At 67.0% G+C, this 55,063-nt stretch carries 56 protein-coding genes (1 of these 56 cut by a window edge); 34 read left to right on the plus strand and 22 right to left on the minus strand.

All coding sequences use genetic code 11. The annotated features are described in order from the left end of the window. From B4A72_RS07160 to B4A72_RS07175, 4 genes are all read left to right on the plus strand, one after another. The coding region (locus tag B4A72_RS07160) for an acyl-CoA dehydrogenase C-terminal domain-containing protein (RefSeq protein WP_292978278.1) at nt 1-402 on the plus strand (402 nt) is incomplete at its 5' end. Nucleotides 403-437: 35 nt separating this feature from the next. After that, a complete protein-coding gene (locus tag B4A72_RS07165; RefSeq protein ID WP_292959096.1) occupies nt 438-1,421 on the plus strand; it encodes an MBL fold metallo-hydrolase in 984 nt (327 codons plus the stop codon). 62 nt (nt 1,422-1,483) lie between these two features. Further along, nucleotides 1,484-1,636: an aa3-type cytochrome c oxidase subunit IV gene (locus tag B4A72_RS07170; RefSeq protein WP_292958978.1), complete on the plus strand. Its 153-nt coding sequence runs from the start codon at nt 1,484-1,486 to the stop codon at nt 1,634-1,636. Nucleotides 1,637-1,656: 20 nt separating this feature from the next. Continuing rightward, on the plus strand, nt 1,657-2,283 hold the full coding sequence (locus B4A72_RS07175) for a hypothetical protein (RefSeq protein WP_292958980.1): 627 nt from the start codon (nt 1,657-1,659) through the stop codon (nt 2,281-2,283). Here B4A72_RS07175 and B4A72_RS07180 read toward each other — a convergent pair. After that, complete coding sequence (locus B4A72_RS07180; protein WP_292958982.1) at nt 2,268-2,603, minus strand: AzlD domain-containing protein; 336 nt, start codon at nt 2,601-2,603, stop codon at nt 2,268-2,270. The two genes, B4A72_RS07175 and B4A72_RS07180, sit on opposite strands and share 16 nt — an antisense overlap. Then, entirely contained in the window at nt 2,600-3,280 is a 681-nt protein-coding gene (locus tag B4A72_RS07185) for an AzlC family ABC transporter permease (protein ID WP_292958984.1), read from the minus strand. The genes B4A72_RS07180 and B4A72_RS07185 overlap by 4 nt, the downstream gene beginning before the upstream one ends. A gap of 160 nt (nt 3,281-3,440) precedes the next feature. Here B4A72_RS07185 and B4A72_RS07190 point away from each other — a divergent pair, with 160 nt between their 5' ends. From B4A72_RS07190 to B4A72_RS07200, 3 genes are all read left to right on the plus strand, one after another. After that, nucleotides 3,441-3,956, plus strand: coding sequence for a GNAT family N-acetyltransferase (locus B4A72_RS07190; RefSeq protein WP_292958986.1), 516 nt, complete (start codon nt 3,441-3,443; stop codon nt 3,954-3,956). A 69-nt stretch (nt 3,957-4,025) separates the two neighbouring features. After that, on the plus strand, nt 4,026-6,830 hold the full coding sequence (gene polA, locus B4A72_RS07195) for a DNA polymerase I (protein ID WP_292958988.1): 2,805 nt from the start codon (nt 4,026-4,028) through the stop codon (nt 6,828-6,830). Nucleotides 6,831-7,108: 278 nt separating this feature from the next. Then, nucleotides 7,109-7,315 carry a cold-shock protein gene (locus B4A72_RS07200; protein WP_292959097.1) on the plus strand — a complete coding sequence of 69 codons (207 nt, stop codon included), beginning with the start codon at nt 7,109-7,111 and terminating at the stop codon, nt 7,313-7,315. Between the two features lie 145 nt (nt 7,316-7,460). Here the strand turns inward: B4A72_RS07200 and B4A72_RS07205 are convergent, their stop codons facing one another. Both B4A72_RS07205 and miaB read right to left on the minus strand, forming a co-directional pair. After that, entirely contained in the window at nt 7,461-8,300 is an 840-nt protein-coding gene (locus B4A72_RS07205; protein WP_292958990.1) for a universal stress protein, read from the minus strand. Nucleotides 8,301-8,403: 103 nt separating this feature from the next. Beyond that, on the minus strand, nt 8,404-9,738 hold the full coding sequence (miaB, locus tag B4A72_RS07210; protein WP_292958992.1) for a tRNA (N6-isopentenyl adenosine(37)-C2)-methylthiotransferase MiaB: 1,335 nt from the start codon (nt 9,736-9,738) through the stop codon (nt 8,404-8,406). Between the two features lie 62 nt (nt 9,739-9,800). Between miaB and B4A72_RS07215 the strand changes: the two genes are divergently transcribed. The 4 genes from B4A72_RS07215 to B4A72_RS07230 all read left to right on the plus strand — a co-directional run bounded on the left by B4A72_RS07215 (nt 9,801) and on the right by B4A72_RS07230 (nt 11,835). Next, nucleotides 9,801-10,127 carry a TfoX/Sxy family protein gene (locus B4A72_RS07215; protein ID WP_292958993.1) on the plus strand — a complete coding sequence of 109 codons (327 nt, stop codon included), beginning with the start codon at nt 9,801-9,803 and terminating at the stop codon, nt 10,125-10,127. Nucleotides 10,128-10,193: 66 nt separating this feature from the next. Further along, complete coding sequence (locus tag B4A72_RS07220; RefSeq protein WP_292958994.1) at nt 10,194-10,829, plus strand: TetR/AcrR family transcriptional regulator; 636 nt, start codon at nt 10,194-10,196, stop codon at nt 10,827-10,829. After that, complete coding sequence (locus B4A72_RS07225; RefSeq protein WP_292958996.1) at nt 10,826-11,290, plus strand: SRPBCC family protein; 465 nt, start codon at nt 10,826-10,828, stop codon at nt 11,288-11,290. The genes B4A72_RS07220 and B4A72_RS07225 overlap by 4 nt, the downstream gene beginning before the upstream one ends. A 74-nt stretch (nt 11,291-11,364) precedes the next feature. Continuing rightward, complete coding sequence (locus tag B4A72_RS07230) at nt 11,365-11,835, plus strand: VOC family protein (RefSeq protein WP_292958998.1); 471 nt, start codon at nt 11,365-11,367, stop codon at nt 11,833-11,835. Here B4A72_RS07230 and B4A72_RS07235 read toward each other — a convergent pair. Both B4A72_RS07235 and B4A72_RS07240 read right to left on the minus strand, forming a co-directional pair. After that, a complete protein-coding gene (locus tag B4A72_RS07235) occupies nt 11,832-12,287 on the minus strand; it encodes a DUF2380 domain-containing protein (protein ID WP_292959000.1) in 456 nt (151 codons plus the stop codon). The genes B4A72_RS07230 and B4A72_RS07235 overlap by 4 nt on opposite strands. A 73-nt stretch (nt 12,288-12,360) precedes the next feature. Beyond that, nucleotides 12,361-14,568: a ComEC/Rec2 family competence protein gene (locus B4A72_RS07240; protein WP_292978279.1), complete on the minus strand. Its 2,208-nt coding sequence runs from the start codon at nt 14,566-14,568 to the stop codon at nt 12,361-12,363. 117 nt (nt 14,569-14,685) lie between these two features. Here B4A72_RS07240 and gltX point away from each other — a divergent pair, with 117 nt between their 5' ends. The 3 genes from gltX to B4A72_RS07255 all read left to right on the plus strand — a co-directional run bounded on the left by gltX (nt 14,686) and on the right by B4A72_RS07255 (nt 17,892). Beyond that, nucleotides 14,686-16,083, plus strand: a complete 1,398-nt coding sequence (gene gltX, locus B4A72_RS07245; protein WP_292959004.1) for a glutamate--tRNA ligase — start codon at nt 14,686-14,688, stop codon at nt 16,081-16,083. Between the two features lie 77 nt (nt 16,084-16,160). After that, nucleotides 16,161-17,453 (plus strand): citrate synthase, encoded by a 1,293-nt coding sequence (gene gltA, locus B4A72_RS07250; protein ID WP_292959006.1) that lies wholly within the window; start codon nt 16,161-16,163, stop codon nt 17,451-17,453. Continuing rightward, nucleotides 17,440-17,892, plus strand: a complete 453-nt coding sequence (locus B4A72_RS07255) for a DUF1284 domain-containing protein (RefSeq protein WP_292959008.1) — start codon at nt 17,440-17,442, stop codon at nt 17,890-17,892. Before gltA ends, B4A72_RS07255 begins: the two co-directional genes overlap by 14 nt. Nucleotides 17,893-18,084: 192 nt before the next feature. Here the strand turns inward: B4A72_RS07255 and B4A72_RS07260 are convergent, their stop codons facing one another. Continuing rightward, nucleotides 18,085-20,382 carry a transglycosylase domain-containing protein gene (locus tag B4A72_RS07260; RefSeq protein ID WP_292959010.1) on the minus strand — a complete coding sequence of 766 codons (2,298 nt, stop codon included), beginning with the start codon at nt 20,380-20,382 and terminating at the stop codon, nt 18,085-18,087. Between the two features lie 399 nt (nt 20,383-20,781). Between B4A72_RS07260 and B4A72_RS07265 the strand changes: the two genes are divergently transcribed. After that, the gene (locus B4A72_RS07265) at nt 20,782-22,110 is read left to right on the plus strand and encodes an ammonium transporter (RefSeq protein ID WP_292978280.1); all 1,329 of its coding nucleotides are present in this window, start codon (nt 20,782-20,784) and stop codon (nt 22,108-22,110) included. A gap of 106 nt (nt 22,111-22,216) precedes the next feature. On the opposite strand, the gene B4A72_RS07270 is transcribed toward B4A72_RS07265, so the two are convergent. Next, on the minus strand, nt 22,217-23,218 hold the full coding sequence (locus tag B4A72_RS07270; RefSeq protein WP_292959014.1) for a polyprenyl synthetase family protein: 1,002 nt from the start codon (nt 23,216-23,218) through the stop codon (nt 22,217-22,219). Between the two features lie 75 nt (nt 23,219-23,293). Between B4A72_RS07270 and B4A72_RS07275 the strand changes: the two genes are divergently transcribed. The 3 genes from B4A72_RS07275 (at nt 23,294) to B4A72_RS07285 (ending at nt 24,480) form a co-directional block, all read left to right on the plus strand. After that, nucleotides 23,294-23,503: a DUF2007 domain-containing protein gene (locus B4A72_RS07275; RefSeq protein WP_292959016.1), complete on the plus strand. Its 210-nt coding sequence runs from the start codon at nt 23,294-23,296 to the stop codon at nt 23,501-23,503. Next, complete coding sequence (locus B4A72_RS07280) at nt 23,496-24,254, plus strand: tRNA1(Val) (adenine(37)-N6)-methyltransferase (protein WP_292959018.1); 759 nt, start codon at nt 23,496-23,498, stop codon at nt 24,252-24,254. Before B4A72_RS07275 ends, B4A72_RS07280 begins: the two co-directional genes overlap by 8 nt. Before the next feature lie 61 nt (nt 24,255-24,315). Next, on the plus strand, nt 24,316-24,480 hold the full coding sequence (locus B4A72_RS07285; RefSeq protein WP_292959020.1) for a YdcH family protein: 165 nt from the start codon (nt 24,316-24,318) through the stop codon (nt 24,478-24,480). Nucleotides 24,481-24,560: 80 nt separating this feature from the next. Here B4A72_RS07285 and phbB read toward each other — a convergent pair whose 3' ends face one another. The 3 genes from phbB to B4A72_RS07300 form a co-directional block, all read right to left on the minus strand. Next, complete coding sequence (gene phbB, locus B4A72_RS07290) at nt 24,561-25,286, minus strand: acetoacetyl-CoA reductase (RefSeq protein ID WP_292959022.1); 726 nt, start codon at nt 25,284-25,286, stop codon at nt 24,561-24,563. A gap of 88 nt (nt 25,287-25,374) precedes the next feature. After that, on the minus strand, nt 25,375-26,547 hold the full coding sequence (locus tag B4A72_RS07295; RefSeq protein WP_292959024.1) for an acetyl-CoA C-acetyltransferase: 1,173 nt from the start codon (nt 26,545-26,547) through the stop codon (nt 25,375-25,377). A 561-nt stretch (nt 26,548-27,108) separates the two neighbouring features. Continuing rightward, the gene (locus B4A72_RS07300; protein WP_292959098.1) at nt 27,109-27,879 is read right to left on the minus strand and encodes an EAL domain-containing protein; all 771 of its coding nucleotides are present in this window, start codon (nt 27,877-27,879) and stop codon (nt 27,109-27,111) included. A 139-nt stretch (nt 27,880-28,018) separates the two neighbouring features. On the opposite strand from B4A72_RS07300, the gene B4A72_RS07305 reads away from it, so the two are divergent. After that, a complete protein-coding gene (locus B4A72_RS07305; protein WP_292959026.1) occupies nt 28,019-28,600 on the plus strand; it encodes a DNA-3-methyladenine glycosylase I in 582 nt (193 codons plus the stop codon). Here B4A72_RS07305 and B4A72_RS07310 read toward each other — a convergent pair. After that, complete coding sequence (locus tag B4A72_RS07310) at nt 28,575-29,123, minus strand: TlpA disulfide reductase family protein (RefSeq protein ID WP_292959028.1); 549 nt, start codon at nt 29,121-29,123, stop codon at nt 28,575-28,577. The genes B4A72_RS07305 and B4A72_RS07310 overlap by 26 nt on opposite strands. Before the next feature lie 23 nt (nt 29,124-29,146). Here B4A72_RS07310 and argH point away from each other — a divergent pair, with 23 nt between their 5' ends. The 4 genes from argH to B4A72_RS07330 all read left to right on the plus strand — a co-directional run bounded on the left by argH (nt 29,147) and on the right by B4A72_RS07330 (nt 34,508). Continuing rightward, entirely contained in the window at nt 29,147-30,553 is a 1,407-nt protein-coding gene (argH, locus tag B4A72_RS07315) for an argininosuccinate lyase (protein ID WP_292959030.1), read from the plus strand. Then, nucleotides 30,550-30,699 (plus strand): lipoprotein, encoded by a 150-nt coding sequence (locus B4A72_RS07320; protein WP_292959032.1) that lies wholly within the window; start codon nt 30,550-30,552, stop codon nt 30,697-30,699. Before argH ends, B4A72_RS07320 begins: the two co-directional genes overlap by 4 nt. After that, nucleotides 30,700-31,965 (plus strand): diaminopimelate decarboxylase, encoded by a 1,266-nt coding sequence (gene lysA, locus B4A72_RS07325; RefSeq protein WP_292978281.1) that lies wholly within the window; start codon nt 30,700-30,702, stop codon nt 31,963-31,965. It begins immediately after the preceding gene. Nucleotides 31,966-32,060: 95 nt separating this feature from the next. Then, nucleotides 32,061-34,508, plus strand: a complete 2,448-nt coding sequence (locus B4A72_RS07330) for a DUF4175 domain-containing protein (RefSeq protein ID WP_349678619.1) — start codon at nt 32,061-32,063, stop codon at nt 34,506-34,508. Between the two features lie 27 nt (nt 34,509-34,535). On the opposite strand, the gene B4A72_RS07335 is transcribed toward B4A72_RS07330, so the two are convergent. Further along, nucleotides 34,536-35,300 carry a zinc-ribbon domain-containing protein gene (locus tag B4A72_RS07335; RefSeq protein ID WP_292978283.1) on the minus strand — a complete coding sequence of 255 codons (765 nt, stop codon included), beginning with the start codon at nt 35,298-35,300 and terminating at the stop codon, nt 34,536-34,538. A 96-nt stretch (nt 35,301-35,396) separates the two neighbouring features. Here B4A72_RS07335 and B4A72_RS07340 point away from each other — a divergent pair, with 96 nt between their 5' ends. Genes B4A72_RS07340 through B4A72_RS07355 form a run of 4 tightly spaced genes read left to right on the plus strand, consistent with a single transcriptional unit; the run spans nt 35,397 to nt 38,803 of the window. Beyond that, nucleotides 35,397-36,071, plus strand: coding sequence for a cell division ATP-binding protein FtsE (locus B4A72_RS07340; RefSeq protein ID WP_292959040.1), 675 nt, complete (start codon nt 35,397-35,399; stop codon nt 36,069-36,071). Next, nucleotides 36,068-36,997 (plus strand): cell division protein FtsX, encoded by a 930-nt coding sequence (locus B4A72_RS07345; RefSeq protein WP_414692193.1) that lies wholly within the window; start codon nt 36,068-36,070, stop codon nt 36,995-36,997. Before B4A72_RS07340 ends, B4A72_RS07345 begins: the two co-directional genes overlap by 4 nt. Continuing rightward, complete coding sequence (locus B4A72_RS07350; protein ID WP_292959042.1) at nt 36,994-37,818, plus strand: lysophospholipid acyltransferase family protein; 825 nt, start codon at nt 36,994-36,996, stop codon at nt 37,816-37,818. The genes B4A72_RS07345 and B4A72_RS07350 overlap by 4 nt, the downstream gene beginning before the upstream one ends. A 34-nt stretch (nt 37,819-37,852) precedes the next feature. Next, a complete protein-coding gene (locus B4A72_RS07355; protein WP_292959044.1) occupies nt 37,853-38,803 on the plus strand; it encodes a dihydrodipicolinate synthase family protein in 951 nt (316 codons plus the stop codon). Here B4A72_RS07355 and glcF read toward each other — a convergent pair. The 3 genes from glcF to B4A72_RS07370 are packed head-to-tail and all read right to left on the minus strand — an operon-like array spanning nt 38,800 to nt 42,663. Beyond that, on the minus strand, nt 38,800-40,092 hold the full coding sequence (gene glcF, locus B4A72_RS07360) for a glycolate oxidase subunit GlcF (RefSeq protein WP_292959046.1): 1,293 nt from the start codon (nt 40,090-40,092) through the stop codon (nt 38,800-38,802). The genes B4A72_RS07355 and glcF overlap by 4 nt on opposite strands. A gap of 1 nt (nt 40,093) precedes the next feature. Further along, nucleotides 40,094-41,224 carry a glycolate oxidase subunit GlcE gene (gene glcE / locus B4A72_RS07365; RefSeq protein ID WP_292959048.1) on the minus strand — a complete coding sequence of 377 codons (1,131 nt, stop codon included), beginning with the start codon at nt 41,222-41,224 and terminating at the stop codon, nt 40,094-40,096. Next, the gene (locus B4A72_RS07370; protein ID WP_292959100.1) at nt 41,221-42,663 is read right to left on the minus strand and encodes an FAD-linked oxidase C-terminal domain-containing protein; all 1,443 of its coding nucleotides are present in this window, start codon (nt 42,661-42,663) and stop codon (nt 41,221-41,223) included. The genes glcE and B4A72_RS07370 overlap by 4 nt, the downstream gene beginning before the upstream one ends. Before the next feature lie 138 nt (nt 42,664-42,801). Here B4A72_RS07370 and B4A72_RS07375 point away from each other — a divergent pair, with 138 nt between their 5' ends. After that, complete coding sequence (locus B4A72_RS07375; protein WP_292959050.1) at nt 42,802-43,587, plus strand: FCD domain-containing protein; 786 nt, start codon at nt 42,802-42,804, stop codon at nt 43,585-43,587. Here the strand turns inward: B4A72_RS07375 and B4A72_RS07380 are convergent. From B4A72_RS07380 to B4A72_RS07395, 4 genes are read right to left on the minus strand one after another with little or no spacing between them, the layout of a single operon-like run. Then, a complete protein-coding gene (locus B4A72_RS07380) occupies nt 43,584-45,086 on the minus strand; it encodes a tripartite tricarboxylate transporter permease (protein WP_292959052.1) in 1,503 nt (500 codons plus the stop codon). The genes B4A72_RS07375 and B4A72_RS07380 overlap by 4 nt on opposite strands. A 1-nt stretch (nt 45,087) precedes the next feature. After that, nucleotides 45,088-45,519 carry a tripartite tricarboxylate transporter TctB family protein gene (locus B4A72_RS07385; protein WP_292959054.1) on the minus strand — a complete coding sequence of 144 codons (432 nt, stop codon included), beginning with the start codon at nt 45,517-45,519 and terminating at the stop codon, nt 45,088-45,090. After that, nucleotides 45,516-46,481 (minus strand): Bug family tripartite tricarboxylate transporter substrate binding protein, encoded by a 966-nt coding sequence (locus B4A72_RS07390; RefSeq protein ID WP_292959056.1) that lies wholly within the window; start codon nt 46,479-46,481, stop codon nt 45,516-45,518. The genes B4A72_RS07385 and B4A72_RS07390 overlap by 4 nt, the downstream gene beginning before the upstream one ends. 33 nt (nt 46,482-46,514) lie before the next feature. Further along, nucleotides 46,515-47,201: a GntR family transcriptional regulator gene (locus tag B4A72_RS07395; RefSeq protein ID WP_292959058.1), complete on the minus strand. Its 687-nt coding sequence runs from the start codon at nt 47,199-47,201 to the stop codon at nt 46,515-46,517. 74 nt (nt 47,202-47,275) lie between these two features. Here B4A72_RS07395 and B4A72_RS07400 point away from each other — a divergent pair, with 74 nt between their 5' ends. Together B4A72_RS07400 and B4A72_RS07405 are read left to right on the plus strand one after the other, a co-directional pair. After that, nucleotides 47,276-48,229 (plus strand): hydroxymethylglutaryl-CoA lyase, encoded by a 954-nt coding sequence (locus B4A72_RS07400; RefSeq protein ID WP_292978284.1) that lies wholly within the window; start codon nt 47,276-47,278, stop codon nt 48,227-48,229. Then, nucleotides 48,222-49,421 carry a CaiB/BaiF CoA transferase family protein gene (locus B4A72_RS07405; protein ID WP_292959062.1) on the plus strand — a complete coding sequence of 400 codons (1,200 nt, stop codon included), beginning with the start codon at nt 48,222-48,224 and terminating at the stop codon, nt 49,419-49,421. The genes B4A72_RS07400 and B4A72_RS07405 overlap by 8 nt, the downstream gene beginning before the upstream one ends. A gap of 107 nt (nt 49,422-49,528) precedes the next feature. Here B4A72_RS07405 and B4A72_RS07410 read toward each other — a convergent pair whose 3' ends face one another. Next, a complete protein-coding gene (locus tag B4A72_RS07410; protein WP_292959064.1) occupies nt 49,529-50,488 on the minus strand; it encodes an acetyl-CoA carboxylase carboxyltransferase subunit alpha in 960 nt (319 codons plus the stop codon). Between the two features lie 162 nt (nt 50,489-50,650). After that, entirely contained in the window at nt 50,651-51,901 is a 1,251-nt protein-coding gene (locus B4A72_RS07415) for an RsmB/NOP family class I SAM-dependent RNA methyltransferase (protein ID WP_414692493.1), read from the minus strand. A 70-nt stretch (nt 51,902-51,971) separates the two neighbouring features. Here B4A72_RS07415 and B4A72_RS07420 point away from each other — a divergent pair, with 70 nt between their 5' ends. The 4 genes from B4A72_RS07420 to B4A72_RS07435 all read left to right on the plus strand — a co-directional run. After that, complete coding sequence (locus tag B4A72_RS07420) at nt 51,972-52,148, plus strand: DUF1674 domain-containing protein (RefSeq protein WP_292959066.1); 177 nt, start codon at nt 51,972-51,974, stop codon at nt 52,146-52,148. Nucleotides 52,149-52,162: 14 nt separating this feature from the next. Next, on the plus strand, nt 52,163-53,497 hold the full coding sequence (locus B4A72_RS07425; RefSeq protein WP_292959068.1) for an amidase: 1,335 nt from the start codon (nt 52,163-52,165) through the stop codon (nt 53,495-53,497). Nucleotides 53,498-53,645: 148 nt separating this feature from the next. Next, complete coding sequence (locus tag B4A72_RS07430) at nt 53,646-54,839, plus strand: aminotransferase class I/II-fold pyridoxal phosphate-dependent enzyme (RefSeq protein WP_292959070.1); 1,194 nt, start codon at nt 53,646-53,648, stop codon at nt 54,837-54,839. A gap of 20 nt (nt 54,840-54,859) precedes the next feature. Beyond that, nucleotides 54,860-55,063, plus strand: partial view of a DNA translocase FtsK gene (locus tag B4A72_RS07435; protein WP_292978285.1) — the start only. It continues 2,421 nt past the right edge of the window; 204 of the gene's 2,625 nt are visible here — the first part of the coding sequence; it begins with the start codon at nt 54,860-54,862; the stop codon falls past the right edge of the window.

The following is a 55,063-nucleotide window of genomic DNA, read 5'->3' on the forward strand; positions in this document are numbered from 1 at the left end:
GTCGGGCGCAAGCTGTCGGACGAGGGCGAGGCGGCGATGCGCCTGCTGGACGAGGTGCTGGATTGCGCCAAATCGGCGCAGGCCGATCATCCGCGACTGGCCAATGACCTGTGGCAGGCGGCCGAAACCCTGCGCGAGGCGACGCAGACGCTGCTGGACCGCGATCTGCCGGACCGGTTCGCAGGGGCCGTGCCCTATCTGACGGCCTTCGCGCGGGTTCTGGGCGGGTGCTATCACCTGCGGGCGGCGCAGGCGGGTGGTGGGGCGCATCTGGCACTGGCGCGGATCTTCATGGCCCGCGTGCTGCCGCGCAACTCGGGCGATCTGGCCGAGGCGCTGGCCGGGCTGGACGACCTCTCGGCGATCAGCGATGCGGCGCTTGCCGGCGATTTCGGCGCGTGATCCACTATCCCTGGCAGGAGCCCCCGGCGGAGGGCATGGCGGTCGAGGTCGCGCCGGGCATCCTGTGGATGCGGCTGCCGCTGCCGATGGCGCTGGATCACGTCAATGTCTATGCGCTGGACGACGGCGATGGCTGGACGATTGTCGATACCGGCTTCGACACCGGTCGCGGCCGCGCGATCTGGGACGTGCTGCGGGCTGGTCCGCTGGCGGGGCGGCGGATCAACCGGGTGGTCGGGACGCATCACCATCCGGATCATATCGGGCTGGCAGGCTGGTTCATGGATCGCGACGGCGCCGAACTGGCCATCAGCCGCACTGCCTGGCTGATGGCGCGGATGCTGCAACTGGACGTGCAGGAACGGCCCAGCCCGCAGGCGCTGGATTTTTGGCGCCGCGCCGGAATGCCGCCCGCGATGCTGGCCGAACGCGCGGCGCAGCGGCCCTATAACTCGGCCGATGTCGTCCATCCGCTGCCCCTCGGGTTCACGCGCATCGCCGAGGGAGACGAGATCGCGGTGGGCGGGCGGCGCTGGCGGGTTGCGATGGGCCATGGCCATGCGCCCTGCCATGCGACCCTCTGGTCGCTGGATGACGATCTGGTGATCGGGGGCGACCAGCTTCTGCCCTCGATCTCGCCCAATCTCGGCGTCTATCCGACCCAGCCCGAGGCCGATCCCGTCGGCGAATGGCTGGAAAGCTGCACCCGGCTGGCCGGTCTGGCGCGGCCCGGTCACCTGGTCCTGCCCGGCCACAAGCTGCCCTTCACCGGGCTGCCCGACCGGCTGCGGCAATTGATCGACAACCATCACGGCGCGTTGCGGCGGATGCGCGAGGCGCTGGCAGAAAGGCCGCGCAGCGCGGTCGAGTGTTTCGACATCCTGTTCAAGCGCCGCATCGGTCCGGCGGAATACGGGCTGGCGCTGGTCGAGGCGGTGGCGCATGTGAACCATCTGCGGCGATCGGGCGCGATCCGGGCCGTCGGCACAAGGCAGGGTGCGACCCTTTGGGGGGCGTGACAGGACGGCGGGCATCCGCTATGGCAGGACAGGACCAGGAAAGATCGCGGAGAGCAGGGAACATGGCGAGCGAACACGACAATCAGGATCACAAGCACGGCTCGATGGATATCAGCCAGCAGCAGGCGACCTTCCACGGGTTCATCCGTTTCGCGACCTGGGTGGTGATCCTGTCGCTGCTCGCCCTGATCTTCATGGCGCTGACCAACGCCTGAACCATTCGGAACCAATCCCCATGAAAAGACGTGTCTTCCTGGCGGCCTCGCTGCCGGCCCTTCTGACAGCCTGCGGCGCCGACAACATCTGGGCCAGCGACGAGCGGGTGCGCGCTGCCCGCTACGTCTCGCCCGAGCCGCCTTCGATCGCGCTGTTCACCGTGATCGGGATTCCGCGCGGCCAGGGCGGGCATTCGGCACTGATGATCAATGGCAGCCAGCGGGTGATCTATGATCCGGCCGGCAGCTGGAGCCATCCGCAGATCCCCGAACGGTATGACGTGCTTTATGGAATTACCGACAATTTCAAGCGGTTCTATATCGATTATCACGCCCGCAGCACGTTCTGGGTCGCTCAGGACACGGTTCCGGTCAGCCGCGAGGTCGCCGACCTGGCGATTCGCCGGGCCGAGGAGAACGGCGCCGCGAACAAGGCGTTCTGCGCGATCGAAACCAGCGCCGTGCTGCGCGGCGTCCCGGGATTCGAAGGCGCGCCCTTCGGTTTCTCGCCGATCAGGCTGCGCAACTGGTTCCTGACCCTGCCGGGCGTGCAGTCGCAGAAATTCCAGGACGGCGACCCGGCCAACAACCATGACGTCCTGATCCGCCAGAAGAACGGCGTGCTTACCGGCTATCCCAGAACGTAAAGCATCGCGAACAGCACCGTCGCGCCTGCCACGATCGAAAGGATCACGTTCTTCGTCAGCACGCCGACGGCGATCGTGACCGCGGCGGCGGACAGGCGGGCGGGTTCGGGCTGGCCCCCGGTCGCGGCGGGCCACATCACCAGCGGCGCGACCAGCGCGGGCAGAACCGCGACGGCGGTATAGCGCAGCATCCGGATGACGATGGGCGGCAGATCGCGGTCGCCCAGCGTCGCGAGAAAGGACCAGCGGATCAGGAATGTCCCGATCCCGAGCGCCAGGATCACGATCCAGATGGACAGGTCCGAGGTGACCGGGCTCATCCCTGGGTCGCCTTTCCGCGTTCCATGACCGTCTCGACCAGCGCGCCGGTCGCCATGCCTGCGAGGGCCGCGATCATCAGCCCCAGCCCCGAGGGCAGGCCCGCGAAGACCAGCGCCAGCACGATCGCCACCCCGCAGGCCGCCAGATGCGCGGGCGTGCGCAGCATCGGCGCGATCATGGCCAGAAAGGTGATCGGCATGGCAAAATCCAGCGCGATGTCATCCGGGATGGCGCGGCCCAGCGTGGCGCCGGCCCATGTCGCAAGGCTCCAGGGCAGGCACAGCAGGGTCGCGCTGCCGAAGAAATAGGCCAGACGCTGCGGCAGCGTCAGCCGGGGATGGCGTTCGTAGTGCTGCAAGGACAGGGCAAAGCTTTGATCGATCAGCAGATAGGCGATCAGCACCTTCTTGCCGGCCGAAGCCCCGCGCAGCCATGGCACCAGCGAGGCCGAATACATCGCCATGCGCAGATTGACCGCCAGTCCCGACAGGATCACCAGCAGCGCGGGCGCCTGGTCGCTGATCAACTGGACCGCGGTGAATTGCGAGGCGCCCGCGAAGACCAGGATCGAAAAGCCCATGGTCTGCGCCAGATCCATCCCCGCCTCTTGCGACATGACCCCGAAAAGCAGCGCGAAGGGCACGACCACGATGAGAAACGGCGTCGTGGCGATCATGCCATGCAAGAAGGATGCGCGCGGGCTGCGGGCCAGCGCGCGAATCTCGGCCGGCGCCCGGGGCGGCGCTTTGCCGGCCCCGCCACCGCGGGCCGGCCCTGGGGCGGGAAAAGGTGCCATGGCACTTTCATTCACGGACGGTTCGCGCCACCTTGCTTGCATGACGCGCAACCGGACGCAAGACCGACCCGTGACCCTCGAAAGCCCGATTTCCGCGGCGCATCTGCCGGCGGCAGCCGCCCTGTGGGGGCGCCACTTCGCATGTCCGCGCGCGGCGCTGACGGCGCGCAGCGTCTGTGCGAGACATGGAATCGTTGCGTTGAACGCCACCGGCCGTGTCGTCGGCGTGGCCGGCTTTCGCGATGCGGGGGGCGGTTTCCTGCGCCGGGCGCCGTGGTGGGGCGGCCTGTTCTACCGTGACGCGCCCGCCACCGCCGCGCTGGTGATCGACGGTATCGTGGCGCTGCCGCGTGGCGAGGGGGTGGGCCGCGCGCTGATCCGCGCCGCTCTGGCCGAGGCGGGCAGGCAGGCCCGCCCCGGCCTGCGGGCCGAGGTGCGCGGCCGGAACGCGGATGCATTGCGGTTCTATCGCCGTCTGGGCTTTGTCGAGGAGGGGCGCGGGCGCTATGGCTGGGCCTGGTCGGGGCAGGCCCTGCTGATGCGGCTGCCGGCCTGATCGCCCCTTTGCGCCCGGCCCGGCTTTCTGCCAGAACGGTGCCGCGACTGTCGCGAAAGGAATGCCGCCATGACCTCGGACGCGCCCGCTTTCGGCAAGGGCTGCAATCTTCATCTGATCGACGGATCGGCCTTCATCTTCCGCGCCTATCACGCGCTGCCGCCGCTGACGCGCAAGTCGGACGGGCTGCCGGTGGGCGCGGTCGCGGGGTTCTGCAACATGCTGTGGAAATACGTCACCGACGAACATGGCAGCGATGCGCCAACCCATGCGGCGGTGATCTTCGACCATTCCGCCAAGACCTTCCGCAACGAGATTTACAACGCCTACAAGGCCAACCGCCCCGATCCGCCCGAGGATCTGCGCCCGCAATTCCCGCTGACCCGTGACGCCACCCGCGCCTTCAACATCGCCTGCATCGAGACCGAAGGCTACGAGGCCGACGACATCATCGCCGCGCTGGCCTGCAAGGCGCGGGATGCCGGCGGTTCGGTCACCATCATCAGCAGCGACAAGGATCTGATGCAACTGGTGGGCGATGGCGTGCAGATGCTGGACCCGATCAAGGGCAAGCCGATCGGCCCGGACGAGGTGAGGGAAAAGTTCGGCGTCGGCCCCGACCGGGTCGTCGATGTGCAGGCGCTGGCGGGCGACGCGGTGGACAACGTGCCCGGCGCGCCGGGCATCGGCATCAAGACCGCCGCGCTGCTGATCCAGGAATATGGCGATCTGGAAACCCTGCTGGACCGCGCCGACGAGATCAAGCAGCCCAAGCGCCGCCAGACGCTGATCGAGAATGCCGAACAGATCCGCATCTCGAAACGGCTGGTGACGCTGGATTGCGATACGCCGTTGGATTTCACGCTGGAAAGCCTGGAGGTGCGGGATCCTCATGCCGAGACGCTGCTGGGATTCCTGTCCGAGATGGAGTTCCGCACCCTGACCGCGCGCGTCGCCGAACGGTTGGGGGCCGAGGCGCCGCCGGTCGTGTCCGCGCCGCCTTCGGACGTGGCCGCCGCGCCCGAGATGCCGGCGATCGATCCCGCCAGCTACGAGACGGTGACCGACATGGCGGCGCTGGACCGCTGGATCGTGGCGATCCGCGAAGTCGGGCAGGTCGCCATCGACACCGAAACCACCGGCCTTGACGAGATGCGCGCCGATCTGGCCGGGATCTGTCTGGCCGTCGCGCCCGGACAGGCCTGCTATATCCCGGTGGGCCATGTCGCGGGGGGCGACGATCTGTTCGGGCAATCGGCGCTGGTCGATGGACAATTGGCCCTGGATCAGGTGCTGGCGGTGCTGAAACCGGTGCTGGAGGATGCTGCGATCCTGAAGATCGGGCAGAACCTGAAATACGACTGGAAGATTCTGGCCCGCCACGGCATCCGCATGGACCCCATCGCCGACACGATGCTGATGTCCTATGCGCTGAACGCGGGCACCCACAATCATGGCATGGACGAGCTGGCCGAGCGCTATCTTGGCCATAAATGCATCCCGATCAAGGGCTTGATCGGTTCTGGCAAGGCGCAGATCAATTTCTCGCAGGTTCCGATCGACAAGGCCGCGCCCTATGCGGCCGAGGATGCCGATGTGACCCTGCGTCTGTTCCGGCATTTCGCGCCGATGCTGCCGGCCCAGCGGGTCACGACCGTCTACGAAAGGCTGGAGCGCCCCATGGTCGCCGTTCTGGGCGAAATGGAGATGGCCGGCATCCGCGTCGATGGAGACCATCTGAAGCGGATGTCGAATGCCTTTGCTCAGAAGATGGCGCAGCTTGAGGAAGAGATCCACGATCTCGCGGGCCAGAGCTTCAATGTCGGCAGTCCCAAGCAATTGGGCGAGATCCTGTTCGACAAGATGGGCCTGGCTGGCGGCAAGCAGGGCAAGACCGGGGCCTATTCCACCAGCGCCGACGTGCTGGAGGATCTTGCGGTTGAGCATGACCTGCCCGCCCGGATCCTGGACTGGCGCCAGATAGCCAAGCTGAAATCGACCTATACCGACGCGCTGCAGGGCCATGTGAACCCGGAAACCGGGCGGGTCCATACCAGCTATTCCATCGCCGGGGCGCAGACCGGGCGGCTGGCCTCGACCGACCCCAATCTGCAGAACATTCCCGTGCGCACCGAGGAGGGCCGCCGCATCCGCGAGGCCTTCATCGCCGCGCCGGGGCATCGGCTGGTCAGCCTGGACTACAGCCAGATCGAGTTGCGAATCCTGGCCCATGTCGCCGACATCCCGGCGCTGAAACAGGCTTTCCGGGACGGCATCGACATTCACGCCATGACCGCCAGCCAGATGTTCGGCGTGCCCGTCGAAGGCATGGACCCGATGATCCGCCGGCAGGCAAAAGCGATCAATTTCGGCGTGATCTACGGCATTTCGGGCTTCGGCCTGTCGCGCAACCTGCGCATTCCGCGGGCGGATGCGCAAAGCTTCATCGACACCTATTTCGAGCGATTCCCGGAAATCCGCGCCTATATGGATCGCACCGTGACCGACGCGAAATCAGATGGCAGCGTGCGGACGCTGTTCGGGCGGCGCATCAACACGCCCGGAATCAACCAGACCGGGCCGGCCGCGGGCGGCGCGCGGCGCGCGGCGATCAACGCGCCCATTCAGGGGGCTGCCGCCGACATCATCCGCCGTGCCATGATCCGGATGCCGGATGGCATCGGCCATCTGCCGGCGCGGATGCTGTTGCAGGTCCATGACGAACTGGTCTTCGAGGTCGAGGAGGGCGCGATCGACGACCTGATCGCCGCCGCCCGCACCGTCATGGAGGGCGCGGCCGAGCCCGTGATCAGGCTGTCGGTGCCGCTGGTCGTCGATGCCGGGCACGGCGCGACCTGGGCCGAGGCGCATTGATCCGGACCTGCGGTTGCCCATGTCAGGACAGGCGGATGATCCGGCGGCCGCAGATCGCGCGGTCGCTGACCATCCCAGCCCGAGGCCCGTTTCAGTGACCATCCCCGATCGGTCTGGAATCGAGGGTGCTTGCGCGATGCTTCGCGATCCACTATATGAAATCCGCTATGTTATCTCTGCTTCGATCTGTCTCCCGTCTTGCGGCTTCAGTCTTCGAGTTGATCTGACCGGCCGGGCCGTCGCAATCTCGCGGGCGGCAAATGACAGGAGACATCACGATGGCCAATGGCACCGTGAAATGGTTCAATTCCACCAAAGGCTTCGGCTTTATCCAGCCGGAAAGCGGCAAGCGGGACGTGTTCCTGCACATCTCGGCGGTCGAACGCGCCGGTCTGCCCCATCCGCAGGACGGCCAGGCCGTGACCTTCGACATCGAAGCCGGCCGTGACGGCCGCGAATCGGCGACGAACCTGAAATTCGCCTGAGGCGTTTTTCTCGTCCCGCGATGACCGGGGGCCAGCCCCCGGACCCCCGGGGTATTTGAACACCGAAGAAGGCGGTCGAGAGGCCGCCTTTCTTGTTATGGCTCGGGGCGATGGTGCGCGACATCGCCCGCCGGCTGCATCGGCCCTATCGGGCCATGAAAACCGGGATTGTCGCCTTTTCCAGCATGTTGCGCGTGGCGCCACCCAGGATCGCCTCGCGAAAGCGGGAATGGCCATAGGCCCCCATCACGATCATTTCGGCGCCGATTTCGGCCGCGCGGCGATCCAGTTCCTCGCTGATCGCCGAGCCGGTCCGGGCGAGGACGGCGATTTCGGCGTGGACACCATGCCGCGTCAGCATCCGCGTCAGCGCGCTGCCGGGATCGGTGCCTTCGGGGCCGCCGCCGCGCGGATTGACGATGGTGATCTCGACGTTGTCGGCCGCCTGCAGCATCGGCAGGGCGCGCCGCACGGCCGCAAGCGCCTCGGTCGACTGGTTCCAGGCGACCAGGATGCGGCGCGGAGGCTGGGCCGGAACGCCGGGCTTGGGCAGGACAAGAACCGGGCAGCCGCCCTCGAAAAGCGCGGCCTCGATCACGGTCTCGGCCTCTCCGGGCGCGTCTTCGGCATAGGGGCGCGACAGAACCGTCAGGTCCGAAAACCGCGCCTTCACGCCGACCAGGCTGGTGACGCCCCCCATCTGCACCACCGCCGTATCGACCGACCAGCGCAGATCGCTGGCCGATGCAAGATGGTCGCGGACCTTTTGTTCCAGTGCCTCGGCATCTTCCATCGCGGCGTCAAGCGCTTCCTGAAAAGCATAGGGCGTGCCGCCGGGAAAGTAATATCCCGCCTGGCTGAGATCGACGCCGAGGCAAAGGATGTCGAGATGCGCGTCCTCGCGCGTGGCGAGTGTTTCGGCATCGTCCAGCAGGCTGATCTGCGTCGGTCTGGACAGCACGGTGAGGATCGTCTTGTAGCCCATCATCATCTCCTTCCGGGTTGGATTCGGATGGTATCAGGACAGCCTGCGCCTTGCCTTGATCGGCGTCAAATCCCGCCGTGGAAAGACGGGCAATGCTGGCGAGCTATGCGGCCAGAACGCCGCGCAGGGAATTCGGTGCGGATTCGACGATATCGACCTGAACCAGATCACCGATGGCGGCATTGGGCGCGTCCACGAAAACCGAATGCAGATAATCCGACTTGCCAACCATCTGGCCCGGCAGGCGGCCCGGTTTTTCGAACAGGACGCCAAGCCTGCGACCGACCATGGCCTGCTGCGCCACCTTCTGTTGACGGGCCAGCAGTGCCTGCAATTCCTGCAAGCGGGCATCGGCGACCGCCGCGTCGATTTCGGGCCGTTCACAGGCCGGGGTGCCGGGACGCGGTGAATATTTGAAGCTGAAAGCGGTGCCGAAGCCGACCTGCTCGATCAGGCGCAGCGTGTCGGCGTGGTCTTGTTCGGTCTCGCCGGGAAAGCCCACGATGAAATCGCTGGTCAGGATGATGTCGGGCCGCGCCGCGCGGATGCGGTCGATCAGGCGAAGATAATGATCGGCCGTATGCCTGCGGTTCATCGCCTTCAGGATCCGGTCGCTGCCCGACTGCACCGGCAGATGCAGATAGGGCATCAGTTGCGGCACCTCGCCATGCGCGGCGATCAGGTCGTCGGCCATGTCGTTGGGGTGGCTGGTCGTATAGCGGATGCGGTCGAGGCCGTCGGTCTGGGCCAGAGCCCGGATCAGCCGCCCGAAGCCCCATTCGCGCCCGTCCTGGCCTGTGCCGTGCCAGCCATTGACGTTCTGACCCAGCAGCGTGATCTCGCGGACGCCGCGCGCGACCAGGTCGCGGGCCTCGCGCAGGATCCGGTCGGCGGGGCGGCTGACTTCGGCGCCGCGGGTATAGGGGACGACGCAGAAGGCGCAGAACTTGTCGCAGCCTTCCTGCACGGTCAAAAAGGCCGCAGGTGCGCGGCGGGTGGCGCGGGGGGCGGGCAGGTGGTCGAACTTGTCCTCGGCAGGAAAGTCGGTGAGGATTCGCGGCGCCTGGCCCCGTACCATCGCGGGCAGGCGGTGATAGGTCTGCGGCCCGACGACCAGATCGACCAGCGGCATCCGGCGCACGATCTCCTCGCCCTCGGCCTGGGCCACGCACCCCGCCACGCCGATCGTCAGGTCCGGCTTTTCGGCCTTCAACGGCTTCAGGCGGCCCAGATCGGAATACAGCTTTTCGGCCGCCTTCTCGCGGATGTGGCAGGTATTCAGCAGCACCATGTCGGCGTCGGCCTGGTCTTCGGTCAGGACATAGCCTTCGGCACCCATCGCCTCGGCCATGCGCTGGCTGTCATAGACGTTCATCTGGCAGCCATAGGTCTTGATGAAAAGTTTTTTCACCGGCGCGGTGCTGGCCTTGTCGCTCATGTCATGCTGTCCTTGGAATCCGGGTGCTGATACAGCAAAGGGCGGGTCTTGGAAAGGCGGCCATGGACAGCGATCTCGTCACTATCGGCAATATCGGCCCCGCGACCGCGAGGGCGCTGACCGCCGCAGGGGTGGCCGACGCAGCCAGCCTGCGCCGGATCGGCGCGCACGAGGCCTATCGCGCGCTGCTGGTCGCGGGCGGGCGGCCGCATTTCATCGGCTATTACGTGCTGCACATGGCCTTGCAGGGTCGGCCGTGGAACGATTGCCGGGGCGAGGAAAAGGTCGCGCTGCGTCGCCGGTTCGATTCGCTCGTGGCCGAAATGAAAGGCGTTTCACGGTCGGAGATCGACGCTGCCCTGGACCAGATCGGCCTGCGACGAGGCTGATTGACCCTGAAACCAGAGCGAAATTTTTTCTTGTCGTAGATACCAACCGGTTGGTATATTCAGGACATGGGACGCAAGACACGGCATGATCCGGATCGGGGCGATGCGCGGACAAGGCTGCTGGAGGCGGCGCGCGACATCGTCCGGGCACAGGGCTTTGCCGCGACCAGTGTCGATCAGTTGTGCAGGGCGGCGGGTGTGACGAAGGGGGCGTTCTTTCACCATTTCGCCAGCAAGGAGGCCCTGGGCGTGGCGGCGGCGGAATACTGGACCGAGATGACCGGGTCGCTGTTCGAAGCCGCGCCCTATCACGACCATGACGACCCGCTGGACCGGGTGCTGGCCTATGTCGATTTTCGCCGCGACATCATCGCCGGCGATCCCGCGGCCTTCACCTGCCTCGCAGGCACCATGACACAAGAGGCGTTTCACCTGCATCCGGCGATTCGCGACGCCTGCGCCGCTTCGATCTTCGGCCACGCCGCCACGCTGGAGCCGGACATCGCCGCCGCGATGGCGGCCCGCGGCCTGACCGGTATCAGCCCCGCCAGCCTTGCCGCCCATATGCAGGCGGTATTGCAGGGGGCGTTCATCCTTGCCAAGGCTGCCGATGATCCCTCGGTCGCCAGAGACAGCGTCGATCATCTGCAACGCTATCTGAGGTTGCTGTTTTCAACACCACCCGAAGGGAGAACCACATGAAGGACGCCGAATTCGAACTGGTTCTGGACCGCGTGATGGGCGCCCCGCGTGAGGCCGTCTGGCGCTGCTGGACCGATCCGCACCTGCTGGAACAATGGTTCTGCCCCAGGCCGTGGCATGTCACCGATGCGGTTCTGGAATTGCGTCCGGGTGGGCAATTCTCGACCGTGATGCACGGTCCTGACGGGGAGGAGTTTCCCACGATGGGCGTGTTCCTGGAAGTGGTCGAGGGGCGCAAGCTGGTTTCGACCGACGCCTTCACGCCCGGCTGGCGTCCGGCGGGCAAACCCTTCATGGCCTCCGAGGCTGTGCTGGACGATGCCGGCGAGGGGCGCACCCGCTATATCGCCCGCGCCATGCACTGGAACGCCGAGACGCTGAAGGAACACGAGGCCATGGGCTTTCACGAAGGCTGGGGCAGAGCCGCCGACCAGTTGGAGGCGCTGGCGAAATCCCTGTGACGCGCGCAGCGAAACATTGGTGATCGGGAATCCCCTGGAACCGATGGCGGACACCTGGCGACGGGAGAGCAGCGATGAACCGCAAGGTTGCGACATGTTTCTGGTTCGATCATCAGGCGATGGAAGCGGCGGAATTCTATGTCTCGCTGCTGCCCGACAGCCGCATCGTCGACGTCAGCCATTATATCGAGGAACAGGACATGGCGCCGGCGGGACGCGTTCTGGCGGTCGATTTCACGCTGGCCGGCACGCCCTACATGGCATTGAACGGGGGGCCGCATTTCACCCTGTCCGAGGCCGCCTCGATCCGCGTGATGACCGAGGACCAGGCCGAGACCGACCGGCTCTGGGCGGCATTGATCGCGGATGGCGGGGCGGAATCGCGATGCGGTTGGCTGAAGGACCGTTTCGGCATGTCCTGGCAGATCGTCCCGCGCCGGGCGATGGCGCTGATCACCGGATCGGAGGCAGGCAGGGTCTGGCCGGCGCTGATGGCGATGGGCAAGATCGACATCGCCGCGCTGGAATCCGCCGCCCGCGGCTAGTTCGAGGCATCGCGCAACTGCCGCGCCAGAAAGCGGGCCGCGCGGCGCCAGCTTTCATCATTGTCGCCCCTGAAATTCAGGTTGCGGCTGACGATCAGGTCGCCCGTCCCGACATCGACGAGATTGGCGAAAATCTGCAAGATCAGCGTGCTGGTCTTCTGCACCACCACGAACAGCGCCCGGTCGGCCCCGGTCGCGCGGGCCTTGTCCAGCAGGCAGGCGGTGGTCTGCGGCTGGCAATCGGCTATCGCCGCCGCGTCCAGCAGAATCGCTCCCTTCGTCTCGGCCTTCAGAACATCGGCGAGCAACAAGAGCCGCGCCTCGTGCGCCGCGCCCTGATCGCCGGGCTCTCTCGACGTGTCCAGCAGCTTGACCGGCAGAATCGCCAGCGGCTCGGCGGCGATGGATAGCGGATGCAGCGTCAAGAGGGCAGCAAGCACAAGGTGGCGCATCGCTTTCTCCTTCCCGAGATCAGGCTAGCGCGCGGCCACGGATCGGACAATCATCCCTTGGTCTGTGCCGGGCTCAGTTCGGCGCAGGGCGGCGCCCTGACGCGGCCGTGATCCTTGGCCCCTCGGTCTTCATGTCGATGGAAACGGCTCCGCTTTGCCGCAGCCTTCGGGGATCGAAGGCCAGGCAGGGCGGCACCTCGGGCAGACCTTCGATCGGTTCGCTGGCCACGACGATGCGGTTCGGGCGGCAGGCCGCAAGCGCGCGCCGGCCCGATCCCTTGCCGGTGAAATGCAGAACCTGCCAATCTGCCGTCACAACCGCCTGGCGGTCGCGTCTGTCGCCCTGCCAAGCCGGACGCGCGGCCGATTCCTCTTGTGTGGCGGTGTCGCCATCCTCCAGCAGCCAGGTTCTGACAATGAAGGATCCGCCCGAGGGTTTCGACACCGCCCGGCCCGATGGCGTCATCAGCCCGACAGCCTCGCCCTCGGCTGCGATCAGGATCTGCGGGCGCGCGGCTGTCAGCCACAACGCGGCCGATCCCGCCAGCATCAGCAGACCCGCGACCAGACCCACGGCCAACGGGCCGGGCCGGGACGCGGCCAGATCCCGCCGCCAGCACAGGACCGCCGCGACCGCGCCGAACCCCATCAGCGGCAGCACCGGGGCGGGCGGTGCCGCGACAGCGGTGACGGCCCCGTCCAGTCCGGCGACGAATTCGGCCACGCGAAGCATCCAGTCGGTGCCCAGGCCCATGATCCACAGGGCCGGTCCCGCCAACCCGATCGGGGCCAGCAACGCCGCGATGACCCCGGCCGGCATGACCAGGGTGCCCATGACCGGCACCGCCAGCAGATTCGCCAGCAGGCCGTATTGCGCCATGCGGTTGAAATGGGCCGCCGCAAGGGGCGAGGTCGCCATGGCCGCGACGAAGGACGAGACCAGCAACATCAACAAGGGCCGCAGCCAGAAGGGCAGGCGCGGTGCCAGACGTGACCACGGGCCATAGGTCAGGATCAGTGCGATGGTGGCCGCGAAACTCATCTGGAAGCCCGGCGAAATCAATGATTCGGGGCTGAGGATCAGGATGATCGTCGCCGCCAGCGCCACCGTCCGCAACGAGATCGCGCGCCGGTCTGCCAGAATCGCGCCCAGCATGACGGCAACCATCACGAAGGCGCGTTCGGTGGCGACGCCGCCGCCCGAAAGCCACAGATAGGCCGAGGCCGCCGCGATCGCCGCACCGGCCGCGATCTTGTGCACGGGCCAGCCACAGATCATCCCGATGCCCTGTGCCGCCACCAGCGCCATCCGCAGCGCGCCATAGACGAAACCCGCCAGCATTCCCATATGCAAACCCGAGATCGAGATGATGTGGTAGAGATTCGAGGCGCGCATCACCGCATTCGTGGCCTCTTCGATGCCCGAGCGGTCGCCGGTCATCAGGGCGGCGGCCACCGCTCCCTTCTGTCCGCCGATCCGGTCCTGCATCGCCCGGCTTATCGCGATCCGGGCGCGGTGCATCCACCACAGGCCGCCTTCGGGGGCGGCCACGGCCATGACCGGCGTGCGGCTGTAGCCGACGGCGCCCAACCCCTCGAACCACGCATATTGGCGGAAATCGAAACTGCCGGGCGCGGCCGGGCCAGAGGGCGGGCCCAGATTTCCGGTCAGCATGACGCGCTGACCCAGCGGCGGCAGATCCCCGGCCGCCATGTCCATCAGCGACAGCCGCACCTTGCCGGGTGTCCGCGCGGGCGACACGTCGCGCAGCACGACGCGATCCAGCGTCAGCCTGATACGGTCGCGGGCGGATCGGTCGATCTCGACCAGCCGTCCCTCGACCGGTCCGTAATAGCGCCATTCCAGAACCGGCGCCGCGACATGGGCCGAGCGAATTCCGGCAAGTCCGGCCCCCGCCACGACCAGCACGATCGCCATGCCGCCGATCCGCAAACCGTCGCTGAACGCCCAGCCGATTCGTCCGCGTTCGGCCAGCGGCTGAGACAGCCGGGCCGCGACGAATCCGGCAAGCCCCAGACCTCCGGCGATGATCCAGAACCCGGTTCCGGGCAAGGCGGGCCAGGCGAACCACAGCGCGATCCCCAGCGACAGGCAGACCGGCACCCAGGGAAACAATCCCGCGCGACTGGCCGCCGCCGGACGGGGGCGGCGGATGTCGGCAGGCGCGGCGGCGTTGGAGCGGGCCCGGGTCAGTCCCGGCAGCGCGGCCGCGGGCGCGGAGAGGATCGGAACAGGGCCGGGCCCCGCTGCGGCGCGCATTCTTGTCCTTTCGCGATGGCTTCTCTATCTCTGCCTCACGACCCTGGCACGGCGGCACTTACCAAAGTGTTAACGCAGCCCTGTCCGCCCCGAGATTGACCAGCGAAAAGTTTTCCCATGTCCGAACAAGCCCCGATCGTCACCCGATTTGCCCCGTCACCGACCGGCTATCTGCATATCGGAGGCGCGCGGACGGCGCTGTTCAACTGGCTTTTCGCGCGCGGCAGGGGTGGCAGGTTCCTGTTGCGGATCGAGGATACCGACCGCGCGCGATCCACCCCCGAGGCGACGGACGCGATTCTGAAGGGGCTGGAATGGCTGGGCCTGGACTGGGATGGCGAACCGCTCAGCCAGTTTGCCCGCAAGGACCGCCATGCCGAGGTTGCGCGTGACATGCTGGCGCGTGGCGCGGCCTACAGGTGCTATTCCACCCCCGACGAGATCGCCGCCTGGCGCGAGGCGCATCCGCGCGAGCCTTTCAAGAGCCCGTGGCGCGACGCGACCGACCTGCCGGATGCTGCCTATGCGATCCGCCTCAAGGCTCCGCAGACCGGCGAGACGGTGATCGAGGACGCCGTGCAGGGCCCGGTCCGCGTGGCCAATGATCAGCTGGACGACATGGTGCTGTTGCGCAGCGACGGAACCCCGACCTACATGCTGGCGGTCGTGGTGGATGATCACGACATGGGCGTGACCCATGTGATCCGGGGCGACGATCACCTGACCAACGCCGCCCGCCAGATCCAGATCTTCGACGCGATGGGCTGGAAGCGGCCGGTTTTCGCCCACATCCCGCTGATCCATGGCGAGGATGGCAAGAAACTGTCGAAACGCCACGGCGCGGTTGGCCTGCACGAATTCGCGACGCTCGGCTATCCGGCCGGGGCGATGCGCAATTACCTGGCGCGTCTGGGCTGGAGCCATGGCGATGACGAGTTGTTCGATGACGCGCAGGCACGGCACTGGTTCGATCTGTCCGGGATCGGGCGCGCGCCCGCCCGGCTGGATTTCAGAAAGCTGGAACATGTCAGCGGCCATCATATCGGCGCGATGGAGGATGACGTCCTGATGCAGGCGCTTGGGGATTATCTGGCCGATACCGGCGCCGCCCCGCTGAGCGCGCGCCACCAGGAGCGGCTGCGACCGGTCCTGCCGGCTCTGAAGCAAAAGGCCCGGACCCTGCCGCAATTGCTGGAACAGGGGCACTTTGCGCTGATCGACCGCCCGGTCCGGATGGATGACAAGGCGACCGGGATGCTGGACCCGGTATCCCGTGGTATGCTGAAATCATTGACTGCCGCGCTGCAGCATGCTAGCTGGCAGCGAGACGAGCTGGAGAAGGCGGCCAAGGCTGTCGCCGAGGAAAACGGCGTCGGGTTGGGCAAGCTGGCGGCGCCCCTGCGCGCTTCTCTGGCCGGCCGGACTGCGACCCCCAGCGTGTTCGACATGATGATGGCGCTAGGCCGCGACGAAACGCTGGCCCGGCTTCAGGACCAGACCGAATTGGCAGGCTGATCCCTGCTTTCACATTCCGGGTTGTCTTCCGAATATTCGCGCGCGGACGACCCGGCCAAGCCGGAAAGGACTTTTGGATGGCCGAGACAAAGACCGCCAAATTGCTGATCGACAATTCCGATTACGAGCTGCCCATCCTGTCCCCGACCGAGGGGCCGGACGTTCTGGACATCCGCAAGCTGTATGGCGAGGCGGGCGTTTTCACCTATGATCCGGGCTTCACCTCGACCGCAAGCTGCGATTCCACGATCACCTTCATCGACGGCGACAAGGGCGAATTGTGGTATCGGGGCTACCCGATCGAGCAACTGGCCGAGAAATCGCATTATCTGGAAGTCTGCTACCTGCTTCTCTATGGCGAATTGCCGACCGTCGAACAGCTCAGCGATTTCGAACATCGTGTCACGCATCATACGATGGTGCATGAACAGATGCACAATTTCTTCCGCGGCTTCCGCCGCGACAGCCATCCCATGGCGACGATGGTCGGCGTGGTCGGCGCAATGTCGGCCTTCTACCACGATTCGACCGACATCTCTGATCCCTGGCAGCGCGAGGTCGCGGCGATCCGCCTGATCGCCAAGCTGCCGACGATCGCGGCCATGGCCTATAAGTATTCCATCGGCCAGCCCTTCGTCTATCCGCAGAATGATCTGGATTACGCCAGCAATTTCCTGAACATGTGCTTTTCGGTCCCGGCCGGGAAATACGATGTCGATCCGGCGCTGGCCAAGGCGATGGACCGGATTTTCACGCTGCATGCCGATCACGAACAGAACGCCTCGACCTCGACCGTGCGGTTGGCGGGATCCTCGGGCGCCAATCCCTTTGCCTGCATCGCGGCCGGCATTGCCTGCCTGTGGGGGCCCGCCCATGGCGGCGCGAACCAGGCCTGCCTGGAAATGCTGAAACAGATCGGCACCGTGGACAAGATCCCCGAATACATTGCCCGCGCCAAGGACAAGGACGATCCGTTCCGCCTGATGGGCTTTGGCCATCGGGTCTACAAGAACTTCGACCCCCGCGCGACGGTGATGAAGGAATCGGCGGACGAGGTTCTGGACCTTCTGGGCATCCAGAACAATCCGACCCTTCAGGTCGCCAAGGAACTGGAGAAGATCGCGCTGGAGGACGAATACTTCGTCTCGAAGAAGCTGTATCCGAACGTCGATTTCTATTCGGGCATCATCCTGTCCGCGATGGGCTTTCCCACCTCGATGTTCACGCCGATCTTCGCGCTGTCGCGGACCGTCGGCTGGATCGCCCAATGGAAAGAGATGATCAGCGATCCGCAGAACAAGATCGGTCGGCCGCGCCAGCTTTATGTCGGTGCGGACCGGCGGGACTACGTCGGTCTTGACGACCGCTGAGCCCTGCCAGGACAACGAACGGCCCCGGAGCGGATCCGGGGCCGTTTCGCTGCGCCCGCATCATGTGCTGTGCGCGATCGGCTGGCAGGGCAAGGGCTATTCGCCGGATTTCACGCGGAACATGGACCGCATCGTGGTGCAGCGACTTCGTGCCGATCCCGCGACCGAGGTCGTCTTCACCCAGGGCGCGGATGCGATCTGCGGACCCTGTCCCTCGCGCCGCGGGACCGGTTGCCGGATGCAGACCAGGATCGACGGGCTGGACCGGCGCCACGCAGAAGCCCTGGGCATCGCGCCGGGTCAGCGTATGCCCTGGTCCGAGGCGCAGCGCCGCGCATCGGAACTGCTGCCCGCTGATCTGGACCGGATCTGCGCCGGTTGCCGCTGGCTGGACCTTGGCCTGTGCAAGGCGGCGCTGGCGGCCTTGCGGCGCGGATGACAGCCAAAGCCGCCGCGCGGCCGCGACGTGGCTGGATCGGTGACCGGGCGCTTGCGACTTCCAGGCGATTACCACCCATTCGCGGCCGGTGCACACATGGCCGCGTCGCAGCCCCTCGACCGAGCCGGAATAACGAAACCCCGCCTGAATGGCGGGGCTTGTCAGCAATCGCCCGCGGGCCGGGACGCGATGTCAATTGCCGCCGAGGATGCCGTTCAGGGCGCGGCTGAGAGCGTCGTCTGAATTGGCCGAGGTCGAGCTGCCCGGCGTTTGTGGCGCGCTGCCGCCCACCTCGGTCGGGGCCGCGCCAATGATTCGGCCGCGCTGCTGGCTACTGCCCTCGACGCTGTTCATCACGCCCGCCAGCGCCGCCGCCAGCGGATCATCGGCAGAACCCGAAGTGACCACTTTCGGCGTCGAATTGCCCTGGGACATGATCACCCCGCTGCCATCGGGCGAAACGGTGGACAGCGGCAGTTCGGGCAGACCTTCGTGAATATCGGTCATCACCGCCTGCCAGATCTCGGCCGGCAATCCGCCGCCGGTCACGCCCTTCAGCGGCGTGTTGTCGTCATAGCCCATCCAGACGCCGACGACATATTGTTCGGTAAAGCCAACGAACCAGGCGTCGCGGTAGCTGCTGGTCGTGCCGGTCTTTCCGGCGGCCGGGCGCGAGCCCAGCTTGGCCCGCTTGCCGGTGCCCGAATCGATCACCTGCTGCATCATGTAGATCAGCTGACCGGCCGCGCGCGGGCTGATCACCCGCTGGCCCAGGCCGCCCAACTGCCCCATCAGCGGCTGGTCGTCGCCCTTGATGGACAATTCGACCAGGCCATAGGGCGCGACCGAGGTGCCGCCATTGCGGATCCCGGCATAGGCACCGGTCAGTTCCAGCAGCGTGGCCTCGGAGGCGCCAAGGGCCAGCGAGGGGCTTGTGGTCAGGTTGCTGACGATGCCGAAATCACTGGCCACCCGGCGCACCGCATCGCGTCCCACGATCTCTTGCAGGCGGACCGTCGCGGTGTTCAGCGAGTTCTTCAGCGCCGTCTCCAGCGTCACGTTACCATAGAAGCGGCGGGTATAGTTCTTTGGCGACCAGTTTTTTCCGCCGGGGATGCGGATCGTGATCGGCCCGTCCTCAATGATGTCCGAGGGCGAATATCCCGCCTCCAGCGCCGCGGCATAGACGAAGGGCTTGAAACTGGACCCGGTCTGCCGCTTGGCCTGGATGGCGCGGTTGAAGGCCCCGTTCACGGTGTTGTCGCGACCGCCGATCATCGCGCGCACCGCGCCATCGGCGGACATCACCACGACGGCGGCCTCGGCCTTGCTGTTGCCGCCCAGCTTCTCGTCGAAAATCCGTTTCAGTGCGCGTTCGGCCGCCCGCTGGATGTCCTGATCGAAGGTGGTCTTGATGGTAATGTCGTCGGTCGTCTCGCTGGTCAGGAAACCGGGGCCCGAATCCATGACCCAATCGGCGAAATAGCCGCCCGCGCGGGCCTGCGCCGCCTTGGACAGGACCGCCGGATTCGCCTTGGCTTCGGCATATTGCTTGTCGTTCAGATAGCCCTGCTGTTTCATCAGATCCAGGATCACATCGGCCCGACCCTGGCTGCGTTCCAGATCGGCGGTCGGCGCGAAATAGCTGGGAGCCTTGAGCAGCCCGGCCAGCATCGCGGCCTCGGCCGGGGTCACATCGGTTGCGGGCTTGTTGAAATACCGCTCGCTCGCCGCCTCGAAGCCGCGCGCGCCGGCCCCCAGATAGGACCGGTTCATGTAGATGTTGAGGATGTCTTGCTTGGAATACTTGGCCTCCAGCGCGAAGGCGAAGGGGACCTCCTTGACCTTGCGCCACAGGCTGCCGACGCGGCAGCTGGCCTCGAATTCGGCCTCGTTCTTCCAGCGGATCGGATCGAATGTCTCGCCGAGGCACAAAAGCTTGGCCACCTGCTGGGTAATGGTCGAACCGCCATTGCCTTCCAGCGGACCGCGGCCTTCGGCAAGGTTGATCCGGATCGCGCCCGCGATACCCCGCGGGCTGACGCCCAGATGGCTGTAGAATCGACGGTCCTCGGTCGCGACCACCGCATCGCGCAGGACCGGGGCGGTTTTCTCGCCGGTGACGGTGCCGAATGTCTCGCCCCGCCAGGCAAAGACGCGGCCCTCGCGATCCAGCATGGTGACCGATCCGCGCGCACGCGCGTCGAACAATTCCTTCGCGTCGGGCAGGCCCGCATAATAATAGGCCGAGGCCCCGCCGATGATCAGCAGAACCACCATCGTCAGCCGCCAGAACGAACCCCACAGGATGCGCCAGAACAGCCAGACCGTGCCCGCGACGGCCCGCACGACGACATTGCCCCGCTTGCGCTGGTTCGGCTTGTGCCGGCGCACGGCCGATTTCGAGGCCGCTGCGGCCTTGGGAGAACTGCGCTTGTCGGCAACAGGGCTTTTGCCCGTGCGCTTCGGGGTGCCGGTCGGTCGTTTCATGTGGTCCAGATGCCTGCTTGACTGCCCTGCCGGTTCTTTCTCCGGCCAAGTTGGCCATCAGCATACAGCAAGAATCGGGCAGAGGGAATTCTCCTGACCAATCCGTGAAGGGGCGGTGTCTTGCCGCCGAAAGCCCGGCTCGTCCGGGAACTTGCCGCGACCGCCGCCTGACGCGGCAAAATCCGCGAACATGCACAGGTGACGGGCAGCGGGCCGCGGCGCCGAACGCAATCTGCCCGTTTCTTGGGCCTTGGGCAGCCGGCAACGCCAATTTTGAGGCAGCCGATATTTCTGCCGGCGCCGGGCAGCGCGCCGCCTTGTGCCGAAGCCCCGGAATTTCCGATCAAAGGCCGGATGGCAGCCCGTCCGGCGGCTGCGGCACGGAAGTGAGGTAAACAGATGAAAAAGTCCCTCCCGCTCATCGCGACGCTTGCGTCCCTGGCAGCCCTGCCTGCCGTGGCGCAGGATGCGGCCCCGGCCGAGGTGGCGGCCGCGGTCAGCGCGGACGTCGTCTACATCTTCAACACGCTGCTGTTTCTGATCGGCGGTTTTCTGGTCATGTGGATGGCGGCCGGCTTTGCCATGCTTGAAGCCGGGCTGGTCCGATCCAAGAACGTGACCACCCAGCTTTTCAAGAACATCGCGCTGTTCGGCATCGCGGGCATCATGTACTGGCTGATCGGCTATAACCTGATGTATCCCGGCGACTGGACCGTGCCGGGCGTCGTCGGTGAAATCTTCAGCCCCAAGACCATCGATCCGGTCGGGGCAGGGGTCGCCGGTGACGGCTATTCGGCCGGATCGGATTTCTTTTTCCAGCTCATGTTCTGTGCCACGACCGCCTCGATCGTATCGGGTACCCTGGCCGAGCGGGTGCGACTGAATTCGTTCCTCGTTTTCACCGTCGTGCTGACCGGCCTCATCTATCCGGTTCAGGCAAGCTGGCAATGGGGCGGCGGCTTCCTGTCGGAAATGGGCTTTTCGGATTTCGCCGGCTCGACGCTGGTTCACAGCGCCGGCGGCTGGGCCGCGCTGGCAGGGGCGCTGGTTCTGGGCGCGCGGGCCGGAAAGTATCGCGCCGACGGGCGGATGCAGCCGATGCCCGGATCGAACCTTGCGCTGGCGACGCTGGGCACCTTCATCCTGTGGCTGGGCTGGTTCGGCTTCAACGGCGCCTCGCAACTGGCCATCGGCTCGGTCAACGATGCCGCCGATGTCAGCCGTATCTTCGTGAATACCAACATGGCCGCCTCGGCCGGGGCGGTGGCCGCAATCATCGTCACCCAGCTGGCCTATGGCAAGATCGACCTGACGATGGTGCTGAACGGCGCGCTGGCGGGTCTGGTCTCGATCACGGCCGAGCCGCTGACGCCGTCGATCTTCGCCGCGGTCCTGATCGGCGGCATCGGCGCCACCCTTGCCTGCCTGGCGGTTCCGATGCTGGACAGATTCAAGATCGACGACGTGGTCGGTGCGATCCCGGTTCACCTGATCGCCGGGATCTGGGGCACGCTGATCGTCCCGGCGACCAACCCCGACACCGGCTTCGTCACCCAGATCATCGGCATCGTGGCCATCGGCGCCTTCGTCTTCAGCGTCAGCCTGGTCGTGTGGCTGGCGCTCAGGGCGTTCGGCGGGATCCGTGTCAGCCAGGATGCCGAGATCACCGGTCTCGACATCTCCGAGATGGGGATGGAGGCCTATCCCGACTTCGTCCAGGCCAAATAGGCCGGGGCATTTCCCCGAAAGGGCGGGTTGCGCAAGCGGCCCGCCCTTTTGTCACGTCCGTCCCCGAGGCTTCTGCGGGCGGTGCCGGAAAATGCGGACGAAACGCTCAGGCGACGCGGCTGACGACGAAATCCGCCAGATCCGACAGCATGTCCCGGACCGGATGATCGGGCAGCTCTGCCAGTGCCGATTTCGCGCGCTCGGCCCAGTCCATCGCATCCGCCCGCGCGGCCCGCATCGAACCGTGCCGGTCCAGCAGGCGCAGGGCCTGCTCCAGATCCCCATCGTGCTGGTCGCCAGCCTCGATCACCCGCGCCCAGAAGGCCCGCTCGGCGGGATCGGCGCTGGCGACGGCCTTGATCACCGGCAGGGTCAGCTTGCGTTCGCGAAAGTCGTCACCGACATTCTTGCCGATCGTCTCGGTCGCGCCGCCGTAATCCAGGAGGTCGTCAACGATCTGGAAGGCGATCCCCAGGGCGTCGCCATAGTCGAACAGCGCCCGCACCTGGGCCTCGGGCGCGCCGGCGATCACGCCGCCGACTTCGGTCGCCGCCGAAAACAGCGCCGCCGTCTTGCCCCGCACCACCTGCAGATAGACGCTTTCATCGGTTCCCAGATCCTGCGCGGCAGTCAGTTGCAGCACCTCGCCCTCGGCGATGGTGGCGCTGGCATTGGCAAGGATTTCCAGCGTGCGCAGGTTGCCGGGCTCGACCATCAGCTGGAAGCTGCGGGCAAAGAGATAATCACCCACGAGGACCGAGGACTTGTTGTCCCACAACAGGTTCGCGGTGGGCCGGCCGCGCCGCTGCCGGCTTTCATCGACCACGTCGTCATGCAGCAGGGTGGCGGTGTGAATGAACTCGACCGTCGCGGCCAGATGAACATGGTAGGGCCCGTCATATCCCGCCAGTTTCGCCGCCGCCAGTGTCAGCATCGGGCGCAGCCGCTTGCCGCCCGCCTCGATCAGATGCGCGGTCACTTCCGGGATGCGCGGCGCATGGCGGCTGGCCATGCGCTGCCGGATCAGGGCGTTCACCGCCTCCATCTCGGACGCCAGCGCCTCGGCCAGACGGTCCAGCGGTTTCTGGACGTTTTCGTTCACACCCATGGCCATATCCCGTTTCTGGCCCAACGCATTGCCATGCCATCGACAATTGCGCAACCGCCGCCTATCGTCTGACCCATGAAAGAGCTTTTTCGCAGCACCGATCCTGTCCGAATCTCGCACGCCGTGGCGCTGCTGGAGGCCGAGGACATTCCGACCTTCGAACTGGACCAGCACATGAGCGTTCTGGAAGGCTCGATCGGGGTGCTGCCACGCCGCCTGATGGTCGCGGACCGAGACGAATTCATGGCCCGCGCGATCATGCGCAACGCCGGTCTGGATGAGTGATACGCGCGAAGACGGCTTTCTGGACGGGCGTTTGCGGCTTGCACAGCCTGTCCGGGGCTATCGATCGGGCGCCGATGCGGTGATGCTGGCGGCGGCCTGCCCGGCCGAGGCGGGGCAATCGGTGCTGGAGCTGGGCTGCGGGGCGGGAATCGCCAGCCTGTGCCTGGGCTGGCGGGTGCCGAACCTGGCGCTGACCGGGCTGGAACGGCAAGGGGTTTACGCCGAACTGGCGCGGCAAAACGCCGCGCGGAACGGCATCGCGATGCGGGTCGTGGTGGGCGATCTGATGCGGATGCCGTCGGGACTGCGTACCGAAAGCTTCGATCACGTCATCGCGAATCCCCCCTATTTCCTGGGTGGCACAGCCGCCGCGGAACCCGGTCGGGCCGAAGCGCGCCACGAGGATGCGCCGCTGCGGGCATGGATCGACGCTGGCCTGCGTCGATTGCGGCCGGGCGGGCGGATCACGCTGATCCAGCGATCCGACCGGTTGGCGGGGCTGGTTGCCGCGCTGGATCAGCGCGCGGGCGGGCTGACGATCCTGCCCATCGCCGCCCGGCGGGGTCGCGAGGCCGGGCGCGTCCTTGTCGTCGCCCGCAAGGGCGCGCGCGCGCCGCTGCGCTTGCTTGCGCCCTTCGTGATGCATCAGTCAGACCGCCACTCGGCCGATCGCGAAGACCTGACCCCGGCCGCGCAGGCGGTTCTTCGCGAAGGCGCGCCGATTGCGGAACTATTTGCGAAAGTCCCGTGACAGAATCGAAAAGCTGTGCTGCAATCGTCCCTGTTCGACACAACCTTTAGAGGAGGACGCAATGTCGGTTACTTCCCATGTCGAGGAACTTCGCAGAAAGCACCAGAACCTTTCGGATGCCGTTGAGAGGGCACAGAAAAGTCCTGGGTCCAGCGATCTCGAAATTACCGCGATGAAGCGCGAGAAGCTTCGCATCAAGGAAGAAATTACCCGGCTGTCCCACTAACCTGTTGAACGGTTTCATGTTTCTGAAAGCGGCCCGCACCATCGGTGCGGGCCGTGTCATGTTGTCGCCTGGTTGGGACGTCAGACGAAGAATTGCCCGCCATTGGCGCTGATGGTCGAGCCGGTGATGAAGCCCGCGTCATCCGAGGCCAGAAACACCACGCAGCGCGCGATTTCCTCGGGCTCGCCCAGGCGGCCCACGGGGATCTGCGGAATGATGCGTTCGTTCAGCACCTTTTCATCGATGGCGCGGACCATTTCGGTCCCGATATAGCCGGGGCAGATCGCGTTGACGGTGATGCCCGCCCGCGCGCCCTCCTGTGCCAGCGCCTTGGTAAAGCCCAGATCCCCGGCCTTGGATGCGGAGTAGTTCGCCTGGCCTGCCTGACCCTTCTGGCCGTTGATCGAGCTGATATTGATGACCCTGCCGAATTTGCGATCGCGCATTCCGCCCCAGGCGGGGTGGGTCATGTTGAACAGGCCGGTCAGGTTGGTGTCGATCACTTCGCGCCATTGCTGCGGCGTCATCTTGTGGAACATCGCGTCGCGCGTGATGCCCGCATTGTTGACCAGCACCGCGATCGGACCCATCTCGTCCTCGATCTGCTTCAGGCCGGCGACACAGGCATCGTAATCGGCGACCGACCACTTGTAGGTCTTGATCCCGGTTTCATCGGTAAAGGCCTTCGCGGCCTCGTCATTGCCGGCGTAAATGGCCGCTACCTGATAGCCTGCCTCTTTCAGCGCCTTCGAGATGGCCGCGCCGATACCGCGCGATCCCCCTGTGACTACGGCGACTTTCGACATGAATACCCCTCCTGAATTATCGTGTCGTTGAAATCTTGCTATCCAAACAGATGCCGGCGCGCAACATCATTGCGCGCCGGTGTCGCGATCAGCGCTCCAGGCACATGGCGACGCCCATGCCGCCGCCGATGCACAGGGTTGCCAGGCCTTTCTTCGCGTCGCGGCGCTTCATCTCGAACAGCAGCGTGTTCAGGATGCGGCAGCCCGAGGCGCCGATCGGGTGGCCGATGGCGATGGCGCCGCCGTTCACGTTCACGATCGAAGGATCCCACCCCATATCCTTGTTCACCGCGCAGGCCTGGGCTGCAAAAGCCTCGTTCGCCTCGACCAGATCCAGATCGCGGACCGACCAGCCGGCCTTTTCCAGCGCCTTGCGGCTGGAGGGAATCGGCCCGGTTCCCATGATCGCCGGATCCAGGCCCGCGGTGGCATAGGACGCGATGCGCGCCAGCGGCGTCAGCCCGCGGCGGTTTGCCTCGTCCTCGGTCATCACCATCACCGCGGCGGCGCCGTCGTTCAGCCCCGAGGCGTTCGCGGCCGTGACCGATCCATCCTTGGTGAATGCGGGACGCAGCTTCTGCATCGCTTCCAGCGTCGCACCGGGGCGGATATATTCGTCCTTGTCCACGATCGTGTCGCCTTTCCGGGTCTTGACGGTATAGGCCACGATCTCGTCGTCGAAGCGCCCCTCGTTCTGGGCCGCCTCGGCCTTGTTCTGGCTTGCGACGGCGAATTCGTCCTGGGTGTCGCGGCCGATCTGCCACTTTTCGGCCACGTTCTCGGCGGTCTGGCCCATGTGGTAGTTGTTGAAGGCGTCCCACAGGCCGTCGCGGATCATCGTATCGACCATCTTCACGTCGCCCATCTTCTGCCCGGCCCGCAGATAGGCCGCGTGCGTTGCCAGCGACATGCTTTCCTGGCCGCCCGCCAGAACGATCGTCGCATCGCCCAGCATGACCTGCTGGGCGGCCAGAGCCACCGCCCGCAGACCCGATCCGCACACCTGATTGATCAGCCAGGCGGCCGATTCCTGCGGCAGGCCGGCATTGATATGCGCCTGACGGGCGGGGTTCTGACCCTGACCGCCGGTCAGCACCTGACCAAGAATGGTTTCGCTGACCTCGGCGGGGTCGATCCCGGCGCGGGAAACGACCTCTTTCAGGACGGCCGAGCCCAGATCGTGGGCCGGAATGTTGGCAAACGATCCCAGAAAGCTGCCGACCGGCGTGCGGGCGGCGGAAACGATAACGGCTTTGGTCATGGCGGGCTCCTTCCCATCAGCGCCGGAATTGCGGCGAATCGAGGCTAGGATGCGGGTTCGTACCGTCAGGTCAAGCAGATCGGGTCCCGGCGCGCGCCTGCTGGCAGCCCGGAGGGGGGCGGCGCGACGCGAAATGACGCCTGGCGGGCCCCAGTTTTCCGCGATCCCATGGGCGCCTTGCAGACCCGGGCGACCTCCGCCCCGCCCAGAAGATCGGCACCGCCGCGCAGGCCGAATCCCGGATTGACCGGCCTTCGCTTTGCGCGATGGGATCTCCGATCCGAAATCTCCTCCATGATGTCTCCGCCTTCTGGCCGCAATTGCGCCGTTCGAGCCCTTGGCCTGACACGGGCCCGATCAGGGCGACCGACGGCGCCGACGGTTACTCTGTCTGCGCGGCGTCACAGGGTCTAGGCGGCGCCACCGGTCGCGCAATGCGCGGCCCGGCGGAAGCGACCGCGCCGGGCTGTGCCCGGGGCGCGCGCGTTTTCCGGCGGTGTCCCGGCCGGATCGCGATCCATGCGATCCGTGTTCGGATTGCCGGATACCCGCACGACGGCCTCAGCGGCGCGCCACCGAAGGCGGAGTCTTCCAGGGTGGCGCAATCGTCGGGGCGCCGAAATAATAGCCCTGCAGGCAGTCGATGCCGCTGTCGATGAGAAAGCTTGCATCCTCGGCCGTTTCCACCGATTCCGCGACGGTGAACATGTCGAAATGATGCGCGATGGACATCAGCGCGCGAGTCAGCACCTGATTGTCCGGATGCTCGGCGATCTCGCGGATGAATTGCCCGTCGATCTTGATCATGTCGAAACAGAAATCGCGCAGATAGCGGAACGAGGTATAGCCCGCGCCGAAATCATCCAGCGCCAAGCTGATCCCGTGCCGCTGCACCTCCCGCATGAAATTCCGGACCTGATCGGGCATCCCCATGGCCGAGCTTTCGGTGATCTCCAGAATCAGCCGCTCGCCCATATGCGGATCGGCCGAAATTCCGTCGCGCAGCGTCCGAATCCAGTCGGGATAGCCGATCGAGCGTGCCGACATGTTGACCGAGAGGCGCAGGCAGGGATCCTCGGCCAGGGCCTGAAGGCCCAGCGACAGGGACAGACAATCGATCTGGCGGCCCAGTTCGGTCGTTTCGGCCACCGGCATGAAGTCGCGCAGCGGCACGATCCGGCCGCTGTCGTCGATGATGCGGATCAACCCTTCGTAGAAGGCCGGCCGACCCGGCTGGGCGGCCTGCACGATCGGCTGATAGGCAAGGACCCCATTGCCCTTTTCCACCGCCAGGCGCACGGCGGGCAGCGTGATGCGGCTTTGCTGATCCATCGCATAGTCCAGCGGCGATCCTCTGGGTGGGGTGCCTTCCTTCACGTCAAGCCTCGTCTTCGGTCGTTTGTTGCACTTTGCCCATGATGTCTTAACCTGAGATGAATTCGCAGCGATTTCTGGAGTCAGGGTTAACGCTATGGTTGTGGGGCGCTGTGCCTGGTGCGGAACCGATCCGCTCTACGTCGCCTATCACGATACCGAATGGGGCGTACCCGAACGCGATGCGCGGGCCTTGTGGGAAAAGCTGGTCCTGGACGGTTTTCAGGCCGGGCTGAGCTGGATCACCATCCTGCGCAAGCGTGACAATTTTCGCGAGGAATTCGAGGGTTTCGACCCCGAACGTGTGGCCGGCTGGGACGAGGCGCGGATCGCGAGGGCACTGCAGAATCCGGGAATCATCCGTCATCGCGGCAAGATCGCGGCGACCGTAAAGGGCGCCCGCCTGTTTCTGCAGATCGAAGCGGCCGAGGGATTCGCGCCCTTCCTGTGGTCCTTTACCGGCGGCGGCCCGATCCTCAACCGTTTCGAGACCTCTGCCGAGGTGCCGACCGCCACGCCCGAATCGATTGCGATGTCAAAGGCGCTGAAGAAACGCGGCTTCAATTTCTGCGGTCCGGTCATCACCTATGCCTTCATGGAGGCGACGGGGATGGTGAACGATCACGTCACCACCTGTCACCGCCACGCGGCGATCACTCGGATGTCAGTTCGCGAATGACCTGTTTCGCGGCATCGCCCGACCAGTCGGCATCGCCCATCAGACGCGCGACTTCGCGGCCCTCGCGGTCCACCAGAACGCTGACCGGCAGGCCGACGACGCCCATTTCGCGGGCGAGCCGCTGTTTGGGATCCAGCAGGACGGGCAGGTTCCGGACCCCGGTCTGATCGAAGAAGGCGTCGATCTTGGAAACCGTGTCGCGTCCCGTGGCGATGGTCAGGACCTCGAAATCCTCGCCGCCCATCTCGGCCTGCAGCGCGTCCAGAGAGGGCATTTCCTTGCGGCAGGGCGGGCACCAGGTCGCCCAGAAATTCACCAGCAACACCTTGCCCCTGTAATCGGACAGGCGGTATTCGCGGCCGTCGCGGTCGGTGAAGGGGGTTTCGCCCACCGCGGGCGCATTCTCGGTCGGCAGCAGCCTTTCCAGCCCCGCCTCTCGCGCCGCCTGCCAGTCCACCTTGCCCGCGAAGGCGGGATTTGCACCGATGAACAGGGCCGTATAAAGCAGGGCGAGACGCAGCATGTGACCTCCGAAGGACTTTCCCTATGACCGACCGGCCCCAGGACAAGGACGCCGCCAACAGCATGTGGGGCGGTCGTTTCGCCGCCGGGCCGGACGCGATCATGGAGGCGATAAATGCCTCGATCGACTTCGACCGGCGGCTCTACGCCCAGGACATCCGGGGCAGCCGGGCCCATGCCGCCATGTTGGCCGCGCAGGGCATTATCAGCGATAGCGATGCGAAGGCGATCGGGGAAGGGCTGATCACGGTCTTGTCAGAGATCGAGACCGGTGATTTTCCGTTCAGCGCGGCGCTGGAAGACATCCACATGAATGTCGAGGCGCGGCTGAAGGACATTATCGGCGAACCCGCAGGCCGCCTGCATACGGGCCGGTCGCGCAACGATCAGGTCGCGACCGATTTCCGGCTGTGGGTGCGCGACCAATGCGACGCCGCGATCGCCGGACTGCAGGCGCTGATCCGCGCGGCCTTGTCGCAGGCCGAAAGCGGCGCGGACTGGGTCATGCCGGGCTTTACCCATCTTCAGACCGCCCAGCCGGTGACATGGGGTCATCACATGATGGCCTATGTCGAGATGTTCGGCCGCGATCTGTCGCGGTTTCGGGATGCTCGCCGGCGGATGAACGAATCGCCCCTGGGGGCGGCGGCGCTCGCCGGCACCGGTTATCCGATCGACCGAGAGGCGACGGCGAAGGCACTGGATTTCGCCCGGCCGATGGCCAACAGCCTGGACGCCGTCAGCGACCGCGACTTCGCGCTGGAGTTCCTGTCGTCGGCCTCGATCTGTGCGGTCCATCTGTCGCGCCTGTCCGAGGAGCTGGTGATCTGGTCCTCGGCCCAGTTCCGCTTCGTGTCGATGTCGGACAAGTGGTCCACCGGATCCAGCATCATGCCGCAAAAGCGCAATCCCGACGCCGCCGAGCTGATCCGCGCCAAGATCGGGCGGATCCTGGGGGCGACGGTGGCGCTGTTCACGGTGATGAAGGGTCTGCCGCTGGCCTATTCCAAGGACATGCAGGAGGACAAGGAACAGGTCTTCGATGCCGCCGATCACCTGATGCTGGCTCTGGCCGCGATGACGGGGATGCTGTCTGACCTGACCGCCAACCGCGACCGGCTGGAGGCCGCCGCCTCGGCCGGGTTCTCGACCGCGACCGATCTGGCCGACTGGCTGGTGCGCGAGGCCGGCCTGGCCTTCCGCGAGGCGCATCACGTCACCGGATCGCTGGTCGCGCTGGCCGAGAAGAAGGGCTGCGACCTGCCGGATCTGACCCTGTCCGACATGCAGGCGGTCAATCCGGCGATCAGCGCCGGCGTCTTCACCGTTCTGGGCGTGCACAATTCGGTCGCCTCGCGGCAAAGCTATGGCGGCACCGCGCCCGATCAGGTGCGCGCCCAGATCGCCCGCTGGAAGGAGATTCTTGCATGACACGATTGCTGCTGATTGCCACCCTTTTCCTGTCCGCCTGCGGTGTGGACGGGCCGCCCCAGCGTCCGGCGAAGAAACCCTTCGAGCAGAACGCCCGCGTCACCATTTCGGGAGATGCCCGGATGGGCGTCTCGACGGAGTTCTAGGTGGACCATTTCAACTATCGCGACGGCACGCTGTGCGCCGAGGACGTGCCGCTGACGCGGATCGCGGCCGAGGTCGGCACCCCGGTCTATGTCTATTCCGCGGCCACTCTGACCCGCCATTTCGGCCTGTTCCGGCAGGCGCTGGACTGGACCGATCACCTGGTCTGCTTCGCGGTCAAGGCCAACAGCAATCTGGCCGTCCTGAAGCTGCTGGGCGATCTGGGCGCGGGCATGGATGTCGTGTCGGGCGGGGAATACACGCGGGCCCGCGTGGCGGGCGTGCCGGGCGAGCGGATCGTGTTTTCCGGCGTCGGCAAGACCCTGGCCGAGATGCGTCAGGCGATCGAAGGCGGTATCCGGCAGGTCAACATCGAGAGCGAGCCCGAGATGCGGGCGCTTTCGGACCTGGCCGTCACGATGGGCGCCGAGGTGCCGGTGGCGATCCGGGTGAATCCGGACGTGGACGCGAAGACACATGAGAAGATCGCGACCGGCAAATCGGAAAACAAGTTCGGCATCCCGATCGCCAAGGCGCGCCAGGTCTATGCCGAGGCGGCGGCCCTGCCGGGGTTGCGGGTGGTGGGCGTCGACGTGCATATTGGCAGCCAGCTGACCGATCTCGATCCCTATCGCGCGGCCTATGCGAAGGTCGCCGATCTGACCCGCGCGCTGCGCGCCGATGGCCATGCCATCACCCGGCTGGACCTGGGCGGGGGTCTGGGCATTCCCTATCGTCGCGACAACAATGCCCCGCCCCTGCCGCTGGAATACGGTCAGGTGATCCGCGAGACGGTCGGCGATCTGGGCTGCGAGATCGAGATCGAGCCCGGCCGCAACATCGTCGGCAATGCCGGTGTGCTGCTGTCGCAGGTGATCTGGCTGAAAGAGGGCGAGGGTCGCGATTTCCTGATCGTGGACGCGGCGATGAACGATCTGCTGCGACCGGCCATGTATGGCGCCCATCACGATATCGTTCCGGTGGCCCAGCCGGGGGTGGCAGCCGAGGTCCGGCGCGTCGATGTGGTGGGTCCGGTCTGCGAATCGGCCGATACGTTCCAGAAGGGCGTCGATCTGCCGACACTGGGCGCGGGCGATCTGATCGTCTTCCGCTCGGCCGGCGCCTATGGGGCGGTGATGGCCTCGGAATACAACTCGCGTCCGCTGGTGCCCGAGGTGCTGGTCAGCGGCGATCACTTCGCCGTCATCCGCGCCAGACCGACATTTGAGGAAATGTTGTCCCGCGATACCATCCCGGAATGGCTTTGACGCGACACCCGGTTCCGACGTCACCGCCGGGGGCTGTCCGCCCCCGGACCCCCGAGGGTATTTTCGCAACGAAGAAGGGCAAGATTGGCCGGGCCCTGCGTCTGACCCGGTGGGGGATGATCTGGGAGCGCGGTGCGCGGGCCTTCTGGCCGCTGCTGGCGCTGCTGGCCGTTCTGTTCGCCGTCCTTGCCCTGGGCGGCGTGGAATCCTTGCCGACGATCGCCCTGCCGTGGTTGGGCGGGGCGGCGATGGCCGCGCTGATCGTTGCGGCGATCGTCGGGGGGCTGCGCTATCGCCGGGTGCGCGAGTCCGAGGCGCTGGAACGTCTGGACCGCACCCTGCCGGGCCGACCGCTGGCCGCGCTTGGCGATCATGCCGTTCTGGGCGGCGAGGGGGCCTTGTGGCGGGCGCATTTGGTGCAGATGCAGGCGCGGGCCGAGGCGGCGCGGGCCGTGCGCCCCGACGCCGATCTGGCCCGTCGCGATCCTTTCGCGCTGCGCCTGGCGGCGATGGTGGCGCTGGCCATGGCGCTGATCTTTGGCGGCGCCGGCCAGATGGGACAGGGGATCAGCGCCATCGCGGCGACGATGGGGCGGCCGCTGGCCAATGCGCCGGGCGACCCGGCAGGACCGTCCTGGGAAGGCTGGGCCGAGCCGCCGCGCTATACCCGCCGTCCAACGATCTATCTGAACGCGCTTCGCGAGGGAGAGGTGCTGGAACTGCCCAAAGGCAGCGCCGTCACCTTCCGCCTCTATGGCGAGGGCGCCGCGGTGACGCAGGATATCGGGCCTGCCGTTTCGGATGATGGACAGGCGCCGGGTTTCCGGGCCGAACGATCGGGCGCGATCACGGTCGCCGGACGTCGCTTTGACGTGACCGTCCTGCCCGACCGCGCGCCGGTGATCCGGGCCGGGGCGGCGCCCACGCGACGCGCGGATGGCCGCCTGATCCAGGAATTCCAGGCCAGGGACGACAACGGCGTCGTCTCGGGTCAGGCGCGGATCGCACTGGACCTGGCCTCGGTCGATCGCCGCTTCGGTCTTGCCGTCGATCCCGAGCCGCGCGATCCGATCGAATTGCAGCTTCCGCTGCCGCGGTCGGGCGACCGGCGTGAGATCCGGGGGCAACTGGTCGAGGACCTGGCCCGGCACCCCTGGGCGAACCTGCCGGTCACGCTGACGCTGGAGGCGGTGGACGGGATCGAGCAGGCCGGCCTGTCCCAGCCGTTGCAAACCCTGCTGCCGGGCAAGCGGTTCTTCAACCCGCTGGCCGCCGCCCTGATCGAGATTCGGCGCGACCTTCTGTGGTCGCGTGAAAATGCGGGCCGCAGCGCCGAGATCCTGCGGGCGGTCACCTGGCAGCCGCAGGGCTTTGTCGATCAGACCCTGTATCAGGAATTGCAGCGCGCCATCGGCATGCTCGAATCAGGCGATCTGTCGGCGCAGGACCGCGACAAGCTGGCCGAGGCGTTGTGGAAGGCGGCGATGCTGCTGGAAGATGGCGGGCTGTCGGATGCGCTCGAACGGATGAAGCAGGCGCAGGAAAAGCTGTCCGAGGCGATTCGCAACGGTGCCAGCAAGGACGAGATTCAGCGGCTGATGGACGAATTGAAGGACGCGACCGACGCCTATACCCAGATGCTGGCCGAACAGGGCCAGCAGGACCAGTCGGACCGCTTTGCCCAGAACCAGCAGGGCCAGCAGATCACCGGCGATCAGATCCAGCAGATGATGGACGAAATCCAGCGCCTGATGAACGAGGGCCGGATGGCCGAGGCGCAGCAGCTTCTGGAACAGTTCAACCGGATGATGGAGAACCTTCAGGTCACCCAGGGGCAGGGCGGCAGCGGCAGCGGCCAGCAGGGTCAGGGCAACCGGTCGATGAATCGTCTCGCCGATACCCTGCGGCAACAGCAGCGCCTGTCGGACGAGGCGTTCCGCGACATGCAGGAACAATTCGGTCAGGGCCAGAGCGGCCAGCCGTCGCAGAATTCGCAGGATTTCGCCGACCGTCAGAGGGGCCTGCGGGAGGAATTGGGCCAGCAGCGCGGGATGCTGCCGGGGCAGGGACTGGAGCAGGGGGACGAAGCCCGGCGGCAACTGGACGAGGCCGGGCGCGCGATGGATGACGCCGAACAGGCGCTGCGTGATGGCGATACCGGCGGCGCCTTGCAGCGTCAGGCCGATGCGATCCAGTCGCTGCGCGAGGGGATGCGGGCGCTTGGCGACATGCTGAACCAGGACAGCGGGCAACAGGCCGGCGAGGGTCAGCAGCAGGGCGGGCAGCAGGCCGGCGCGCAGGATGGTCAGGGACAACAGCCGGGAGGCGGGATGCGCAGCGAAGGCCGGCCGATGCTGGACCCGCTTGGGCGACAGCGGTCGGGCAACGGCAACGTCGTCACCTCGGGCGACCCTCTGGCCGAGGGGCTGGATCCGGCGAAACGCGCCCGTGACCTTCTGGATGAAATCCGGCGCCGCAGCGGCGACCGTCAGCGGCCGCAGGACGAACGCGACTATCTGGGCCGCCTGCTGGACCGGTTCTGAGCCCGCGCGTGGTTTGGGCCAAGCGGATCAGGCGAACAGCGCGCTTGCCCGATCCTGCAGCCACAGCCGCGCCTGATCCAGGCCCTCGCGGAGATCCATCAGAAAGGCGCCGAAGGGACCGGCATCCGCCATCGGCGGTGCCAACAGGTAAAGCGCGACGACCGAGGCCGCGATCATCGCCGAAAGCCCGAACCCCATGCCATAGCCCGAACGACGCGGCTGTGTCGGGTTCGCCTGCACGGCCGGTTGTGGCCGTCCATCGGCCGTCGCGGCGCTGCTTTTCGTGACTTCCGGGGCAGCGGTGGCGGGGGCCGTCGCGATTGTCGGTATGTCCTGCGCGGATCGCGCCGCCGGGATTTGTGCGGCCGGGTCGGCTGTGGCGTTGCGTTGAACGGCCGTCACCGTCGTCGCGGGCCAATCCGGATCGCCGCGTTCGGCGGCGCCAGGTCCGGCGCCTGCCGGTTCCTGCGCGGCTGCCGGCCGGCTTTCTAAGCCGTCCTCGTGAAAGCGGGCGCGGCGTTCGTGTTCCACCTCCTCGCGCAGGATAGACAGCACGTTGTCGGGCACGCGGCGGCGCGGTGGCTGGACGCGGGCTTGCGGAACCGGTGCCTCGGATTCGGCCACGCTGAAACGGCTCAGATCCATCGGCTCGGCGGTCCGCGCCGGACGTTCGCCATGCCAGACCCTGCCGCAATCGCTGCATTCGACCTCGCGGCCTTCGGGGGGAATCGCCTTTTCGGGGATGCGGTATTCCGCATCGCAGCCCGGACAGATCAACCTTATTTCCGCCATGCCGACCCTCGCATTCGCCTTGTCGCTGTTCTATCAAGCGCGGGTCCGGCTTCCAAGCGGCCGGAGCAGGATCCCGGTAACGAATGGGGGTGGCGCTTGATCGAGATGCAGGATGTCGGCTTCGGCTATCGCGGAGGGCCTGCGCTGTTGTCGAACATGACGCTGAGCCTGCAGCCGGGCATGTTCCATTTCCTGACCGGCCCGTCCGGCGCGGGGAAGACGACCTTGCTGCGGATGCTCTATGCCGATCTTTTGCCGACTTCGGGACGGATCACGGCCTTTGGCGCCGATATCGGCAGCCTCGGGCGCGACGACATCGCCCATCTGCGCCGGCGCGTCGGCGTGGTGCATCAGGATGCACAATTTCTTGATCACCTGCCGGTGGCCGAAAACGTTGCCCTGCCGCTGAGCGTCGCCGGCCAGAATGTCGAGATCGAGGCCCTGCGCGATCTTCTGGGCTGGGTGCAGCTTGCCCAGCAGGCGCGGTCGCTGCCGCCGTCGCTGTCGGGGGGCGAACGGCAGCGGGCGGCGTTGGCGCGCGCGGTGATCCTGTCGCCCGACCTGATCCTGGCCGATGAGCCGACCGGCAATCTGGACTGGGACATGTCGATGCGGTTGATGCAATTGCTGATCGAGCTGAACAAATCCGGCAAGACGGTGCTGGTCGCCACGCATGATCTGAATCTGATCCGGGCGATCAAGGCCCAGGTCGCGGCGCGGGTGCTGCGGATCGCGGGCGGGACGTTGCAACTGGCGGGGAGCGATCTGTGAAACGCAAGGATTTTCGCAAGCCGAAGCTGGGCGCGCTGTGGCAGCAGCTTCTGCGCGGCGATGGCGGCAAGGGTGACCGGATCGTGCCGCCGACCGGCTTCACCGCGCAGTTGACGCTGTTCTCGGCCGCGGCGATGGCGTTTCTGGCGGTCTTCGCGCTGGCCCTGGCCCTGGCCACCGGGCGGCTTGCGGATCGCTGGTCCTCGGAACTGGCGGGCTCGGTCACGGTGCGGGTCAGCGCGCCGCTGGGTGAACAGCAGGCGCTGACGGAATCGGTGATGGGCATCCTGCGCACGACGCCGGGCGCCGGCGCGCCGGAACTGCTGGACGACGCCCAGGTCGCCGATCTTCTGACGCCCTGGTTCGGCCCCGACGTGCCGGTGGATGCGCTGCCGGTGCCTTCGCTGATCGAATTGCCGATCGCCAGCGGCGATTTCGACGCCGAGGGCCTGCGCCTGCGCCTGGAGGCCGAGGCGCCGGGCGCGATCCTGGACGATCACACGCAGTGGCGGCGGCCGCTGGTCTCGGCGGCCAACCGGCTGCGGGCCCTGGGGGTCGTGTCGCTGGCGCTGATTGCGGCGACCTCGGCGGCAATGATCGCGCTGGCCGCGAAGGCGGCGCTGGCCGCGAATCGGCAGGTGATCCGCGTCTTGCGCCTGATCGGCGCGCGCGACATCACCATCGCGACGGCCTTTGTGCGCCGCTTCACCCATCGCGCGGCAATCGGATCGGCGGCGGGCACGGTGATCGGGCTGATAGCGATCGCGGCCCTGCCCGAGATGGATGCGGCGGGCGGATTCCTGACCGGTCTGGGTTTTCGCGGCTGGAGCTGGCTGATGCCGCTGCTGATCCCGGTCGTCGCCGCCGCGGTGGGCTTTTTCGCGACCCGCTGGGCGGCGCTGAAGATGCTGGGCGCGGTCCGATGAGCGCGCGGCGCGACGATGCCACGCCCGGCCCTCTGGGCCCGTGGCAATATGTGCAGAACGCCCTGTTCTATCTGCATATCGCGCTGGCGACGGTCACCTACGGCCTGTTCGGCCTGCCGCTGGTGGCGTTTGGCGGCGCCAGGGGGGCAAACCGTGTCGCGACGGCCTGGATCGGCCATCTGCTGTGGGCCGCGCGTCTGCATCTGGGCGTGTCCTGCGAGGTGCGCGGCACGGCGCCCACCGGCGATTGCATCGTCGCGGCCAAGCATCAGTGTTTTCTCGACATTCTGGTGCTGGCCCATGCCCTGCCGCGCCGTGCCTTCATCATGAAGCGCGAGGTGATGCGGGTTCCCGTCATGGGCTGGTATGCGTGGAAGGTGGGTTGCATCCCGATCGACCGCAGCAAGGGACGCGATGCCCTGCGCGCGATCTCGGCCACCATCAACCAGCGGCTTGCGGGTGACGGACTGGGCCAGCTGATCATCTATCCCGAAGGCACGCGGACGCGCCCGGGCGAGCGGCGCAACTACAAGCATGGCGTCGCCACGATCCGGGCCGCGACGGATCTGCCGGTGGTCCCGGTCGCGGTGAATACCGGCCTGTTCTGGCCGCGAAAGGGCTGGGGTATCCGGCCGGGCCGCCCGGTGGTCGAATTCCTGCCGGTGATCGATACCGGGGTCCCGCCCGAAGGTTTCCTGCCCCGGCTGGAGGCCGAGATCGAAACCCATTCCGATCGTCTGATGGAACAGGCAGGCTTCACGCTGCCATCGGGCCGCGAGGCCGATCCCCTGCACGAGCCGCGCCCCCCCTTCGCGGACTGACGCGGCGGGGCGGCGCCAAGATATGGGGGACGACATGACGGCGGGTCTTGAGGCAAGGCGCAGCATCTTTCACGGCCTTTCGGCCTTTCCGATCACGCCCGCCGATACTGCGGGCCGGATCGAGGCCGCGGCATTGGGTGCCATCCTGGAGCGGCTGGCCTCGGCCGGGGTCGATTCGATCGGACTTCTGGGCAGCACCGGCAGCTACATGTATCTGGATCGGGATCAGCGACGCCGCGCGCTGCGGGTCGCGGTCGACCGGCTGGGCGGCAGCACGCCCCTGATCGTCGGCGTCGGCGCGATGCGTACCGACGAGGCACGGGCTCTGGCGCTGGACGCGGCTGACTGCGGGGCGGACGGCCTGCTGCTGGCACCGGTTTCCTACACACCGCTGACCGAGGACGAGGTGTTCGCGCATTTCCAGGCTGTGGCAGAGGCCAGCGATCTGCCGCTTTGCATCTACAACAATCCCGGCACGACGCATTTCACCTTTGGCCCGACCCTGCTGGCCCGGCTGGCCGGCCTGCCACGGGTCCGGGCGGTCAAGATGCCGCTGCCGCCCGGCGGCGATCATCGGGCCGAGATCGCGCGATTGCGGGCCGCCGCGCCGGAAGGTTTTTCCGTCGGCTACAGCGGCGATTGGGGATGCAGCGCCGCGCTGCTGTCGGGGGCCGATGCCTGGTTCAGCGTGGTGGCGGGAATTCTGCCCCGTCCGGCTCTGGATCTGGCTCGCGCGGCGCAAGCGGGCCGCCGCGACGAGGTGGCGCGGATCGAGGCCGGTTTCGCGCCGCTCTGGTCGCTGTTCCAGCGCCATGGCAGCCTGCGCGTGGTTCATGCCATCGCCAATCATCTCGGGCTCACCGATGCCCAGCCGCCGCGCCCGATCCTGCCGCTGGACGACCGGGCACGGGCAGACACGATCCGCGCCATCCGGCCCCTGATCGAGATCCGAGCGCGGCCCGGTCCGGGCAATCGTTGCCCCTAGGTGATCGGCAGCCCACGCGGGCGCGGGCCCCCGGTGGCCCAGTCCAGCAATTGCACGGTATGGACGACCGGAACGCCGGCCTCGCCGCCGATCTGCATCATGCAGCCGATATTGCCCGCGCTGATGACCTGCGGCGACAGCGCCTTCAGCGTCGCGACCTTGCGTTCCTTCAACTGCGCCGAGATGGCGGGCTGCATCAGGTTGTAGGTTCCGGCCGAACCGCAGCAGATATGCGAATCCTTCGGCTCCAGCACGGTAAAGCCGGCCGCCGCCAGCAGATCCTTGGGCGCGCTGCGAATCTGTTGGCCGTGTTGCAGCGAACAGGCCGCGTGATAGGCCACGCGCAGCGGCGCGGCGCGGGTGGCGTCACGCAGGCCAAGTTCGGTCATCACCTCGGTGATGTCCCTGGCCAGGCCGGCCACGCGGGCCGCATCCCCGGCCAGCGCGTCGTTGCGGAACATGTGACCGTAATCCTTCACCGTGGTTCCGCAGCCCGAGGTGTTGATGACCACGGCGTCCAGACCCTCGCCCTCGATCTCGGCTGTCAGCGCGGCGATATTGGCCGCGGCCGCGGCATGGCTTTCGCCGGTCCTGCCCATGTGATGGGTCAGCGCCCCGCAACAGCCGATGCCGCGCGGGATCACCACCTCGCAGCCATGCCGGCGCAGCAGCCGGATCGTGGCGTCGTTGATATCCGTGTTCAGCGCCCGCTGCGCGCAGCCGGTCAGCAGGGCGACGCGCCGGCGGCGCGGGCCATCCGCCGGGAAGACCTGCGGCTCGTCGTTGCGGCTGGGCGGGGGAATCTCGGACGGCGCCATGTCCAGCATCGCGCGCAGGCGCGCATCGGGAACCAGCCGCCGGAACGGGCGCGCGATCCTGGCGCCCAGCAGGGCCAGCCGGAAGCGCCCCGGATAGGGCAGGATCCGCGACAGGATCCAGCGCAGCGCCCGATCGGACCAGGGACGGCGATAGGTCTGTTCGATATAGGCGCGCGCATGATCGACCAGATGCATGTAATGCACGCCCGAGGGACAGGTGGTCATGCAGGACAGGCAGGACAGGCAGCGGTCGATGTGCAGAACGGTTCTGGCATCGGGCACCTTGCCGTTTTCCAGCATGTCCTTGATCAGGTAGATGCGGCCGCGCGGGCTGTCCAGTTCGTCGCCCAGCACCTTGTAGGTCGGGCATGTCGCGGTGCAGAAGCCGCAATGGACGCAGGATCGCAGGATCTGGTTGCTGCGCGCGGTGTCCGGGTCGGCAAGCTGGTCGGGGGTGAAGTTGGTCTGCATGTCAGCGGTCCATCAGGCCGGAATTGAAAATGCCCGCCGGGTCGAAGACCTGACGCAACCCTGCCGACAGTGCCGCCAGCTTGCCCGCAAGCGGCGGAAAGGCCGGCCCGTCCAGCCCGGCGCGCCGGATCAGCGTGGCGTGGCCCCGATGGCAGGCGGCGCGCACCGTCCCTGCGTCGCCCGGCCCGGCATACCAGATCAGCCCGCCGCCCCAATCCAGCGAGACCTGCCCGCCGGTCGCCGTCAAAGCGGTGCAGATCGCCGGCGCATCGCCGGGTTTCGCCAGGATCCGCCATAACGGCATCTTGCCCGCGAAATGCGCGACATCGCGCAGATCGCGCCACAGCCGGGCGGTTTCGCCGGCGTCCAGAACCTCGATCCGCCGGTCGCCGAACATCGCCGCCAGCCGGTCGCGGCGGTAGGCCACCTGCCTGTCCAGGCCCTCGATCCGCAGGAAGGCCGCGCCGTCGCGAAACGCCGCGCCAGAGACCTCGAACGGGGTCGCCAGCGCCTGCGAGGAAATGCGCACGGCATCGGTCACGTCCAGACCATGGAAGGCCAGCGTGGCCGAGGCCGGGGCCAGCGGCAGCGTCTTCAGCGCCACCTGGGTCAGGACGCCCAGCGTGCCGAAGGATCCGGCCAGCAGCTTTGACAGATCCAGCCCGGTGACGTTCTTCATCACCCGGCCGCCATTCTTCAACATGCGGCCCTGCCCATCGACGAAGCGCACGCCCAGAAGATGATCGCGACAGGCCCCCGCGCGCAGCCGCCGCGGCCCCGAGGCATTGGCGGCGACCACGCCGCCGATCGTCGGCGTGCCCTCGGTCCCAAGCACGCCACGCATGTCCGGCGGTTCGAAGGCCAGCGCCTGTCCTTCGGCGGCCAGCATCGACTGGATGTCGGGCAGCGGCGTGCCCGCGCGGGCGATCAGCGTCATCTCGCCCGGCTCGTAGGTCACGACGCCCGACAGCCCGGCCGTGTTCAGACGCGGGCGGTTCATGGTCATCTCGACCCGGGTGCCGCCGCCCGCGATGCGCAGGCGCCGCTGCCGGGCAAAGCAATCGGCGACGAGGCCGGTCAGATCGGACTCGCTGGCCGGGGCCAGATCGTCGCGGGTCAGCGTCTCGCTCATTCGGCGGCCCTGCTGCGGTGGCTGGCGCTGCTGTCCAGCGGGAATACCTTCGACGGGTTCAGAAGCCAGCCGGGATCGAACAGATCCTTCACCTCCATCTGGATCGCCAGATCGGCGGCATCGTATTGGCTGGTCATCAGGTCGCGCTTTTCGACGCCGACGCCATGTTCGCCGGTCAGGCAGCCGCCGACCTCGACACACAGGCGCAGGATGTCGGCGCCCATCGCCTCGGCCCGTTCCAGCTGGCCGGGCTGGTTGGCGTCGAACAGGATCAGCGGATGCATGTTGCCGTCGCCCGCGTGGAAGACGTTGGCGACCTCCAGCCCGTGCTGACGCGACAATTCCCCGATCCGACGCAGGGTATGGGGCAACTGTCCCACCGGCACCGTGCCGTCAAGACAGATGTAGTCGCCCAGCCGCCCCATCGCGCCGAAGGCCGATTTGCGGCCCTTCCAGATCGCCAGCGCCTCGTCGGCATTGCGGCTTTCGCGGAATTCGACCGGGTTCAGCGCATCGGCGATCTGGCGGATGCGGGCCAGCTGGTCGGCGATCTCGTCGGGCGATCCCTCGACCTCGACGATCAGCACGGCGGCGCAATCGGGATAGCCGGCATGGGCGAAATCCTCGACCGCGCGCAGGCAGGGTTCGTCCATGTATTCGATGGCGACGGGCAACACGCCCGACCGGATGATGTTGGCGACGCATTGCCCGGCGATTTCGGCGTCGTCAAAGCCGATCAGGACCGGACGCGCGCCCTCGGGGCGGGGCAGGATCTTCAGGATCGCCTCGGTCACGATGCCCAGCTGACCTTCCGAGCCGCAGAACAGGCCCAGAAGGTCCAGCCCGGCAGGCCCGGATTCGGGGCCGCCCAGTTCCACGATCTCGCCGGTCGAAAGGACCACCGTCGCGCCCATCAGGTTGTTGGTGGTGACCCCGTATTTCAGGCAATGCGCGCCGCCGGAATTCATCGCGATGTTGCCCGCGATGGTGCAGGCCAGCTGCGATGACGGGTCCGGCGCGTAGAAGAAGCCCTCGGGTTCAAGCTCGGCGCTGACCGACAGGTTGGTGACGCCGGATTGCACGCGGATGAAGCGGTTCTCGGTGTCGATGTCCAGAAAGGCATTCAGCCGCATCGTCCCGATCACGACGCAATCGGCCGTGGGCAGCGCCCCCCCGGCCAGCGAGGTGCCTGCCCCGCGTGGCACGACCGGCACCCCCAGGCGATGGCAGACGCGCATTGCCGCCGCCACCTCGTCGGTGGACCGCGGCAGAACCACCGCCAGCGGCGCGCAGCGATAGGCGGTCAGCGCGTCGCATTCATAGGCCCGCGTCTCTTCGAGGTCGGCGATCACGGCGTCGTCCGGCAGGGCGCCGCGCAGGGCCGCAACGATCTGGGACTTGCGGGCGATCACCGCCGGATCGGGCGGTGGCATCAGGATCGTGGACATGGGCCTTCCTCCCTTCGGTCAATCTTGGTAAATTAAATTGACCATCGCTGTCAATGTGCCGGTCTTCCGGTTGCAGCGCAGAGCGTTTCGTCAAAGGATGCCCCAGCCCGGCCCATCATGCGAGTCCCGATGTCCGATCCCAGCATCAAGCCCGAACGCGCCGCCGATTCTGTCGCGCGGCATCTGGAAACGCTGATCCTCGAAGGTTCGCTGCGCCCCGGAGAGGCGCTGCTGCCCGAACGCGATCTGGCCCTGGCGCTGGAGGTGTCGCGGCCGACCCTGCGCGAGGCCTTGAAGATGCTGGCGGATCGCGGGCTGCTGGAGCCTGTCAGGGGCCGCGGGATCCGCGTGGCGTCGCTGGGTCGCGAGGCGATCGCGGATCCGCTGATGGCCTTGCTGGAGGCGCGGCCCGACGTGGCCGACGACTACCTCGAATTTCGCGGCATCGTCGAAAGCCAGGCGGCGGCGATGGCGGCGGAACGGGCGAACCGGGTCGATCTGGACCTGATCCGCGCCTGTCTGGACCGGATCGACGCGGCCCATGCGGGTGGCGATCCCGACGACGAGGCAGCGGCCGATGCGGCCCTGCATCAGAACATCTGCGAGGCCAGCCACAACCTGGTCCTGTTGCAGATCATGCGGGCGCTGTCGGGCAATCTGCGCAGCGACGTGACAAAGAACCGCGCGCGCCTGTTCGCCCTGCCCGCGATCCGCGATTTGCTGCGCGACCAGCACCGGGCCATCGCGCAGGCGATTCTGGATCGCGACCCGGCACGCGCGCGAAACGCCGCGCAGACGCATCTGGATTACGTGCGCGAGGCCGTGCTTGGCATCGAGGCGGCCGAGGCCCGGCTTGACCTGTCGCTGCGACGCTCGCGCAGCGGCGGGCTGGGCCGGCGCCCCGGCGGCGCCTAATCCTCGGTTTCGGGGATCGGCATCATCCGGCGCCGCGACAGCCACAGCGACAGGGCCAGAAAGGCCGCCGTCAGCGCATAGATCGCCAGCGCGATCGGGCTTTGCAGCAGGATCAGGAAATCCCCGCCCGAGATGGACAGCGCCCGGCGCAGGTTGTTTTCCATGTCCATGCCCAGCAGCAGGCCCAGAACCACCGGCACCAGCGAGAAATCCAGCTTGCGCAACACGAAGCCCAGAATTCCGAAGCCGACCATCACCATCAGGTCGAACGCCGCATGGGTGATGGCATAGACGCCCAGATAGCTGATCGCGACGACCAGCGGCATCAGGCCCCAGGCGGGCAGGCCCAGCACGCGGGTGAACAGGCCGATCAGCGGCAGGTTCAGCACCAACAGCACGAAATTCGCCAGATACAGCGCCGCAACCAGACCCCAGACCAGATCCGGGCTGCGCTGGAACAGCAGCGGCCCCGGCTGGATGTTCAGCGAGATCAGCATGGCCAGCATCACCGCAGTCGTCCCCGATCCCGGCACGCCCAGCGTCAGCATCGGGATCAATGCTCCGCCGCTGGCCGCGTTGTTGCCGGCCTCGGGCGCGGCGACACCGCGCGGATCGCCCTTGCCGAAGGTGCCCTTGTCGCTGATCCGCTTTTCGAAACTGTAGGACATGACCGCGCCCAGCGAGGCGCCCGCGCCGGGCAGGATACCGGCGATGAAACCGATGATCGAGCCGCGAAAGGATGCGCCCAGCCCCTCCCTGATGCGGGAAAAGCGCGGAAAGACGCTGCCTTTCGGGACCAGCCCGCCGCCATGGGCCCGGGCTTCCAGGAAGAACAGGATCTCCGAGATGGCGAACAGGCCCACCAGCGCCACGATCGGATCGAACCCGTCATAAAGATTGAAGCTGCCGAACGTATAGCGGGCCACCCCGGTCGATGGGTCAAGGCCCACCGTCCCCAGCATCAGCCCCAGCAGCGCCGCCAGCAGCGTCTTGCGGGGATCGCTGCCGGTGATGCCGCCGATCGTGGCGAAGGCCATCACATACAGCGCGAAGTAATCCGCCGGGCCGAAATAGATGGCGGCCTTGGCCAGCAGCGGCGCGAACAGGGTCAGCCCGATCGTGGCCAGCGTCGCGCCGATGAACGAGGCCACGCCCGAAATCGCCAGCGCGTCGGCCGCCTGACCCTTCCTCGCCATCGGAAAGCCGTCCAGGGTGGTCATGATCGCGGGCTCGTCACCCGGAATGTTCAGCAGGATCGCGCTGATCCGCCCGCCATACATGCAACCGTAATAGACCGCCGACAGCAGGATCATCGACGAGGTGGCGTCCAGCCCGAAGGCGAAGGTCAGCGGAATCAGGATCGCCACGCCATTGACGGGCCCCAGCCCCGGCAGCGCGCCGATCAGCGTGCCGGCGAAACAGCCACCCACGATCAGCGCCAGATTGATCGGCAGCGCCGCGACGGCAAAGCCCGCCCAGAGCGAATTCAGAATGTCCATCCTAGCCGAACCACGTTCCAAGCAACGGCAGGGGCAGGCCCATCAGCCGGTCGAACAGAAGATAGAGGCCGGGCGCGGCGATACCGGCCGTCGCAAGGCCCGGCAGCACGGGCGCGCCCATCAGCAGGCCAAGACCCAGCACCGCCCCGAAGGTCGTGGGCACGAAGCCCGCGGGCTCCAGCAGCAGGGCATAGCCGATCAGGATCGCCATCGCCGCCGCCTGCCGCGCAAGGCCGGCCGAACCGGCCCATTCGGCGTTGTGGGCAGGCCAGATGATCAGCGTCAGGCCCAGCAGGATGGCCGGGATACCGATCACGCGCGGAAAGATGGCAGGCCCCAGCGGATCGCCGAAGCCTGCCGTGTATCCGGCCGACAGCCAGACATAGCCGGCCGCCAGCACGAAAAAAGCCAGTCCGGCCAGCCGGTCTGTCACTGAATGACCCCGATCCGGCGCGAGATATCGGCCATCTCCTTTTCCTGTTGGGCGACATAGTCGGCGAATTCCTGGCCGCCGCGCCAGATCGGCTCCAGTCCGCTGGACCTGGCGGTTTCCTGCCAGCCGTCGGATTCATAGAGCTTTTGCAGCTTGTCCACCCAGGCCTGGTAATCCTCGTCGCTGACATCGCCTCCGGTATAGAAGCCGCGCCAGTTGTAGCCGGTCACGTCGTAGCCTTGCGACTTGGCCGTGGGCAGGTCCGGAAAGGCCGAGACCGGCTGGTCCGATAGCACCGCCAGAACCCGGATATCGCCCGATTCGACAAAGCCCTTGATCTCGCCCAGGTCGGCCGAGACGACCTGCACCTGACCGCCCATCATCTGCGTCACCGCCGGGCCGCCACCGTCGAACTGCACCCAGCGGATGCCGGTCAGATCCTCGATACCCGCGGCCTGCGCCAGCATCATCAGGCGGATATGATCCCAGCCGCCCGCCCCGGTCGAACCCGAGGTGACGACCGAGGCCGGATCGGCCTTCAGCGCCTCCAGCAGCTGGTCCAGCGACTCGTAGGGGCTGTCCTTGGCGACCGCGATGATGCCGACATCGGCGCCCAGCATCGCCAGCCAGCGCATCGTGCCGATATCCGAGGGGTATTTGCCCTGCGCGATCTGCGTCACGCCGACGGTCGAGGTGGCGACGATCAATTCGGGATCGTCGGCCCGCTTCGAGGCCACATTGGCCCATGCCACCGCGCCCACGCCGCCCGGCATGTTCGTCACCTGAACGTTGCCGTCGACCAGCTTTTCCTCGGACAGAAGGCGGCCGACCTCGCGGCAGGTAAAGTCCCAGCCGCCGCCGGGATCGGCCGGGGCGATGCATTCGGCGCCCAGGGCGGGCAGGGCGAACAGCATCGCCGCCCCGATCCCCGCGACCTTCAATCCGTTCAGTTTCCAGATCATCCTTGTCCTCCCTCGATGATGATGATGGTTCGTCTAGCCGCCGACGACTCCGCGACGACCGATAAAGCGTCGTGCGTTCCGGATCGTGTCAAGAACTTCCAGCCGCACATCGGCGGAATGGGCCAGGACCGCGCGGGCGGCACCGTCGCCGTCGCCCGCAGCGATCAGGTCCAGGATCCGGCTGTGGTCGCGATGCGTCGTGGCGCGGCCTTCGTCGGATGCAAAGCTGAGCCAGCGCGCCCGCAGCGTCCGCGTGGTCACGTCCTGCATCGCCGCCGTGATGCAGCGATTGCGCGACAGGGCGGCGCAGCGGACATGAAAGTCCAGAGCCATGTCCAGCCAGCGTTCCGGCGTGAACTCGTCATGGCTGAAATTGATGCTGTGGCGAATGGCGACGATCTCGTCCGGCTGCGCCAGGCGCGCGGCCAGCCTGACGGCCTGCGGCTCGACGATGTCACGAAAGGCGAAAACCTCGTCGATCTCGTCGATGTCGAAGGGGGCGATGGCATAGCTGCGCCCCTCGCGCACCACCAGCCCGTCGCGGACCAGATTGAACAGCGCCTCGCGGATCGGGGTGCGCGAGACCGCGAACCTGGCCTCCAGCGCGCGTTCGCTGATCGCTTCGCCCGGTACCAGATCCAGCGACAGGATCGCAAAACGCAGCCGCGACAGCAGATCGCGGTCGCCGTTCGTCTCGCCGATGCTCGTCTGTGCCGTCATTGACGCCTCCCCATCCGTTGGTATACCGGTCTGGCATTCAATTGCAACGCTGTTGGCCAACAAAGGGGGTTCGGATGCAGAACAGGGTGGCGGGCTTTCCCGATCGTGCCGTGATCACCGAGGTCGGGCCGCGTGACGGGCTGCAATCCGAGCCGGCCTTCGTGCCGACAAAGCGCAAGATCGCGCTGGTCCAGGCGCTGCTGGATGCCGGGCTGCGGCGGTTCGAGGTGACATCCTTCGTCTCGCCCCGCGCGGTGCCGCAGATGCGCGATGCCGCCGAGGTGATGGCCGCGTTCCGCGACCGCCAGGACGCGCATCTGACGGCGCTTGTGCCCAATGCGCGCGGCGCGGCGGCGGCAATCGAGGCGGGCGTGGATGCAATGGTGCTGTTCGCCTCGGCCTCGGAAAGCCACAATCTGAAGAACGTGAACCGCAGCCGAGCCGAATCGCTGAAGGGTTTCGCCGAGATTGCCGCGCTGGCCCAGGGCACCGGCGTCGCGCTGCAAGGCGCCATTGCCACTGCCTTCGGTTGCCCGTTCGAGGGCGATGTGGACGTGGCCGCGGTGATCGATCAGGCCGCAGCCTATCGCGATCTGGGAATGGATTACATCACGCTGGGCGACACCACCGGCATGGCCACGCCCGCACTGGTGGTGCAGCGGATCGAGGCGCTGCGCCCGGTTCTGCCCGGCGTCGATCTGGCTCTGCATTTCCACAATACGCGCGGCGTCGGGCTGGCCTGCGCCTATGCCGGGCTTTCGCTGGGCGTGACGCACTACGAATCCAGCATCGGCGGGTTGGGGGGATGCCCCTTCGTGCCGCGCGCGACAGGCAACGTCGCGACCGAGGATCTGGTCTATCTGTTCCACGAAAGCGGCGTCGCGACGGGCACCGATCTGGACCGGCTGATCGCGGCTGCGCAGTTGGCCGAGACCGCTGTCGGCCGGGAATTGCCCGGCCAGGTGATGAAGGCCGGGCCACGCCTGCAGACCGCCCGGATGGACAGCGTCAGGACCGCCAATGGCTGAACCGGTGAAAGGTCCGCTGGAAGGATTGCGCGTCATCGACCTGACCCGCGTACTGTCGGGGCCCTTCTGCACCATGATTCTGGGCGATCTGGGCGCCGACGTGATCAAGATCGAGCCGCCCAAGGGCGATCCGGTCCGCGCACAGGGCACGATGACCGACGGCCATTCGGGCTATTTCGCGGGGTTCAACCGCAACAAGCGCTCGGTCGTGCTGGATCTCTATGGCGAGGAGGGCAAGATGGTCCTGCGCCGCCTGCTGGCCGGGGCCGATGTGCTGGTCGAGAATTTCCGCCCCGGCACCCTGGACAGGATGGGGCTGGATCCGGGGGCGCTGAAGGCGCTGAACCCCCGGCTGATCGTGGCCAGCGTCAACGGCTATGGCAGCAGCGGCCCCTATGTCGATCGGCCCGCCTTCGATTTCATCGCCCAGGCGATGAGCGGGTTCATGGGCGTGAACGGCGAACCGGGCGGGCCGCCGATGCGGGCGGCGGCGCCGATCAGCGATCTGGTCGCGGGCATCTATGCGGCGCTTGGCGTGCTGGCGGCGGTGATCGGACGCGAAAGGACCGGCCAGGGTCAGGCGGTCGAGGTGGCGATGGTGAACGGGCTCCTCAGCCTGATGGCCTATCTGTCATCGGAATATTTCGCCACCGACGCGGTGCCGCAGCGGACCGGCAACGATCATCCGCTGGTGTATCCCTACGGGCTGTTTCGCTGTGCCGACGGACAGGTCGCGGTGGCCAATTCGCATGACCAGATCCTGCAGCGGTTCCTGGACACGCTGGATCTGGGCTGGGTCATGGCCGATCCGCGCTATGACACCAACCGCAAGCGGATGGCGGCGCGCGAGGAATTGCGCGACCTGATCGACAGTCGGATGGAGGGTCGCAGCCGCGATCACTGGCTGGCCGTCCTGAACGCCGCCGGGGTGCCCTGCGGGATGGTGCAGGATCTGGCGCAGGTCTTTGCCGATCCGCAGATCGCCGCGCAGCAGATGGTGATCGAGGCGCCTTTGCAGGATGGCCCGGCGCTGAAGGTTCTGGGCTTTCCGATCAAGCTGGACGCGACACCCTGCGCGGTGCATCGCCCGGTCCCGAAACTGGGCGGCGGAACGCGGCAGGTGCTGGTCGAGGCCGGATATTCCCAAGACGAGATCGCGGCGCTGATCGCCTCGGGTGCGGCTGCGGAATAGGGCGGGTCGCGACGCGCAAAAGGCTGCGGCCGGGTTCTCGACCGGCCCTGTGACGCGACAGCGGCGGCCTGATCGCATCGACGGCGGATGATGGCTTCGGCCCTCCGTCAGGCCAGAGACGAGGCCCCCATGGACAGGAACTTCTGTCGCCGGTCCCTGATCAGATCGGCGGGCTTCCTGCCCGCCAGATCCTTCAGCATCGCGGCGATGTCCTTGCCCACGGCGGCGATGGCGGTCGCGGGCATGCGCTGTGCGCCGCCCACGGGCTCGGGAATGATGCGGTCGATCACGCCCAGCTTCTTCAGATCCTGCGCGGTCAGGCGCAGGGCCTCTGCCGCGTCGCGCATCTTGTCGGCATCCTTCCACAGGATCGAGGCGCAGCCCTCGGGCGAGATCACCGAATAGATGGAATGTTCCAGCATCGCCACCCGGTTCGCCGTGGCGAAGGCCACCGCCCCGCCCGAGCCGCCCTCGCCGACGATGACGCTGACCAGGGGCACGCCGATTTCAAGGCTTTTCTGGGTGCAGCGGGCGATGGCCTCGCTTTGCCCGCGTTCCTCGGCGCCCTTGCCGGGATAGGCGCCGGGCGTATCGACCAGCGTGATCACGGGCAGGCCGAAGCGGTGGGCCATGTCCATCAGCCGGATCGCCTTGCGATAGCCTTCGGGCCGGGCCATGCCGAAATTGTGGTGGATGCGGGATTTGGTGTCATTGCCCTTTTCGTGGCCGATCACCACGCAGGGCGCGTCGTTGAACCGCGCCAGCCCGCCCATCACCGCGTGGTCGTCACCGAAGGCCCGATCGCCCGCCAAAGGCGTGTATTCCGAAAACAGCGCCTCGACATAGTCGCGGCAATGCGGCCGGTCGGGATGGCGCGCGACCTGGGTCTTTCGCCACGGATCGAGGTTCTTGTAGAGATCCTTCAGCAGATCGCCGGCCTTCTTGTCCAGCGCCGCGGCCTCTTTCTCGACATCGACCGCATTGTCGGATTTGCGCGCCATGGCACGCAATTCCTCGGCCTTGCCTTCGATATCGGCCAGCGGCTTTTCGAAATCCAGATAGACCATGTCTCGGGCTGCCTTCGGGCTGTTCGCATTCGCGCCCCTATATGAGCGGGGACGGGGGGAAATGCAACGCGAGGCGGGCGCGGGCCTTCCGGACGGCGGCTGCCGGGATATCGGCCGGCGCCCCGCCTGCGGCACCTTGCGCAAGCCGCCGTCGGGCGCGGATCAGGACAGGCGCAGCCTTGCCATGAAGAACCCGTCCATCCCGCCCCGCTCTGGCCAGTAATCGGGCCGCAGCCGCAGCCCGCCGCCGGTTGTGACCCAGCCAGGGTCGGTTCCCGTCAGCGCGGATGTCTCGACCGTCAGGCCGGGATGCCGCGACAGGGCGGCCGCGATCTGGGCTTCGCCCTCGTCGGGCAGCAGCGAGCAGACCGCATAGACCAGTCGCCCGCCCGCTTGCAGCAGCGACAGCGCATGGTCGATGAGGTGCGCCTGCAGGCCGAGCAGGTCGGCGATGGAGGATCCGTCGCGGCGGAAGGGCAGGTCGGGATGGCGGCGGATCGTGCCCGTCGCGGAACAGGGCGCGTCCAGCAGGATCGCGTCGGGCGCGGTCTCGGGCCGCCAGTCCAGCGCATCGGCGCGGACCAGATCGGCCGCCAGCCCGCAGCGGGCAAGGTTCTGCGCCAACCGCTTCAACCGCGCCGCGCTGATATCGATTGCGGTGACCTGCGCACCGGCGGCGGCCAGTTGCAGTGTCTTGCCGCCCGGCGCGGCGCAGAGATCGGCGATCCGTTCGCCCGGCTGGGGATCCAGCAGGCGCACGGGCAGGGCGGCGGCGGCGTCCTGCACCCACCAGTCGCCCTCGGCGAATCCGGGCAGGGCCGAAACCTGCGCCGGGACGTGCAGCCGCACCGATCCCGTCGGCAGCGCCAGGCCGCCCTCGAACGTCGTGCCGGGTTTCAGAGTCAGGTCCAGCGGCGCACCGGTTTGATGTGCCGCCTCGATCGTCCGGGCCGCGTCCTCGCCCCATGCGGCCACGACCGGATCGCGCAGCCAGCCGGGCAGGCGCTGCGGCGGCAGATCGCCCCAGCCCTGATGCCGGGATACCTTGCGCAGCACGGCATTCACCATGCCCGAGGCCGCCTGTCCGCGCTGGCCCAGGCCGCGGCTCAGCGACACCGCCGCATCGACCACGCCATGGGCCGCGCCGCCCAGTTCCAGCATCTCGACCGTCGCCAGCCGCAGGACATCGGCGACCGGCGGTGCGGGCTTTCGCGTGACATGCAGCGCCAGAACGGCATCGGCGCGATCCCGATGACGCAGGACCTCGGCCGCCAGGCGCCCGGCGCGGGCCTGATCGGCAGGAGGCAGGGCGGCCAGCGCGCCAGCCTGATCCGCCAGCGACAGCCTGTCGCGCACGCCTTGCAGCAGCCGCAGCGCGCCCTTGCGCGCCCCATCCGTTCCCGGCTTTGCCAAACCGCTTTCCTTCGCCTAGATGTTTCTGACAGAGTGACGCGACCCATAATCCCATTCGGCAGAGGTTTCCATGAGCGATCGTCCAGACCTTCCCCCCGCCGCGCGGCGCGCGCTGGCCGAGGCGGCCCGCCGCCGCGAGGAGGCCGCGAAAAAGCCGCCCCTGCCCAAGGAACATGGCGGCCGGGACGGCGCGGAGCCGGTGCGGTTCGGCGATTACGAGAAGAACGGCATCGCCGTCGATTTTTGAATGGGGACTTCCGAATGAAGGACTGGCTGCGCGCCTCAGCGATGGAACAGGGCCGGGCGATCATGGCCGGCCTGCTGGATCCGATCGACCAGACCGAAGCCTATCTGGAGGCGGCGAAGGCCCATCCGGACGGCAGGCGCATCTATGCACGGCTGACCGAGGCGCGCGCCCGCTCCGAGGCCGTCGCCGCCCATGACCGCGCCAAGGACGAATTGCGCCACGGCCTGCTGGACGGGGTGGCGATCAGCTGGAAGGACAATATCGACAGCGGCGGCACCGTGACCGAGGCCGGATCGAAACTGCTGGAGGGCCGGGTGCCGCGCAAGGATGCGGTGGTGCTGTCGCGCGTCGCGCGCGAGGGCCTGGTCTGTCTGGGCAAGACACACATGACCGAACTGGCCTTTTCGGGTCTGGGGCTGAATCCGGTCACGGCGACTCCGCCCAATGCGCTGGATCCTGCGCTGGCGCCCGGCGGGTCGTCATCGGGCGCCGCGGTCTCGGTGGCCCTTGGGCTGGCGGCGGCGGCGGTCGGATCGGATACAGGCGGCTCGATTCGGGTGCCCGCGGCGTGGAACGGGCTGGTCGGGTTCAAGCCCACCCATGACGCGGTGCCGGAAAAGGGCGTGGTGCCGTTGTGCCGCAAGTTCGACGTGGTCGGCCCGATCGCGCGCAGCGTCGAGGATTGCGCCGGATTGCTGGCGCTGATGGCGGGCGACCGCGCCGCCGATCTGGAGGGCGCGACGGTCAGCGGGCTGCGCCTGATGGTGCTGGACGGGTTGCCCTTCGATCAGGCCGAGGAAGGCCCGGTCACCGCCTTCGAGGACGCGCTGCAGCGCCTGTCGAGGGCCGGGGCCACGATCACCCATGTCACGACCGATTGGCTGGATCGCGCCATGGCCCTGTCGCCGCAGCTTTTCGCGCCCGAAGCCTATGGCATCTGGCGGGCGCAGATCGAGGATGCGCCGGAACTGATGTGGAAGCCGATCCTGGAGCGGTTCCGCGGCGGTGCCGAGATCAGCGGTCCCGATTACGTCGCCGCCTGGGAACATCTGACCCGGATCCGGCGCAAGTGGATCAAGGAGGTCGCCTCGGTCCATGACGCGGTGATCCTGCCCACCGTTCCGATCCTGCCCCCCGATGCTGGCAGGCTGATGCAGGACGAGGCCGAATTCGTCCGCGCCAACATGCTGACCCTGCGCAACACCCGCATCGCCAATCTGCTGGGCTTGCCCTCGGTCACGCTGCCCACGGGTCAGCCGGCCTGCGGGCTGATGCTGATGGGCCATGCCGGGCGCGACCGGCATCTGCTGCGCGTCGCGGCGGGGGCCGAGGCCGCGCTGCGGGCCTGACCACGCGGACGGCCGCGTCGAGGGGTATTTGGGCAACGAAGAAGCGCGGTGCGGCTGCTGGCGGGCCGGCTTTCGCTGGACGCAAGCGATTGATGACGCTAATGTCGCGGGTAATGAACGGGGCACAGACCCCGAGAGCGAGGCAGACATGGCAATCCCCGAGCGGTTCTCGAACCTGCCGGAATACGCGTTTCCGCGTTTGCGGGCGCTGTTGTCGGGTATCGAACCCGGCCTGCCGCCCGGCACGGCGCCGATGGTGATGACCATCGGCGAGCCGCGCCATGCCATGCCCGATTTCGTCGCCGATGCGATCTCGACCAGCATCGGCGGTTTCGCAAAATATCCGGTCAACGAGGGCACGTCCGGCCTGCTGGAGGCGATCTCGGGCTGGATCGGGGCGCGGTATGGCGTCGCGGTGCCGCCGCAGCAGATCATGGCGCTGAACGGCACCCGAGAGGGGCTGTTCAACGCGGTCCTTGCCCTGTGCCCCGAGTTGAGCAACGGACAGCGCCCGGCGGTGCTGACGCCCAATCCCTTCTATCAGGTCTATGCGGCCGCGGCGGCGGCCGTCCAGGCCGATTCGATCTTTGTGCCTGCCATCGCCGAGACCGGCGATCTGCCCGATTATGCCGCGCTGCCGGCCGATCTGCTGGACCGGACTGCCATCGCCTTCATCTGTTCGCCAGCCAATCCACAGGGCGCGATCGCCGATCGCGCCTATCTGGAACGGCTGATCGGGCTGGCGGATCAGCACGATTTCCTCGTCTTTTCCGACGAATGCTATTCCGAGATCTACCGTGACACGCCGCCGCCCGGCGCGCTGGAAGTGGCCGATGCAATGGGGTTGACGGACCGGGTGGTGGTGTTCAACTCGTTGTCCAAGCGTTCGAACCTGCCGGGCCTGCGGTCGGGCTTCGTCGCCGCCGGCGAGACGCAGAGCCGGCTTTTGCGGCAGCTCCGCTCGTTTGCCGGCGCGCCGCTGCCGCTGCCGCTGCAAGAGGTGGCCGAGGCGGCCTGGCGCGACGAGGCGCATGTCGAGGCCAGCCGGGCGCTGTATCGACAGAAATACGACATCGCCGACCGGATCCTGGGCAATGTTCCGGGCTATCGGCCGATCCAGGGCGGTTTTTTCCTGTGGCTGCCGGTCGAGGATGGCGAGGCCGCGGCCCGAAAGCTGTGGTCGCGGGTGGGAATCCAGATTCTGCCGGGGGCGTATCTGTCGCGCGAGGTGGATGGGTTCAATCCGGGCAAGGGTTTTGTGCGGGTGGCGCTGGTCGCGGATGCAGAGGCGACGGACGCCGCGCTGACGCGGTTGCGCGACGTGCTGTACGATGACGGATGAGGCCGGGGAAGGGTAGAGGGATGGCAAGCTGGCAGGCAAAACAACGCGATCCGCTGTTCGACCGGAACACGCAGGCGGCGCTGGAACGGCGTGGCAAGGAACTGGCCGGGGCCGGGCTTGTCGTGCTGGGCGTCATCATCGCGATGATGCTGGGCAGCTGGTCGGCGGATGATCCCAGCTTTCTTTCCGCGACTGACGAGCCGGCGGAAAACCTGCTGGGCAGT

Origin of the sequence: Paracoccus sp. UBA5162, assembly GCF_002413585.1 — a bacterium.
Lineage (GTDB): Bacteria > Pseudomonadota > Alphaproteobacteria > Rhodobacterales > Rhodobacteraceae > Paracoccus.

What these genes read in the sequence shown, in the direction of transcription:
- B4A72_RS07240 (WP_292978279.1), bottom strand. Translation starts at nt 14,568, where the DNA reads ATGCGCGCCGCAGCGGGGCCCGGCCCTGTTCCGATCCTCTCCGCGCCC.
- B4A72_RS07190 (WP_292958986.1), top strand. Translation starts at nt 3,441, where the DNA reads ATGACGCGCAACCGGACGCAAGACCGACCCGTGACCCTCGAAAGCCCG.
- glcF (WP_292959046.1), bottom strand. Translation starts at nt 40,092, where the DNA reads ATGCAGACCAACTTCACCCCCGACCAGCTTGCCGACCCGGACACCGCG.
- B4A72_RS07265 (WP_292978280.1), top strand. Translation starts at nt 20,782, where the DNA reads ATGAAAAAGTCCCTCCCGCTCATCGCGACGCTTGCGTCCCTGGCAGCC.
- B4A72_RS07285 (WP_292959020.1), top strand. Translation starts at nt 24,316, where the DNA reads ATGTCGGTTACTTCCCATGTCGAGGAACTTCGCAGAAAGCACCAGAAC.
- B4A72_RS07165 (WP_292959096.1), top strand. Translation starts at nt 438, where the DNA reads ATGGCGGTCGAGGTCGCGCCGGGCATCCTGTGGATGCGGCTGCCGCTG.
- B4A72_RS07335 (WP_292978283.1), bottom strand. Translation starts at nt 35,300, where the DNA reads ATGGCGGAAATAAGGTTGATCTGTCCGGGCTGCGATGCGGAATACCGC.
- B4A72_RS07410 (WP_292959064.1), bottom strand. Translation starts at nt 50,488, where the DNA reads ATGGTCTATCTGGATTTCGAAAAGCCGCTGGCCGATATCGAAGGCAAG.
- B4A72_RS07375 (WP_292959050.1), top strand. Translation starts at nt 42,802, where the DNA reads ATGTCCGATCCCAGCATCAAGCCCGAACGCGCCGCCGATTCTGTCGCG.
- B4A72_RS07405 (WP_292959062.1), top strand. Translation starts at nt 48,222, where the DNA reads ATGGCTGAACCGGTGAAAGGTCCGCTGGAAGGATTGCGCGTCATCGAC.
- gltX (WP_292959004.1), top strand. Translation starts at nt 14,686, where the DNA reads ATGTCCGAACAAGCCCCGATCGTCACCCGATTTGCCCCGTCACCGACC.
- B4A72_RS07400 (WP_292978284.1), top strand. Translation starts at nt 47,276, where the DNA reads ATGCAGAACAGGGTGGCGGGCTTTCCCGATCGTGCCGTGATCACCGAG.
- B4A72_RS07270 (WP_292959014.1), bottom strand. Translation starts at nt 23,218, where the DNA reads ATGGGTGTGAACGAAAACGTCCAGAAACCGCTGGACCGTCTGGCCGAG.
- B4A72_RS07390 (WP_292959056.1), bottom strand. Translation starts at nt 46,481, where the DNA reads ATGATCTGGAAACTGAACGGATTGAAGGTCGCGGGGATCGGGGCGGCG.
- B4A72_RS07380 (WP_292959052.1), bottom strand. Translation starts at nt 45,086, where the DNA reads ATGGACATTCTGAATTCGCTCTGGGCGGGCTTTGCCGTCGCGGCGCTG.
- B4A72_RS07220 (WP_292958994.1), top strand. Translation starts at nt 10,194, where the DNA reads ATGGGACGCAAGACACGGCATGATCCGGATCGGGGCGATGCGCGGACA.
- B4A72_RS07300 (WP_292959098.1), bottom strand. Translation starts at nt 27,879, where the DNA reads ATGGATCAGCAAAGCCGCATCACGCTGCCCGCCGTGCGCCTGGCGGTG.
- B4A72_RS07350 (WP_292959042.1), top strand. Translation starts at nt 36,994, where the DNA reads ATGAGCGCGCGGCGCGACGATGCCACGCCCGGCCCTCTGGGCCCGTGG.
- B4A72_RS07430 (WP_292959070.1), top strand. Translation starts at nt 53,646, where the DNA reads ATGGCAATCCCCGAGCGGTTCTCGAACCTGCCGGAATACGCGTTTCCG.
- gltA (WP_292959006.1), top strand. Translation starts at nt 16,161, where the DNA reads ATGGCCGAGACAAAGACCGCCAAATTGCTGATCGACAATTCCGATTAC.
- B4A72_RS07180 (WP_292958982.1), bottom strand. Translation starts at nt 2,603, where the DNA reads ATGAGCCCGGTCACCTCGGACCTGTCCATCTGGATCGTGATCCTGGCG.
- B4A72_RS07205 (WP_292958990.1), bottom strand. Translation starts at nt 8,300, where the DNA reads ATGGGCTACAAGACGATCCTCACCGTGCTGTCCAGACCGACGCAGATC.
- B4A72_RS07305 (WP_292959026.1), top strand. Translation starts at nt 28,019, where the DNA reads ATGGTTGTGGGGCGCTGTGCCTGGTGCGGAACCGATCCGCTCTACGTC.
- B4A72_RS07395 (WP_292959058.1), bottom strand. Translation starts at nt 47,201, where the DNA reads ATGACGGCACAGACGAGCATCGGCGAGACGAACGGCGACCGCGATCTG.
- B4A72_RS07355 (WP_292959044.1), top strand. Translation starts at nt 37,853, where the DNA reads ATGACGGCGGGTCTTGAGGCAAGGCGCAGCATCTTTCACGGCCTTTCG.
- glcE (WP_292959048.1), bottom strand. Translation starts at nt 41,224, where the DNA reads ATGAGCGAGACGCTGACCCGCGACGATCTGGCCCCGGCCAGCGAGTCC.
- B4A72_RS07175 (WP_292958980.1), top strand. Translation starts at nt 1,657, where the DNA reads ATGAAAAGACGTGTCTTCCTGGCGGCCTCGCTGCCGGCCCTTCTGACA.
- B4A72_RS07280 (WP_292959018.1), top strand. Translation starts at nt 23,496, where the DNA reads ATGAGTGATACGCGCGAAGACGGCTTTCTGGACGGGCGTTTGCGGCTT.
- B4A72_RS07170 (WP_292958978.1), top strand. Translation starts at nt 1,484, where the DNA reads ATGGCGAGCGAACACGACAATCAGGATCACAAGCACGGCTCGATGGAT.
- phbB (WP_292959022.1), bottom strand. Translation starts at nt 25,286, where the DNA reads ATGTCGAAAGTCGCCGTAGTCACAGGGGGATCGCGCGGTATCGGCGCG.
- B4A72_RS07225 (WP_292958996.1), top strand. Translation starts at nt 10,826, where the DNA reads ATGAAGGACGCCGAATTCGAACTGGTTCTGGACCGCGTGATGGGCGCC.
- B4A72_RS07275 (WP_292959016.1), top strand. Translation starts at nt 23,294, where the DNA reads ATGAAAGAGCTTTTTCGCAGCACCGATCCTGTCCGAATCTCGCACGCC.
- B4A72_RS07420 (WP_292959066.1), top strand. Translation starts at nt 51,972, where the DNA reads ATGAGCGATCGTCCAGACCTTCCCCCCGCCGCGCGGCGCGCGCTGGCC.
- B4A72_RS07185 (WP_292958984.1), bottom strand. Translation starts at nt 3,280, where the DNA reads ATGATCGCCACGACGCCGTTTCTCATCGTGGTCGTGCCCTTCGCGCTG.
- B4A72_RS07310 (WP_292959028.1), bottom strand. Translation starts at nt 29,123, where the DNA reads ATGCTGCGTCTCGCCCTGCTTTATACGGCCCTGTTCATCGGTGCAAAT.
- B4A72_RS07215 (WP_292958993.1), top strand. Translation starts at nt 9,801, where the DNA reads ATGGACAGCGATCTCGTCACTATCGGCAATATCGGCCCCGCGACCGCG.
- B4A72_RS07200 (WP_292959097.1), top strand. Translation starts at nt 7,109, where the DNA reads ATGGCCAATGGCACCGTGAAATGGTTCAATTCCACCAAAGGCTTCGGC.
- B4A72_RS07235 (WP_292959000.1), bottom strand. Translation starts at nt 12,287, where the DNA reads ATGCGCCACCTTGTGCTTGCTGCCCTCTTGACGCTGCATCCGCTATCC.
- B4A72_RS07320 (WP_292959032.1), top strand. Translation starts at nt 30,550, where the DNA reads ATGACACGATTGCTGCTGATTGCCACCCTTTTCCTGTCCGCCTGCGGT.
- miaB (WP_292958992.1), bottom strand. Translation starts at nt 9,738, where the DNA reads ATGAGCGACAAGGCCAGCACCGCGCCGGTGAAAAAACTTTTCATCAAG.
- B4A72_RS07230 (WP_292958998.1), top strand. Translation starts at nt 11,365, where the DNA reads ATGAACCGCAAGGTTGCGACATGTTTCTGGTTCGATCATCAGGCGATG.
- polA (WP_292958988.1), top strand. Translation starts at nt 4,026, where the DNA reads ATGACCTCGGACGCGCCCGCTTTCGGCAAGGGCTGCAATCTTCATCTG.
- B4A72_RS07425 (WP_292959068.1), top strand. Translation starts at nt 52,163, where the DNA reads ATGAAGGACTGGCTGCGCGCCTCAGCGATGGAACAGGGCCGGGCGATC.
- B4A72_RS07295 (WP_292959024.1), bottom strand. Translation starts at nt 26,547, where the DNA reads ATGACCAAAGCCGTTATCGTTTCCGCCGCCCGCACGCCGGTCGGCAGC.
- B4A72_RS07260 (WP_292959010.1), bottom strand. Translation starts at nt 20,382, where the DNA reads ATGAAACGACCGACCGGCACCCCGAAGCGCACGGGCAAAAGCCCTGTT.
- argH (WP_292959030.1), top strand. Translation starts at nt 29,147, where the DNA reads ATGACCGACCGGCCCCAGGACAAGGACGCCGCCAACAGCATGTGGGGC.